52 protein-coding genes (1 of these 52 running past the window's edge) are annotated in these 57,671 nt (G+C 32.4%); 15 read left to right on the forward strand and 37 right to left on the reverse strand.

The features are described from left to right. Positions 1-285 precede the first annotated feature (285 nt). From GN138_RS08370 to GN138_RS08425, 12 genes are all read right to left on the reverse strand, one after another. Positions 286-1,980 carry a hypothetical protein gene (locus GN138_RS08370; protein WP_157363356.1) on the reverse strand — a complete coding sequence of 565 codons (1,695 nt, stop codon included), beginning with the start codon at positions 1,978-1,980 and terminating at the stop codon, positions 286-288. Between the two features lie 154 nt (positions 1,981-2,134). Next, positions 2,135-2,959: a DUF2726 domain-containing protein gene (locus GN138_RS08375; RefSeq protein ID WP_157363357.1), complete on the reverse strand. Its 825-nt coding sequence runs from the start codon at positions 2,957-2,959 to the stop codon at positions 2,135-2,137. Between the two features lie 166 nt (positions 2,960-3,125). Beyond that, entirely contained in the window at positions 3,126-3,920 is a 795-nt protein-coding gene (locus GN138_RS08380) for a cation transporter (protein ID WP_157363358.1), read from the reverse strand. Positions 3,921-4,084: 164 nt separating this feature from the next. Beyond that, positions 4,085-5,086, reverse strand: coding sequence for a CBS domain-containing protein (locus GN138_RS08385; RefSeq protein WP_157363359.1), 1,002 nt, complete (start codon positions 5,084-5,086; stop codon positions 4,085-4,087). A 365-nt stretch (positions 5,087-5,451) separates the two neighbouring features. Continuing rightward, complete coding sequence (locus tag GN138_RS08390; RefSeq protein WP_157363360.1) at positions 5,452-5,634, reverse strand: hypothetical protein; 183 nt, start codon at positions 5,632-5,634, stop codon at positions 5,452-5,454. A gap of 219 nt (positions 5,635-5,853) precedes the next feature. Continuing rightward, a complete protein-coding gene (locus tag GN138_RS08395) occupies positions 5,854-6,462 on the reverse strand; it encodes a hypothetical protein (RefSeq protein ID WP_157363361.1) in 609 nt (202 codons plus the stop codon). 225 nt (positions 6,463-6,687) lie between these two features. Next, on the reverse strand, positions 6,688-7,359 hold the full coding sequence (locus GN138_RS08400) for a hypothetical protein (protein ID WP_157363362.1): 672 nt from the start codon (positions 7,357-7,359) through the stop codon (positions 6,688-6,690). A 219-nt stretch (positions 7,360-7,578) separates the two neighbouring features. Then, a complete protein-coding gene (locus GN138_RS08405; protein ID WP_157363363.1) occupies positions 7,579-9,513 on the reverse strand; it encodes a hypothetical protein in 1,935 nt (644 codons plus the stop codon). A gap of 157 nt (positions 9,514-9,670) precedes the next feature. Next, entirely contained in the window at positions 9,671-10,399 is a 729-nt protein-coding gene (locus GN138_RS08410; RefSeq protein ID WP_157363364.1) for a DUF4145 domain-containing protein, read from the reverse strand. Positions 10,400-10,641: 242 nt separating this feature from the next. Then, positions 10,642-11,058 carry a 3-hydroxyacyl-ACP dehydratase FabZ family protein gene (locus GN138_RS08415; protein ID WP_157363365.1) on the reverse strand — a complete coding sequence of 139 codons (417 nt, stop codon included), beginning with the start codon at positions 11,056-11,058 and terminating at the stop codon, positions 10,642-10,644. 259 nt (positions 11,059-11,317) lie between these two features. Next, positions 11,318-14,983: a restriction endonuclease subunit S gene (locus GN138_RS08420; RefSeq protein ID WP_157363366.1), complete on the reverse strand. Its 3,666-nt coding sequence runs from the start codon at positions 14,981-14,983 to the stop codon at positions 11,318-11,320. Further along, positions 14,983-15,306 carry a helix-turn-helix domain-containing protein gene (locus GN138_RS08425; RefSeq protein ID WP_157363367.1) on the reverse strand — a complete coding sequence of 108 codons (324 nt, stop codon included), beginning with the start codon at positions 15,304-15,306 and terminating at the stop codon, positions 14,983-14,985. The genes GN138_RS08420 and GN138_RS08425 overlap by 1 nt, the downstream gene beginning before the upstream one ends. Positions 15,307-15,821: 515 nt before the next feature. On the opposite strand from GN138_RS08425, the gene GN138_RS08430 reads away from it, so the two are divergent. Beyond that, positions 15,822-16,154: a single-stranded DNA-binding protein gene (locus tag GN138_RS08430; RefSeq protein WP_157363368.1), complete on the forward strand. Its 333-nt coding sequence runs from the start codon at positions 15,822-15,824 to the stop codon at positions 16,152-16,154. Beyond that, a complete protein-coding gene (locus GN138_RS16030) occupies positions 16,144-16,416 on the forward strand; it encodes a hypothetical protein (RefSeq protein ID WP_197429330.1) in 273 nt (90 codons plus the stop codon). Before GN138_RS08430 ends, GN138_RS16030 begins: the two co-directional genes overlap by 11 nt. A gap of 63 nt (positions 16,417-16,479) precedes the next feature. Here GN138_RS16030 and GN138_RS08435 read toward each other — a convergent pair whose 3' ends face one another. From GN138_RS08435 to metG, 4 genes are all read right to left on the reverse strand, one after another. After that, positions 16,480-17,004 carry a ferritin gene (locus GN138_RS08435; RefSeq protein WP_157363369.1) on the reverse strand — a complete coding sequence of 175 codons (525 nt, stop codon included), beginning with the start codon at positions 17,002-17,004 and terminating at the stop codon, positions 16,480-16,482. A gap of 64 nt (positions 17,005-17,068) precedes the next feature. After that, complete coding sequence (locus GN138_RS08440; RefSeq protein WP_157363370.1) at positions 17,069-19,195, reverse strand: Tex family protein; 2,127 nt, start codon at positions 19,193-19,195, stop codon at positions 17,069-17,071. Between the two features lie 18 nt (positions 19,196-19,213). Further along, positions 19,214-19,585: a hypothetical protein gene (locus GN138_RS08445; protein ID WP_157363371.1), complete on the reverse strand. Its 372-nt coding sequence runs from the start codon at positions 19,583-19,585 to the stop codon at positions 19,214-19,216. Next, positions 19,586-21,670 (reverse strand): methionine--tRNA ligase, encoded by a 2,085-nt coding sequence (gene metG, locus GN138_RS08450; protein WP_262884647.1) that lies wholly within the window; start codon positions 21,668-21,670, stop codon positions 19,586-19,588. It lies immediately after the preceding gene. Positions 21,671-21,796: 126 nt separating this feature from the next. Here metG and GN138_RS08455 point away from each other — a divergent pair, with 126 nt between their 5' ends. From GN138_RS08455 to GN138_RS08465, 3 genes are all read left to right on the forward strand, one after another. Next, a complete protein-coding gene (locus GN138_RS08455) occupies positions 21,797-22,408 on the forward strand; it encodes a hypothetical protein (RefSeq protein WP_157363373.1) in 612 nt (203 codons plus the stop codon). A 138-nt stretch (positions 22,409-22,546) separates the two neighbouring features. Further along, positions 22,547-23,569, forward strand: coding sequence for a S66 peptidase family protein (locus tag GN138_RS08460; protein WP_231743056.1), 1,023 nt, complete (start codon positions 22,547-22,549; stop codon positions 23,567-23,569). Between the two features lie 29 nt (positions 23,570-23,598). Continuing rightward, on the forward strand, positions 23,599-23,958 hold the full coding sequence (locus tag GN138_RS08465; RefSeq protein WP_157363374.1) for a YraN family protein: 360 nt from the start codon (positions 23,599-23,601) through the stop codon (positions 23,956-23,958). 28 nt (positions 23,959-23,986) lie between these two features. On the opposite strand, the gene nadD is transcribed toward GN138_RS08465, so the two are convergent. Genes nadD through GN138_RS08480 form a run of 3 tightly spaced genes read right to left on the reverse strand, consistent with a single transcriptional unit; the run spans position 23,987 to position 26,070 of the window. Continuing rightward, a complete protein-coding gene (nadD, locus tag GN138_RS08470) occupies positions 23,987-24,565 on the reverse strand; it encodes a nicotinate (nicotinamide) nucleotide adenylyltransferase (RefSeq protein WP_157363375.1) in 579 nt (192 codons plus the stop codon). A gap of 21 nt (positions 24,566-24,586) precedes the next feature. Then, positions 24,587-25,177: a guanylate kinase gene (gene gmk, locus GN138_RS08475; RefSeq protein WP_157363376.1), complete on the reverse strand. Its 591-nt coding sequence runs from the start codon at positions 25,175-25,177 to the stop codon at positions 24,587-24,589. Positions 25,178-25,212: 35 nt separating this feature from the next. Next, positions 25,213-26,070, reverse strand: a complete 858-nt coding sequence (locus tag GN138_RS08480; protein ID WP_197429331.1) for a YicC/YloC family endoribonuclease — start codon at positions 26,068-26,070, stop codon at positions 25,213-25,215. 126 nt (positions 26,071-26,196) lie between these two features. Here GN138_RS08480 and GN138_RS08485 point away from each other — a divergent pair, with 126 nt between their 5' ends. Then, the gene (locus GN138_RS08485; protein WP_157363377.1) at positions 26,197-26,682 is read left to right on the forward strand and encodes an acyl-CoA thioesterase; all 486 of its coding nucleotides are present in this window, start codon (positions 26,197-26,199) and stop codon (positions 26,680-26,682) included. 156 nt (positions 26,683-26,838) lie between these two features. Here the strand turns inward: GN138_RS08485 and GN138_RS08490 are convergent, their stop codons facing one another. Both GN138_RS08490 and GN138_RS08495 read right to left on the reverse strand, forming a co-directional pair. After that, positions 26,839-27,732: a DMT family transporter gene (locus GN138_RS08490; RefSeq protein ID WP_157363378.1), complete on the reverse strand. Its 894-nt coding sequence runs from the start codon at positions 27,730-27,732 to the stop codon at positions 26,839-26,841. After that, entirely contained in the window at positions 27,722-28,078 is a 357-nt protein-coding gene (locus GN138_RS08495; protein WP_157363379.1) for an arsenate reductase family protein, read from the reverse strand. Before GN138_RS08495 ends, GN138_RS08490 begins: the two co-directional genes overlap by 11 nt. Before the next feature lie 83 nt (positions 28,079-28,161). On the opposite strand from GN138_RS08495, the gene GN138_RS08500 reads away from it, so the two are divergent. Beyond that, entirely contained in the window at positions 28,162-29,406 is a 1,245-nt protein-coding gene (locus tag GN138_RS08500) for a cation:proton antiporter (RefSeq protein ID WP_157363380.1), read from the forward strand. On the opposite strand, the gene GN138_RS08505 is transcribed toward GN138_RS08500, so the two are convergent. Beyond that, positions 29,407-30,126: a DUF3298 and DUF4163 domain-containing protein gene (locus tag GN138_RS08505; RefSeq protein ID WP_157363381.1), complete on the reverse strand. Its 720-nt coding sequence runs from the start codon at positions 30,124-30,126 to the stop codon at positions 29,407-29,409. It abuts the gene before it with no gap. A 117-nt stretch (positions 30,127-30,243) separates the two neighbouring features. Between GN138_RS08505 and GN138_RS08510 the strand changes: the two genes are divergently transcribed. Then, positions 30,244-31,383, forward strand: a complete 1,140-nt coding sequence (locus tag GN138_RS08510) for a cystathionine gamma-synthase (RefSeq protein ID WP_157363382.1) — start codon at positions 30,244-30,246, stop codon at positions 31,381-31,383. Positions 31,384-31,463: 80 nt separating this feature from the next. Here GN138_RS08510 and GN138_RS08515 read toward each other — a convergent pair whose 3' ends face one another. After that, positions 31,464-32,279, reverse strand: a complete 816-nt coding sequence (locus GN138_RS08515; protein WP_157363383.1) for a THC0290_0291 family protein — start codon at positions 32,277-32,279, stop codon at positions 31,464-31,466. A gap of 304 nt (positions 32,280-32,583) precedes the next feature. On the opposite strand from GN138_RS08515, the gene gdhA reads away from it, so the two are divergent. The 4 genes from gdhA to GN138_RS08535 all read left to right on the forward strand — a co-directional run bounded on the left by gdhA (position 32,584) and on the right by GN138_RS08535 (position 39,602). Next, positions 32,584-33,927, forward strand: a complete 1,344-nt coding sequence (gene gdhA / locus GN138_RS08520; RefSeq protein WP_157363384.1) for an NADP-specific glutamate dehydrogenase — start codon at positions 32,584-32,586, stop codon at positions 33,925-33,927. Positions 33,928-34,052: 125 nt separating this feature from the next. After that, the gene (gene porZ / locus GN138_RS08525; protein WP_157363385.1) at positions 34,053-36,419 is read left to right on the forward strand and encodes a type IX secretion system anionic LPS delivery protein PorZ; all 2,367 of its coding nucleotides are present in this window, start codon (positions 34,053-34,055) and stop codon (positions 36,417-36,419) included. A 3-nt stretch (positions 36,420-36,422) separates the two neighbouring features. Then, complete coding sequence (gene recO / locus GN138_RS08530; RefSeq protein ID WP_157363386.1) at positions 36,423-37,142, forward strand: DNA repair protein RecO; 720 nt, start codon at positions 36,423-36,425, stop codon at positions 37,140-37,142. A 90-nt stretch (positions 37,143-37,232) separates the two neighbouring features. Continuing rightward, positions 37,233-39,602, forward strand: coding sequence for a TonB-dependent receptor plug domain-containing protein (locus tag GN138_RS08535; RefSeq protein ID WP_157363963.1), 2,370 nt, complete (start codon positions 37,233-37,235; stop codon positions 39,600-39,602). 18 nt (positions 39,603-39,620) lie between these two features. Here GN138_RS08535 and GN138_RS08540 read toward each other — a convergent pair whose 3' ends face one another. Together GN138_RS08540 and GN138_RS08545 are read right to left on the reverse strand one after the other, a co-directional pair. Continuing rightward, a complete protein-coding gene (locus tag GN138_RS08540; RefSeq protein WP_157363387.1) occupies positions 39,621-39,965 on the reverse strand; it encodes a hypothetical protein in 345 nt (114 codons plus the stop codon). A gap of 91 nt (positions 39,966-40,056) precedes the next feature. Continuing rightward, positions 40,057-45,021, reverse strand: coding sequence for a choice-of-anchor D domain-containing protein (locus tag GN138_RS08545; protein WP_157363388.1), 4,965 nt, complete (start codon positions 45,019-45,021; stop codon positions 40,057-40,059). A gap of 247 nt (positions 45,022-45,268) precedes the next feature. Here GN138_RS08545 and GN138_RS08550 point away from each other — a divergent pair, with 247 nt between their 5' ends. After that, positions 45,269-45,742 (forward strand): regulatory protein RecX, encoded by a 474-nt coding sequence (locus GN138_RS08550; RefSeq protein WP_157363389.1) that lies wholly within the window; start codon positions 45,269-45,271, stop codon positions 45,740-45,742. A 54-nt stretch (positions 45,743-45,796) separates the two neighbouring features. Here the strand turns inward: GN138_RS08550 and GN138_RS08555 are convergent, their stop codons facing one another. From GN138_RS08555 to GN138_RS08590, 8 genes are all read right to left on the reverse strand, one after another. Further along, the gene (locus GN138_RS08555) at positions 45,797-46,279 is read right to left on the reverse strand and encodes a DUF6646 family protein (RefSeq protein ID WP_157363390.1); all 483 of its coding nucleotides are present in this window, start codon (positions 46,277-46,279) and stop codon (positions 45,797-45,799) included. 58 nt (positions 46,280-46,337) lie between these two features. Then, positions 46,338-47,201 carry a cupin-like domain-containing protein gene (locus GN138_RS08560; RefSeq protein WP_157363391.1) on the reverse strand — a complete coding sequence of 288 codons (864 nt, stop codon included), beginning with the start codon at positions 47,199-47,201 and terminating at the stop codon, positions 46,338-46,340. Positions 47,202-47,303: 102 nt separating this feature from the next. After that, on the reverse strand, positions 47,304-47,555 hold the full coding sequence (locus GN138_RS08565; protein WP_231743057.1) for a DUF3784 domain-containing protein: 252 nt from the start codon (positions 47,553-47,555) through the stop codon (positions 47,304-47,306). Between the two features lie 72 nt (positions 47,556-47,627). Beyond that, positions 47,628-48,101: a hypothetical protein gene (locus tag GN138_RS08570; protein ID WP_157363393.1), complete on the reverse strand. Its 474-nt coding sequence runs from the start codon at positions 48,099-48,101 to the stop codon at positions 47,628-47,630. Positions 48,102-48,169: 68 nt separating this feature from the next. After that, positions 48,170-49,594 (reverse strand): flotillin family protein, encoded by a 1,425-nt coding sequence (locus GN138_RS08575; protein ID WP_157363394.1) that lies wholly within the window; start codon positions 49,592-49,594, stop codon positions 48,170-48,172. Between the two features lie 27 nt (positions 49,595-49,621). Then, entirely contained in the window at positions 49,622-50,245 is a 624-nt protein-coding gene (locus GN138_RS08580; RefSeq protein WP_157363395.1) for a hypothetical protein, read from the reverse strand. Between the two features lie 633 nt (positions 50,246-50,878). Beyond that, positions 50,879-51,190 (reverse strand): GIY-YIG nuclease family protein, encoded by a 312-nt coding sequence (locus tag GN138_RS08585; protein WP_157363396.1) that lies wholly within the window; start codon positions 51,188-51,190, stop codon positions 50,879-50,881. A 321-nt stretch (positions 51,191-51,511) separates the two neighbouring features. Further along, a complete protein-coding gene (locus GN138_RS08590; protein WP_157363397.1) occupies positions 51,512-53,347 on the reverse strand; it encodes a TonB-dependent receptor plug domain-containing protein in 1,836 nt (611 codons plus the stop codon). A 97-nt stretch (positions 53,348-53,444) separates the two neighbouring features. Here GN138_RS08590 and GN138_RS08595 point away from each other — a divergent pair, with 97 nt between their 5' ends. Further along, positions 53,445-54,941, forward strand: a complete 1,497-nt coding sequence (locus tag GN138_RS08595; RefSeq protein ID WP_157363398.1) for an aminotransferase-like domain-containing protein — start codon at positions 53,445-53,447, stop codon at positions 54,939-54,941. Here the strand turns inward: GN138_RS08595 and GN138_RS08600 are convergent. Beyond that, positions 54,931-55,347 carry a putative signal transducing protein gene (locus GN138_RS08600; protein ID WP_157363399.1) on the reverse strand — a complete coding sequence of 139 codons (417 nt, stop codon included), beginning with the start codon at positions 55,345-55,347 and terminating at the stop codon, positions 54,931-54,933. The two genes, GN138_RS08595 and GN138_RS08600, sit on opposite strands and share 11 nt — an antisense overlap. A 71-nt stretch (positions 55,348-55,418) precedes the next feature. Further along, positions 55,419-55,688 carry a hypothetical protein gene (locus GN138_RS08605; protein ID WP_157363400.1) on the reverse strand — a complete coding sequence of 90 codons (270 nt, stop codon included), beginning with the start codon at positions 55,686-55,688 and terminating at the stop codon, positions 55,419-55,421. Between the two features lie 123 nt (positions 55,689-55,811). On the opposite strand from GN138_RS08605, the gene GN138_RS08610 reads away from it, so the two are divergent. After that, entirely contained in the window at positions 55,812-55,982 is a 171-nt protein-coding gene (locus GN138_RS08610; RefSeq protein WP_157363401.1) for a hypothetical protein, read from the forward strand. A gap of 48 nt (positions 55,983-56,030) precedes the next feature. On the opposite strand, the gene dinB is transcribed toward GN138_RS08610, so the two are convergent. Then, positions 56,031-57,248 (reverse strand): DNA polymerase IV, encoded by a 1,218-nt coding sequence (dinB, locus tag GN138_RS08615; RefSeq protein ID WP_157363402.1) that lies wholly within the window; start codon positions 57,246-57,248, stop codon positions 56,031-56,033. A gap of 354 nt (positions 57,249-57,602) precedes the next feature. Next, a protein-coding gene (locus tag GN138_RS08620; RefSeq protein WP_157363403.1) for a DNA polymerase III subunit alpha crosses the window boundary here: on the reverse strand, positions 57,603-57,671 show its 3' end. The gene runs 2,952 nt beyond the window's last position; the window shows 69 of its 3,021 coding nt (coding positions 2,953-3,021); its start codon lies beyond the right edge, outside the window — the gene reads right to left on this strand; it ends in the stop codon at positions 57,603-57,605.

Genomic DNA, 57,671 nt, shown 5'->3' on the forward strand with positions numbered 1-57,671 from the left:
ATCTATTTTCGTTTAAAAGAGTCTCAATTTGGATTCTTTCTTTTAGGGTAAGTCGTCTATGCTTTTTTACTTTCATTATAACAAATCTATAATTTTAGATTTGTTGCGTTAAGTTATTGAATAGAGCAGGGTATGTTTAGATTACCGCTAACGGTCTCGGCTATGAGTAGTTGCGTGGGTTAGTACTTAATTTTGCAAGTACACACCAAGCTGAAAATCCGCGAGGATTTTCAGAAGTAGGCGAGAACAAGCAATTACTTATAGCCATTGTTAGGCACTGGTTTTTTATTCTTCTTTTAAAACACCTCTAAATTTATCAATAAATAATTCCGTTGGTAAATTATATGGAATATTTCTATATGTTATTGGTGTAATTTTGTCTGTCAAACGTTTATTTGCTAGTTCCATACCATATTCATAATTCGGTGTATTAATCTTAAATTTTGAGTTTAATTTGTTCAGATGACTGTCTAAAATATCTTTGAATCTTTTATCCTTTTCTTTTAAATAAGGCGACCAAAGTATAATTGTATCAATATCTATTACTGTTAAACTCTTAATGTTTGATAAATTAAATTTGTCACTTAATCTTTCTTCTAAACTTTCTAGATACCAACTGTTTAATCTGTAGTTAATTCCTAATGTCTGAAATATTCTATCGTGAACTAATAGAATAGGGTAAATCTTTAAATTATTCTTTGAATTAACATAAGAATCAAAACGGAATTTCTTTTCGAGAATTTCCTCAATTGTATTAATTAATTGACCTATTCCAACTTTATGGTTTTCATCTCCTAAAAATTTAATTTTTAGAGTTTCATTAATTTTTTCAATATCTGCAGATGCTTTTACAGCTTTTGCTATTAAAACGTCTTTGTTTTCGAATACGAATATGTTATTATTATGTCTTAAGTAATAATCAGGTTCACCTGGAAGTTCCGTGTCCGATTCGGGTTTTTTAGTAAAATATGGTTTGTGGAAGATTTCATCTAAGACTTTTTTCATTAGAAAATTTTCAGAAAACTCTTTATTAAAAAAGTTAAAGAAGTTACCATATTTTGACTTTAAATCAGAATCAGATTCATAGATTTCCTTTATTTTAAATTTTGAACTACGGTAGAATTTATCGATTACATAGAAATAATTAACAATAGAGTAGGTATGCTCTTCTATTTTATATATAGGATTAATTTTGATATATGTAAAATCTTCGTCAGTCAATATATCATCAGACGTCATTGAGGTCAGGAATTTCTCCGAATTTTCATCCTCTACTTTAAATATATAATTGTTGCTTGTTTTTAACTCTAATAATTTACCAAAGAGATATTTCATTTCTTTGAAAAAATCTTCTTCGTTGTCAGTATTAAAAGATGCAATCAAGTGCGCCTTTAAATTTTCAAATTCAGGTTCCGAGTTTAAAAAATCAAATAGAAACTCTACTTTAACCAGAGTCGTATATATTAGTTTTAAAAACTCTAAATCGTCATTTTCAAAAATTGCCAAATCGGATAGCGGAAAATTGAAAATCACACTAAAATCAACCAATTTTTCAAAATTGGAATTTGATGTACTTTCCAAATTTTGATTCTTATTGATTTCTCTATTTACAACCAAGAATGCCTTGAATAAATTTATTTCGTCTTCATCGATAGAAGAGTTTTCATTGTCTTCTAATAGTTCTTTTCTATTTGATAATATAAGTTCAGATAATTTTAAACTTGCGTGTTTAGAAACCGTTTCTGGTTTGTTTTTGATACCATTCTTCTTGCTGTAGTCAACTATCCTATCATAAATATCTTTCGCAATTTCTGGGCTAGAGAAAAAGTTATCAAAATTCGGTAAGTTATTCGTATTGAAAAACCCTATGCTTTTCAGAAGTGTTTCTCTAGAAATATTTTTAAGGTAAAATAAAACTTCTTGTTTTTCTTCTTCAGGAAACACATCCTCAAATTCGAGTCTTTGTATAATTTTTATCATAGATTTTTCGGTGTGCTTGGAAACTTGTGCCTAACGGTCTAGTGTATGATTTCGTTGCGTGTTTAAGCAACTAATTTAGCAAATACAAACCGAATAGAAAATCCGAGAGGATTTTCGTAAGTAAGCCTTTACTAGCAATGAATTATACACGGTGTTAGCACACGTAATTTTTCTTAATGTATAATTCAAATATTTCATCCATACTTTTATTCTCTTTTTTCCGCAATCTATGTAATTCCATTCCAGCTTTTTCAAATATTTCGTTTTTCATTATGTCATTTTCAATTTGTTTCGGCTTATCGTGCCAACTGCTATCTAACTCAATAAAAAACTTTGGTTTAAAGGTATCTGAATCGACAATACATAAATCCAAAGTTGACTTAAAGAAAAAGGATTTTGTCTTGTTTTCAAGTAATTCTATGATTTTGGAATTAATTATTGAACTTAAAGCTATGTTTGGTAATATTATTTCATTCTTCAGTATTCTTTTGGAAGCCAAGTAAAGTTCTTTTTCCTGTGGTGAATTAAAGATAGATTTAGAAAAATCTAATTCTCCAGAATTTCCAATTTCTACATTCAGATTAGATGCAAGTATTGTTTTCTCAATTTTCTCTGTCCGTTCGGAATTTTTATTTTTTAAAAATTCTTGAGCTTGAGTATTTTCAGTTAAAATTTTTGCGTACTGTTCAGAAGGATGTTTTTGAAATAAATATTCCGCAATTTCCAATACACAGTTTTCGGAAAGTTTTAAAACTCCGAGGTTATGATTTAATTGAAAAATTCTGGCGAGTACAATAGAAAGATTTTCATCTCCGTCATTTTCATAACGCTTTACTTCATTTATCAAATTCATTTCAAACACAGAAAAAATTGGGTCGGTTGCTAATTCTCTGCAATTATTTTCATCAGACAAAAGCTGATTTAACTTTGACCATTCTTTGGTTTGTAAATAAATCAGACAGTTTTCAGTAATATTCACTTCGTTTTGTTCTTATGTGTGCTAACGGTCTCGGCTATGAGTAGTTGCGTGGTTTAGCACTTAACTTTGCAAGTACACACCAAACTGAAAATCCGCGAGGATTTTCAGAAGTAGGTGAGAACAAGCAATTACTTATAGCCATTGTTGTGGTTAGTGTTTTTTTTATTTATTTACTCAATTTTAAAATTCTAAAAGCTCCTTGAATTACCAAAACAAAAACTATTGTTCCGATAATCAAATCAGGTTTGCTTGAACTCAACCAGTTTACCAAAAGTCCAGCTGTTATTACTCCTAAATTTATAATCACATCGTTTGATGTGAAAATCATACTTGCTTTCATATGTGCCTCTTCTTTACTTTTTGATTTTTGTAAAATGTAAAGACAAATTCCGTTTGCAATAAGTGCGAAAATTGAAACTATAATCATTGTCGAAAAGTTAGGTAATTTCTCGTCTCCGAAAAATCTCCTTAAAACTTCTACAAATCCAATAATTGCAAGTGTTATTTGAAAATATCCAGCAAGTTTGGCAATCCGTTTTTTCTTTATTACTGTTCCGCCAACCGCAAACAAGCTAATTCCGTAAACGAAACTGTCCGCAAGCATATCTAAACTGTCGGCAACCAATCCCATTGATTTTGAGATTATTCCTGTTGTCATTTCAATTATGAAAAACGCAAAATTTATGGCAAGTACAGACCAGAGTAGTTTTTTTTGGTTTGCATTTTCATTAAATTCCGTTTGGTCAGTTTGTTCAGTCGAGATTTTCTTTCCGCCTAAATTCAGTTCGATAACTGACTTTTCAATTTGGTCAGTTTCTCCGCTATGAAAAACGGTCAGTTTTCGGTTCGGAATGTCAAAGTCCAAATTCGCAATACTTGAAATTCCGTCCAATTTCATTCGGATTAGATTTTCCTCTGAAGGACAGTCCATTTTAGTAATCTCAAATATTGTTTTATTCATTTAGTTTCTCGGTTTTTTTACATTAACCACAACGTGTTTGTATATGGTTTGTTGCGTGGTTTAGAACGTAATTTAGCAAATAAAAACCGAATAGAAAATCCGCGAGGATTTTCGTAAGTAGGCTAGAACTAGCAATAAATTATATACGGTGTTAGGCAAAGTAATTATTTCAATATTTCACTTAATCTCAAGAAAAATTTTGATGTTTCTCTTAAAGTTGATTTATCATTATCTGAAATTCCATCGGGATGAAAATGCATAACATCATTTCTAATTCTTCTTACTTCATTCAATCTTGCGATGAATGTTTTTCTATCGATTAAAATATTTAGTCGGTCCCAATTTTCGGCATTCTCCATAATCCTGATATATTCTCCGAAAGTTAGGTCTGAAATCAAATGAATTTCTTTGTTTTCATCCGTGGCTTTTACGTAGTTTTTTATTTCGGCAAGAGTGAATTTACCATCTAAAATTTTTCTTATGTGGTTTTCAATTTCTTCTAATATTAAAAACGGTTCTGTTAACATTAAAAACTGTTCACTAATGTCAGTTGTAGTCACTATTCCAGATATTTCCATTTTATCATTACGAACGAGGATTGTTTCTTTGGATATTATTTTTTTGATAGCATCGAATAATGGGGCTTCGTAATCCAAAATTTCAACATCTTTTGACATATAATCCCTAACGAATTTTCCAGAACTATTTTGAGTTAGACATTGACCAATTGTTTTCCAAGTAATGATTCCGTCAACTTTTCGAGTGTCAGACATAACAGGTAATTGGGAATAGTCGTGAAGCATCATAAGTGTAATTGCTTCACTCAATTCTGCATCTCTATTTATTGAAATTGGTGGTTTGTTAGCTGATGGTAATAGTTTAATTCTATTTATAGGGTCATAATCAATTTCAGCATCTTGTTTCTTTTTGTTTATTCTGACCTTTTCAGCTTGTTTTAATTCAACATTTCCCCAAAGATAAGTTGTTGCAAAATCAGGAACTACTTCTATTTTATGTCTTTTCAAATAGTTCTTAATAATTATATTATTGTATTTCGACCTCCTTTCGCAATGAAAGTACCATAGCAACTGTTTTGTAAGTAGAACAACAACCTTATTTTCTTCTTTTATTTCTTTTATTATTTCCTCAAATTCTGGTTTTACCATAAAGTTGCTTTTATTTTGCCTAACGTGTTTGTATATGGTTTCGTTGCGTGTTTAAGCACTAAAGTTAGCAAATAAATCACAGGTAGAAAGTCCGCGAGGACTTTCGTAAGTAGGCTATAACTAGCAATGAATTATACACGGTGTTCTACGCAGTTTTTATTCCGCCTAATTTTTCGTTCAGTTTTTTAATTCCGTAAACTTGCTAAATTCCGCAAGAGTTGATTCCGTTTTACAGTTCAGCACAACATTTATAAATTCCGTTAGAGTAATAATTCCGTAAAAATAAATTTAGCGTGCAGTTCCGATTTATTCTTATTTTTTTCAGCCGTTTTTAATTCAGTTCTTTTAAAATTCGGTTGAAATTTTTATACTTTTTCTTTATTCTTTTTATAAATATTGTAAATCAAAGAAATGATTGGTAAAACTAAAATCAAAATCCAGTCCATTCCATCAATGGTAAAACCATCTTTATACAGAAAAGACGATGCTTCATAAATGATTAAAAATATAAAAATTAGTAACGGTGTAGTAAATATGTTTGTTTTCATTTTGTTTTAAAATATATTGGTTAATTCATCAGATTAGTATGAAATTATTCTTTTTTGTTACAAGATTAGTCTTAAATTGCGTAGAACGGTCTTGGCTATGGTTTCGTTACGGAATGGTACGCGAGTATCATTCCGCAGTAACCATAAATTTAGCAAAAAGGCTCGAAATTCCGATTAGGAATTTCAGCCGTAATGAACTATAGCCGTTGTTGTAGCCAGTTATTTTAAATATTTATTAATCATCTCTTTATTCGACAAGTCTATCAGTTCCGAACTATTCCAGTCCATCAAAACTAAATTCCATTTTTCACCAACTTTGGAAAGCACGTCAACAACTTTTTCGTGATTCAGTCCGAATAGATTCGTAATCCAGATATTCTCGACTTTATCATTCTCAAAATCAAAATAAACTGCTGAATATTCTTTTCCATATCCAATTGTGTTTTCACTTTTCACTCGGTAATCACTTCCGTATCCAGTTATAACTTCCGTATGTTTTTCAGTTCCGAGTTCAGTCAACAGTTTTTCAAGTTCCGTTCTCTCAATTTCTCGGCTTTTTAAACTCACTTTGTTTTCTTCTCTAACATAGATATCCGAATTTCCTTTTTCGGCAGTAAAATCAGCTATGTTGTCCGCTAGTTTTAGTAAATCCGATAAGTTCTCTTTTGGTATAATCTCTATTTGGCAGAAATCATCTTCGTGATAGAAAATTGTTCCTTTTGCTCTGTATTCCGTTTTTGTCAATTCCGAAGGTGCAGTTTTTGTATTTGACTTTGTAAAATAAACCAAAGCGAATATTGCTATTATAATTCCTATTCCAATTGCCATTCGTGATTTCATTTTTCTAATTGGCTACAACGGTCTAGTGTATGGAACGTAGCGTATAAAAAGACACTAACTTTTCGGATAAACACAGAGCCGAATTTTTATATTTTGTTTTTAATTTATCAATTTTTAAAAGCCAAATTAAAAATTTGGCGGACTTTCTAAATATACAGAAACCTTTGGTTTTCGCACTTATTAGCTATGTTTTATACACCTTGTTGTGTGTAGTTATTTTTCCACTATAAGACTCTTTTCAGATTCCAATTCCATCATACTCATTTCTCCTCCTAAATAATAAGAAGGCAAATTACCTTTAATTCCTAATCTGTAAATTCCGATTCCTGAAAGTCGCTTTTCCTCTCGTCCGTCAGGAATTAATCTGAATCTTGAAAAGTATGGTTTATCTGGTTTTACATATTCGCTTTGTATTCCAAAACATTCAATCATTAATTCTTTTCCTGAAATGCGACCATATTTATTTTCTAATAAAGTAGACTTCTTATTAGATTGTTGTTGACTTGTTGGGAATATAACAACTTTAGAAGTGTCAAGACCTTTTAATTCTTGCTCGTTTATCTCCGAGAACTTGATAAAATCGTTAAATTCGGTTTCATTTTCAAAAGATTTATTTGTCCAGAATAATCCAGAAAAACAGTTAAGTCTCAGAGGTAAATTAGGTTTGTGTTTTTCTACTTCTTTTTCTGTCAACTTTAAATGTTCAATGAATTCCGAGTTTTTTTCAAAGAAATCTTTCGGTGTTCGTAAGTAAATTAAAGTTCTATTTTTACTGTAAACAAAAGTATTGTCTTCTTTAATCGTTAAATAAAATACTTCATTGTTATCAAACATTACTATTCGAATCCGATTGTCTCTGAATTTATAAATATCTCCTATTTGCATAGATTTTTGTCGGTCTCGTTTAATTACACACAACGGCTTCGGCTAAGGTTAGTACGGGATTAAATTAACATTTAATTTCGGATTAAGCGATTAGCCAAAACTTTTTATTTTGTTTTATCTTTTTCTGTTCTAAAGCCAAATCAAAAGATTTGGCGGACTTTATAAAAATACACTAACTTTTGGATTAAGCACTAAAACCCGTATTAATTTTAGCCATTGTTAGCAGTAGTTTTTGTTTATTACTATATCGTCTTCAATTTTTAATAAAGTCAAGATTACTATTTTCAGGATTAAGAAATAATCATTTTTATGTTTTTGTTCAGATTGAGTATTTGTTCCGTGAGAATATTTATTTCTTAAATCATATCCGTTAGTGTATATTTTTTGGTTTAAATAAAAGTTTAAGTATTTCACTTCTTCTTTAGAGAACAATGTGTTTTCAATAAATAATTTTTTCTCTTTTATTAGTATGTCAATTTCATCTCTAACAAATTTTGGATAATGCCAGTAACTCAATAATTCATTTCTATGTAATTCTCTAATGATGTATATTAAAGTGATTTTATCTATTTCTATAATATTTTTTTCATTAATGGTAAGATAACCATCTTTAATGAGATTTTGTATTACGTCTTTTTGGTAACTTGAAAAATCATCTATGTTGACAGTTTCCTTTATTAATAAGTCAAATAAATTTTTATGTTTTGTGCCAAAGGTTTCAGTGTAGTACATATGACTTTGGTCGGAAAAAAATAGATGCTTAAGTTGTAGAATTAAACTATGATTTGAATACACATATTTACAGTTGTTAAGACTGATAATTTGACTAAATCCAATGGGTTTAGAACTCATTTGTAGAAGTTCTATGTCTATTTCACCGTCTTCAGATAAGTTTTTATATTGTTTTAATAAAAAATCAAAATCAGGTAAAAGAGTTCTGATTTTATCTAATTCAGGAGAACCTGAAACTCTAACTTGAAATATTAAATTATTAGATTCAAGTAGCTCGTTTATATGTGCAACATATGAATTGATTATTTGTTCAATTCCGATATTTCTTCCTTTAAGATAATGTTCAAATAAATTTAGTTGTATAATGGATAACATTTCTTTTTTTCTAAATATCTCTCCAACTTCATACTCATTTTTTGATTTTAAACCCATTACACGTTCTAAAACATCTAATTCAGAAGTTTTACTTACGAAATATATTAGTGAGGTTTCATCTATATAATTGAATAGAAAGCCAAAAACTTTAAATAAATCAACTTGTTTTTCAATACTATTTAGGAATTTTTCGCTGTAGGTTACATCAAGTATTCCATTTTCATTTTTAAATATTACTGGTTCATCTTGGTCTTTTTTTAGTCCGCCTTGAACTCTAATACTCCAAGTATTTCCTTTTTCGATTATTTCATTATTTTGTTCTTTAGCCTTTTTCTTTGCTCTATACCTTGTTTTGTCAGAAAGTTTTAAATCATTTGAGTTTTTTGAATTTTCGATTAATCTGAGATAATTTAGGTTAGAGTCATCGGAGTCTATGTAACTATTGATTATTTTTTCTTTATCCTCTAAGCTTAAATTTTTTGGGAAGTAATATTTGGGGAGTTTTGTTTCATTTCTACTTTCTTCAAATTGAGAAAGTAAAATTTCAGCAGATTTTTTATATGACATTAGAAAATCCCTGATTACTTTATTGAATTTTTGAACAATGTTTTTTTGAAGAAGTATGTTATTAATTTGACTTGAGAAATTTTCAAGAATTTCACTAAATGTAGGATGAGATATGTTTTTATAAACACTTAGCTTATTAATTAATTCCCAAAAGTTTTCTTTATAATTATACTCTAAGCCTTCTAATGTTTTCTCTATGTTTAAATCGTTAAGTTCTAAAATTTTATTTTTTAGACTTAACCATTTTTTTTCAACTATTTGATTGTATTTCTCTTTATCAGAGTCATCCCATTTTGTTAAAAATAAATTGTTGTCGAAATATAATTTTATGTTGTAAAATTCAAATAGGTCATTAAACGTGAAACCTTGGTCATAATTTAAATTGTCTAATAATTTCTCTGCTTTAGTCAGACTATGACCTGTAGCCATATCTTCTTTTGAATAAAATACTATTCTATTAATTCCTTTTCTTGAGCTCACATTTTTTATCGAATTACTGCTAACGTCTCGTATAAGCGTCAGTTACGGGTTAAATTAGCGATTATTTTTGGTTTAGCACAGGCTTAGGCAATTCCGAGTGGATTCGGACGTAGTCGAATCCGCCGTAATTGCGTTTATACATTGTTGTGCATAGTATTTATTTTTTTAATCTTTTACTTTTCAACTTCATTCCTTTACTTGGAATCTCGTACAATGTATCAAATACATTTTCAACTATTTCAATTGCTAAATTCAAATCCTCTTTCGAGGGAAGTGAAAGCTCGTGAACTGCCTCATTTCCTAAAAATCTGTGTTCGTGTAAAATGTCAGCATATTGAGCTGTAAGTTTTCCGCTTTCGTGAAGTCCGTTTATTTTTCCCTGAAGATTAGTTCTTAATTTTTTGTCTTTAGAACCGTCTTTTTTGATTATTTCTACATTTCCGCCTGTTATTCCATTTTCTTGACATAACCCTTCAACTAACGCTCTTACTCCGGCTCCACAAAGTGTCAGATTTCCGTTGTTGTAGCTGTCAATTGTCTCACTATATATTCTTTGCAAATTGTATGGAACATTGAAATAATGTTTTGTTGTCAAAGTGTCTTTACCTCTTTTAGGGTAAATACGAATTGTTGGTATTGGTCGATATTCGTGGTCTGTGTTTTCTGAATTTATTGAGTAATATCTGAATGAAACGGTATCACAACCTAAACATTGAATAATCTCGTAATCTGTATTCCAGTCGAACGAAGCATAATTCCCCCAAGGTTCAGTTCCTTTTTCATTAATAGAGGTAAGAACTTTATGTTTGGTTGTATTTTCGCAGGAAGTACAGAGAACCTTTTCAATTTTGTCTTTTGTTTTATCGTTTTCAAATTCAACTTTCATTGATTTTCGGTTTTCTGAATATTATGCACAACGGTCTCGGCTATGAACAGTTGCGTGTGTTAGTACAGACTTTTGCAAGTATACCACAAGCTGAAAATTCCTGCGGAATTTTCAGGATAAGCCTGTAATAGCAATTATTTATAGCCATTGTTGTGCGTTCGTTTTTTATTCATACTTTTTTATTTCATTAATCCAGAGTAAAGCTCAATTTTTCTTCAGTTTGGTTAATTCCTTTATGTTTTTTATTTGTCAATTCTGGCACAAATCCAAGTCGCTTCAGCAATTGGTTCATTTCTTGCATATGCAATTCCAGATTGTTTTATTAACCTGTCGCTCACTCTAATGTTTTTAATGACATATTTAATCTCTTCATTGTAAGTCACTCCTTTTAAAAAAGTTACTTTTGACATACTTGCCAATCCGAAAAATCCATTTGCAAGTCCAGCTTTCTTAACTCCTGCGCCTCCACATTGAGCCATTGATTCAACCAAAATCATTCCTGGAATAAAATTATATTCAGGGAAACTACCTGTTAACATATTGTTCGATTTGTCAAAACTTTTTATTCCAATAATCTCTTTTTCATTTGCAGTTAGAATTTTATCTACAAACAAAAAAGGAAATCTGTGTGGAATTAATTTTTCTATTTCTGTTTCCATTTTTATTCAGGATTTCGTTTTTCAAATGACTCACAACGGTCTCGTGTATGAGTAGTAGCGGATTTCTAGGCATTAACTTTCAGTTTAGCACTGACCTTTGTTTTATGTTTATACTTTCGTTTTATCACTTAAACCGCTATTACTTATACACATTGTTCTCTGCTGGCTTTTTCATTCCGTTTGTCTGTCAGCGTTGGCGTGAAAGCACATTGCAACCGCAGGAACGAGGATTGCAATGTGCTTGAACATTGCGTTGGCTTTATTCCAAACACTTTTTCAATATCGTTTCTTTCTGTTTTGGAATTTTAGCTATTTGTGTTTCTAATTCGTTTATCTTTTTTTCCAGTTTTTCAATTTCAGAAGCAATTTTTTCTTGTTCTTTTAGAGTTGGTAAAAGAATCTCTATTGGTTTTAAATTCATCACAGATAAACCTGGCTGTGCAGTTCCTGTTGCATATTGATTCAAATTCATAAAAACCAACTTGTAATGTAACCAAAAAGTGTCTACACTTTCTTTTGTATAAGCTACTAAAGCGTGTTCTGTGGCGTGAAATTTCCCATCTACTAAATGAATATTTCCACATAATGCTCCTTGTCTTCCGACTAAAGAAAATAATCCGTCATTAGTATAAGTTTCCGTATAACCTCTTAAACCATTTCCTCCATAGCAAGGAAATAAGTTAGGTTTAGAAACCTTTTCTATATCGCCAGCTTTAACAAATTTACCTGCTTTTAATTCGCAAACTTCATCTAATCGTTTTTTAGTTCCTTTGTTGTCAATAAAGTATTGCTTTATTTCACTTCTAAGATTGTTAATGCCTTTGACAGCTTTCTCTTCTTGTTTTTCTAAAACCTCAATTTCAGAAACTATTTTTTGTTGAACTTTTATTGGTGGTAGAGGAATCTTTATCGAGTTAATAACACCTGACAAATTGTTTATGTTAGAACCGCTTCCAATATCCCTAATTGATTGCCTTAGAATTGTATTCAGAAGTTGAAAAATGTATTTTGATTCATTACCCTTCACTCTAATAATTCCCATAAAACCACCAGCAAAATACTCTGTATCATCATTTATAAAAGCAACCTTTCCCAAATGTTGCTTACTTCCACTTGAAAAACAAATGAAAATATCGTTCTTTTTTAATCTCTTTTCTTCAGAAATTTTGAAGTCGGTATTTAAGAAAATTTCCTTGTTTAGTTCAAATTTCCCACTTAAAGTAATGTTGTCTGCCGTTAAAATAATTTTATCGGTTGTGTTATTTGATTGGTCACTTTTTGAATAAGTAACACCTCTTATAATTTTTGCAACTTCATCAAATCTTTTACTTTCCCACTTACTCTCAATTTTTACTTTTTTTTTAACCGTAAGCGAAATGTTTTTTTCAAAATCTGCTCGGTCAAAGGTTAGCATATCAATTAAGTTTTGATAGCTTACATTTTCTTTTAGAAATTCGGGAATTTCTAAATTAAATTTATTTTCCGTAAAAGCCTTATGAATGTATGTGCTTGCTTTGTTCTCGTTTGCAAAGTCTTTTATGTCGTATAGTTGTGTGCATTCATCAATAGTTTTGCTACGTTGAATTGGATGCATTCCTTCACTTCCTCTACGGTTGCTAAATTCGTAACCTAAAAACTGCTTTTCTTTGTTTTTTTGTCCTGTCTTTACTAAAACAACTTTTTGATTAAAAGACAGAATGAAATAAAGTAGTTTTTCTTTTTCTACGTCTAATATTTTAGCCAATTTATCTTCTTCTTTTTTGGCTTTAATTTTCTTGTCGTATTCTTTAAATATTTCGTGCTGTTTTATAGAATTACTTGGCTTTTTCTGTAATAAGGTTTTATAATCTTTAAACGCAACATCTTCCCAAACGTGGATTAAGTATTTAGCTATTGGTTTTTCAATACCGTTTATGGTAATGTCTTTATGATTAGTAAAGAATGTTGTTAAAGATTTTTCAACTTGTTCAGCAATGGTATCTTCTCTACGCTTTAAAAATAGCGTAACTGTATTTGTGCCAGTTGCCATAAATGTTGCCGAACCCAATTCGGTAATTGCTACAACATCAAATGATTTTAAAATAATTTCTCTTGCTTGTGCATAAATACCTGAATTACTTAAAATAGAACTCGGTAAAATTATGGCAGCAATTCCATCAGTTTTTAATAATTGTTTTGTTCGTTCAATAAACAAACATTCTATTTCAGAACTTCTATCTGTTAGACTGTCAAAAAGTTCAAAGTCTTTGTTGGCATAAATGTTTTTTAAATCGCCTTTAAAAGAGCTTACAGAATAGGGCGGATTAGAAACAATGAATGAGAATTGAGATTTTTCTGCATTCTTTTTTAGTAAACCTCTATAACTTTTAGAGTATTTGAAATTGTCTAATCCATCTCCGTGAATTACTTGTGCTAAACCATCCCCATAAAAATAGCAACCAACTTTAGCAACTTTTACTAATCGGTAATCTTTTTCAATTCCGTAAACATATTTACTTGCCCAATCGTATTTCTTTTTTCTCCAAACTTCGACAAAATCTTCTGCTTCTTGTGTTTCCAATTTTGACGTGTCAATATCTTGCTCAATCACACGTTGGTATTCTTCCATTACTTCGGTTAAGAAGTGGCCGCTACCAACACTATAATCAATTACAGCAGGAAGTTCTGGAATAGACTGATTTAATTGCTCTTTTATGTATTGAGAAATAGGCAAAGAACGAACAATAAAACGAGTAATTGGTGGTGGCGTAAAAAACTGACCCGCTTCTTGTTTTAAACCTGTTGTTAATAGTCGTTCAAAGAAATCGCTTAAATGTTGCTGTTTTCTTGGGTAACGAATTTGATATTTTTGAAGTAACTGTACTACTTCTTTTAGTACTTTTTGATTGTCTTCAAAAGTTTCTTCATCAAAAACATCTTTAATGTCATAAACCTTGTTGAAAAGAAGAATATGCTTCTTTTTTTCTTCTAACTCTTTTTGAGTTTTGTAGCTGAACATATCATCTGAAATTCCTCTAACTTCTTTTTTAAGGAAGTCGTACATTCCAGATTTATAAAGGTTAATTAGTCGAATTTGGAAATCTACAGCGTTGTCTTTATGCTCTTTCCATTGAAAATCAAGTTCTTTATTGTCTCTCTTTTTCTCATCAAATATTTTTGCTAAGAAAAGATTGAAAATTTTGTTGAAAGCATTTGGTTTGTCAGAAACAGAGTGTTTTCTAAGAATTGATAAAAATTCATGAAATATCTTTTTACTATCTTCTTCGTTAAGTGGTTTTAAATCTTTTTTTGTTAGTTTTTTACTTTCAAAAAGATATGGTTTTACCCAATCGTCAAAAATTCCGTTAGTGTTGGTTACTTTATTCCATCTATCAAAAACATCTTCTACATTTCCAGCTTGTCGGTAATGGTCTTCGATTTTTATGATTTCATTTCTAAATTGAACTGTGTTTTTGTCAAGTTTAGAAGCATAGAGCATTAAAATATCAGCCGATTTATCTTGTTGAAAGTAAGTCATTAACTGACCACCATCTTTTTCAGTTTTCTTAAACTCTTTTTCAAATTCCTTTCCCCAAGTTTTGCATTCAATCATTAAATATGCAGAACCATCTTCACGAGTTACTAAAATATCAAGCCAACCGCCACTTGCTCCGTGACCAACTTTGTATTTTTTTTCTAAGATTATATTTTCGGGTTTGTAGCCCTTTTCAAGAAGTCTGTCCACACATTCTAAAACCACCCAATTTTCTTGTTGCGAAAAATTTTGAGTTGTTTCTCTTCCTGCGGTTATTTTGTTTCCGAAGTCAAATTGTTTTTTTTCAAAATCAATTTCAATAGCGTAGCTATTATATTTCTTGTGAAATATTCCCGAAGTATTTTCTTTAGGTTTAAACCCTAATGCTTGTATGAGTTTCTTTTCTTCCATTAGAATTTTAATTTTCCTTGTTTAGCATTTACTGCTTTGATATAAGTTGATTGGTTTTCTGCAACTTTAAAAATGTTATCAGAGCAATTGTATTCATACGCTTCTTTTGCAAATTTGTCTGCAAAATACAAGTCCTTAACTTGATTGTAATCTAATTGAAATAGTTGGGCAAGTAATTCTAATTTAGCGACTGGAAATCGCTTTCGGTCATTTTCTATTTTGCTAACGGCAGGCGTGTTAATCTTCACTTTCGCTCCGAATTCGGTCTGACTCCAACCTTTATTTTCTCGGTTTGTTTTTATGTAGTTTCCGAAACTTGCCATTAATTCATTATACTTTTTATTGTTTTACCCAATTTTGGCAAATTTATGAATTCTTACTTCTGTAAGCAATTTTTTGGACATATAAAAATCATTTTTCAAAATCTCATCATTGGCGTGGGGAAAGGCAAGCTCTTTTTATTTTGTGAGGTACGAACAAAATGAAATGTGCTTGACTGTGCGGTGGGTTTTCAGCTTGCAGAGAACACTTATATATACGAAAGTGTCTCTCCAAATGTAATAAAAATAATTTAATCCATTATAGTACTAATATCCTTCATTACAAGGGTTTATTTAGTTTCGTGTTTTGAATATCATGAAGTTATACAATTCGTTTTAGGCCTGTTATTGATATATAAAATACGCATATTAATATATGTTTTTAAATATTTGTAAACAATTACAAACGAATGTAAGTAAGTAAATACCGATTAAAATTTGGAAAGCTTCACATCTTTGCAATGTCGAAACATTAGAACTCGATAGTATTAACTGTTTAACCATTAAATTTAGAAAACATGAACACACTTAAAAACAAAGTACAGTTGATTGGTAACTTAGGTAATGACCCAGAAATCACCAATTTCGAATCCGGAAAAATATTGGCTAAATTCTCTATTGCTACAAACGATAGTTATAAAAATGCCCAAGGAGAAAAGATTACAGATACCCAATGGCATAATGTGGTTGCTTGGGGTAAAACGGCTCAGATTGTTGAGAAATTTATCACTAAAGGAAAGGAAATTGCCATAGAAGGAAAGCTTACAACTAGATCTTGGCAAGATAAGGAAGGGATGAAGCGTTATACTACAGAGATCGTTTGTAATGAATTATTGATGCTTGGAAAATAATATTGATTTAATTTTCAATAATAAAGAGCAGTTTACACCTGCTCTTTTATTTTTTATTACTTCGACTTACGCAACCTTTTTCATTAAATCAAAGCAAGGGCATTTTTTACAGCGCTTGCTTTCTGATTTTTTAAATTTCTTACAGCATTTAGATTTAACTTTACCTAATGCTGCAATACCAGAAGCTTCAAGAACTTTTATACGTTCTTTTTTAAGACTTTTATTTTTCTTTTTTTTGCCCATATCTGTTTCCTTATTTTAAGGAAATAGTGAAAATTCAAAGCAAAAATAACTATTTTAATTTATTCTAAATAAAATTTAACAGTTAAATACCTGTTCCAGGTGTCTGTGCCGCAGAACTTACGGTTAATTGTTGAATGTCTCTATCAAATAAATACAAGCCACCCTTATCATCTCCAATCATATTTATTTTATCTAAAATGGTTCTCGCCATAGCTTCTTCCTCTATTTGCTCGGCAACGTACCATTGTAAAAAGTTATGTGAGGCGTAGTCTTTTTCTTGTAATGAAATATGAACTAGTTCGTTGATACTTTCAGATACAAAAATTTCGTGTTTTTGAAGTTTTTGAAACATTTCTTGAAAAGAGTCAAACGTTACATTAGGCGCATTTAATTCTGAAATATGTGCATGTCCTCCACGTTCGTTAACAAACTTTACTAGTTTTAGCATATGCTCACGTTCTTCATCAGATTGATCATACATAAAATTAGAAATTCCTTCTAAACCTTTGACCTCTGCCCAAACTGCCATGGCTAAATATACTTGAGAAGATTCGGCCTCTATACGTATTTGCTTATTTAAAGCATTTTCTATGGTTTTTGATAACATAATTTTTATTTAATATAAAGATAAATATAGTGAAAGTGGTTTTAAAACTTAAGTTCTTTATACATTATTTATGAAGCTTCAACTGAATCCGTTTTCTTGCCACATCAACCTCTAAAACCTTTACAATGATTTGTTGATGCAGATGCACATGTTCATTAACATCCTTTACAAAACTGTCTGATAAGTTAGACACATGTATTAAGCCACTTTCTTTAATCCCAACATCTACAAAACAGCCAAAATTGGTAATGTTATTTACAATACCTGGTAGTAATTGACCTTCGTGCAAATCTGTAATTGTTTTAATGTTCTGATTAAATGTGAAAACCTTAGCAGTTTCTCTAATATCTAATCCAGGTTTTTCTAGCTCTTTAATAATATCTTTAAGCGTTAATAAGCCAATTGTCTGAGACACATATTTTTTTAAATTTATCTTTTGAAGAATGGCTTTATTACCAATTAATTCTGAGAGCGAAATTCCTTCGTCTTTTGCCATTTGTTTTACAATAGCATAACGTTCTGGATGCACAGCAGAATCATCCAAAGGATTTTTAGCATTTTTAATTCGAAGAAATCCAGCACTTTGTTCAAAAGCTTTTCCGCCTAAACGTGGTACTTTTAAAATGTCTTTTCTAGATTTAAAAACACCATGTTCCGTTCTGTAATTAAAAATGTTTTCGGCTAATTTTGGTCCAATTCCAGAAACATAACTCAATAAGGGTTGACTCGCTGAATTAATATTAACGCCAACTGCATTCACGCAATTTTCTACAACAATATCCAATTGTTTTTGAAGTTTAGTTTGGTCTACATCGTGTTGGTATTGCCCAACACCAATAGATTTAGCATCAATTTTTACCAATTCCGCTAATGGATCTTGCAAGCGTCGTCCAATAGAAACCGAACCTCTAACCGTAACATCGTAATTAGGAAATTCTTCTCTAGCAATTTTTGAAGCTGAGTAAATACTTGCACCTGCTTCGCTCACCACAAAAACTTGAATGTCATTTTTAAATTGAATTTTACGGATTAAGGCTTCCGTTTCTCGTGATGCTGTACCGTTTCCTATTGCAATAGCTTCAATTTTATACGCTTCTGCTAAACTCGAAATCTTCTTTATGGCTCCAATACTATCGTTTTTTGGCGCATGCGGATAAATGGTTTCGTTGTGCTTTAAATGACCTTGTGCATCTAAACAAACCACTTTACAACCCGTTCTAAAACCTGGATCTATTGCGAGTACACGTTTTTCACCAATAGGCGAACCCAACAACAATTGTTTTAAGTTTTTAGCAAAAACGGTAATGGCAGATTCGTCCGCTTTTTCTTTAGCATTACTTAAAGCTTCGTTACTTAACGACGGAAAAAGTAAACGTTTGTAAGCATCTGAAATGGCCAACTCTATTTGGTCTGCGCAGGCATTATTGCTGCGTATTATTTTATTATCAATACGTTCTAAAACTCTAATCTCATCGACTTCAATTTTTACACGGATAAAGCCTTCGCTTTCGGCTCGTAAAATAGCTAATAATCGGTGTGAAGGAATTCGGTTTAAGCTTTCTGACCAATCAAAATAATCTCTAAATTTTTGAGCCTTTTCATCTGTAGATTTAGACTTAATAACTTTAGTGCTTATTTGGGCACGTCGCTCTAATTCGTTTCGTAGGTTGTTTCTAATATCGGTACGCTCATTAATCCACTCGGCAATAATATGTCTGGCGCCTTCTAAAGCCTCTTCTGTGGTTGAGATGTCGCCTTTTACGTATTTGTAGGCAACAGATTCTATATCATTAGCATTTTGGCTCATGATGATTTTAGCCAAAGGTTCTAAGCCATTTTTACGAGCCGTTTCTGCTTTTGTTTTTCGTTTTTTCTTAAAGGGTAAGTATAAATCTTCAAGCGTAATTAAATCTTGAGTTTTTAAGATTTTTTGTTTGAGGTCTTCGGTTAAAATGGCTTGTTCTTCTAAAGTTTTTAAAATGGCAACTTTACGTTTTTCTAAAGTTTCAAATTGTTCTTTAAATTTAACGATGTCTCCAATTTGTACTTCGTCTAAATTTCCTGTGGCTTCTTTTCTGTAGCGCGAAATAAAAGGAATGGTGCAATCTTCGTTTAAAAGTTCTATGGTGTTTTTAATTGAAGATTCTAATAATTGGGTATGAGTTAATATATATTGTATTAATTGAGCCATTAAAAGGTAGGAGTTAAATTAATTATCAAAACAATTTCTAATCATCATTTCGCAAGACGCGTATTTATTAGAAATTTCTTTTATCTGTTCTAAGGCTTGTTCTATTTTATGTCGCTCGTGATAAGCTGATGCTGAGCCTCCAGAAATTAAACCAATAACTAGAGTTAGTAATCCAGATTTTGTTTCAATGGCATCTAAATTTAAACTCGGAATAGTTTTTACGTAATTGAGCACAAAGTCATCATCAATATTCTCAAATAAATAGGCTTTTATCTCTTCGTTATATTGAGAGAAAGCCTCAATTTCTGGCATATTGCCTTTAGTTCTAATAAGGCGCTCTGCTTGAGCTTGTAAATCTATAACTTGTCTTGTTATTGATGGTTTAGCCATTTAACTAATCTGTAAGCCATTATTTACGCCATCCACATCAGGATTTACAAACACCAAATTACCACCTTCATCCTCAGTCATTAAAATCATACCTTGGCTTTCTACACCTCTTAATTTTCTTGGTGCCAAGTTGACTAAAACGGTAACGCGTTTTCCAACAACGTCTTCTGGTTTAAAGCTTTCTGCAATACCAGAAACGATGGTTCTTGTATCAATACCTGTATCTACTTTTAAGACTAAAAGCTTTTTGGTTTTAGGCATTTTTTCGGCTTCGAGAATCGTACCAACACGTAAGTCTAGTTTGGTAAAATCTTCAAACGTAATTTCTTCTTTTTGAGGTTCTGTTGCTTTATTGGCTGCTTCGTTGGCTTTTTTATTTGCTTCAAGTTTGTCTAATTGTTTCTGAATGGTTTCATCTTCAATTTTAGAGAATAATAATTCGCCTTTATTGATTTTATGATTTGCAGGAATTAGGACATCTTTAGTTGAAATATCTTCCCATTTAGATTCTGAATCAAGTTCAGAATGACAAAGGATTCCTTTCAATTTCGTTGAGGTAAACGGTAAAAACGGTTCAGATAACACCGCTAAAGCAGATGCGATTTGTAGAGCAACAAACATTACGGTTTTAGTACGTGCTTCGTCTGTTTTAATGGTTTTCCAAGGTTCTTCGTCTGCTAAATATTTGTTTCCTAGTCGTGCTAAATTGATTAATTCTTGGCTAGCTTCTCTAAAACGGTAACGCTCAATAGAACTAGAAATCACTGCAGGATATGCTTTTACAGCCGCTAAAGTTTCTTCGTCTATTGCAGCATATGCTGAAGGTTCTGGGATAACACCTTCGTAATATTTGTTAGTTAAAACCACAACACGGTTAATAAAGTTCCCGAAAATAGCCACCAATTCATTATTGTTTCTGGCTTGGAAATCTTTCCACGTAAAATCGTTATCCTTTGATTCTGGTGCATTTGCTGTAAGTGCATAACGCAACACATCTTGTTGATTAGGAAAATCGATTAAATACTCTGGTAACCAAACAGCCCAGTTTTTAGAGGTTGACAATTTCTTGCCTTCTAAATTTAAAAATTCATTAGCTGGCACATTATCTGGTAAAATATAAGACCCTTCGGCTTTTAACATGGATGGGAAAATAATACAGTGAAATACAATGTTATCTTTTCCAATAAAGTGGACGAGTTTAGTGTTTTCGTCTTTCCAGTAATCTTCCCAATTTTTACCTTCGCGTGCAGCCCATTCTTTTGTAGAAGAGATGTAACCAATAGGTGCATCAAACCATACGTAAAGCACTTTGCCTTCGCCACCTTCTACAGGTACCGGAATTCCCCAATCTAAATCTCTAGTCACGGCTCTTGGACGTAAACCATCGTCTATCCAAGATTTCACTTGGCCGTAAACATTAGGTTTCCAGTCTTTTTTATGACCTTTTAAAATCCATTCGCGTAAAAACGCTTCGTGTTTATTAAGTGGTAAAAACCAGTGTTTTGTTTCTTTTAAAGTTGGTACATTTCCTGTTATGGCAGATTTAGGATTAATTAAATCTGTTGCATTTAGGCTTGTTCCACAGTTTTCACACTGATCGCCATAAGCCTCTTCATTGCCACATTTTGGACATGTACCAGTTACAAAACGATCGGCTAAAAACTGATTGGCTTCTGCATCGTAAAGTTGCTCAGTCACTTCTTCTACAAATTCATTTTTGTTGTAAAGCGTTTTAAAAAACTCTTGGGCCGTATCATGATGAATTTTTGCAGATGTACGAGAATAGTTGTCAAAAGTAATCCCAAAATCCTCAAAAGACTGCTTAATTATAGCATGGTATTTATCTACAATATCTTGAGGTGTAACGCCTTCTTTTTTTGCCTTTATAGTAATTGGTACACCATGCTCATCACTACCACAAATAAAGGCAACATCATTACCTGTTAAACGCATATAGCGTGCATAAATATCTGCAGGTACATAAACGCCTGCTAAGTGACCAATATGTATTGGGCCGTTAGTATAAGGTAAAGCTGCTGTTATGGTATATCTTTTTGACATGGTGTTTCTTTTATTAAAGCACAAAAGTAAACATTTTGAAGTGTGATTTATAATGAAAAGTGGAATCGCTTATTCTAAAAATGAAAGAAAATTCTTTGTGTTATTAAAAAATATTATAAATTTAATCACTTAACCTTTAAATCATTAAAAATGAAAAACTTAAAACAATTATTTTTACTTGTAACCATTAGTGTAATGTCTTTTTCTTGTGGAAGTGACGATGATGGTGGTAGTGGAAGCTCTAGTGACAGTTACTTTATTTATGGAGATACTGAATTTCAGTTAAAATCTGGTGTTATTGAAAATTATGGAGATTATTATGTAGACGGTGTATATAATTTTGATATTAGCTTGTTTAGCTCAGAAATGTCAGTTGTAGACGACGAATTAGTTTTTGATGATAATTTAGTTTCTGGATTATATTTTGAATTATTTACTGAAGCTGAAGGTGATTTAGAAACAGGGACTTATTCTTTTGAAAGTGGTAGTTATGACGCTAATACATTTGGAGATGGTGCATTGTATATAAACATATCTCAAGATGGTTCTGCAGACGGAGAATCTTATGATATTACGTCTGGATCTCTAACCGTTTTAGATAATGGATCTACATATGAATTTGAGTTTTCTGGTGCTGCATCAAGTGGAGAAACATTTTCTGGGTATTTTAGAGGAACACTGAGCGCTTTTGATTATTCTTCTGAAAACAGACCAGTAGTTGAGGCTAATACAAAATCTAAAAAAGTAAAGTTTAGAAAATAATAAACTAGATTTATACGTTTAAAAAAGACCATCTTTAACTAAAGATGGTCTTTTTGTATGCTAAGATTTCTAAACTAAAAATATTTTATTTTTAGAGGCTTCATGTATTCCTTTTTATATTTACAAAAACTCTGATTTATGAAACTGAAAAAGAACTGTTCATATCTAATTTTAATTGTACTTATGGTTATAAATACTGATATTAACGCTCAAACTGAAACTGATAATTCAACAGAAATGACTTCAAAATTAATACAGCCACCATATTTAAAAGCAGGAGATACTGTTGCTATTGTTGCGCCTTCAGGCATATTAAAAAATAGAGAACGCGAAGTACAACAAGCTGTAGATTTACTTAAAAGTTGGGGATTGCACGCTGTAGTTGGTAAGCATGTATTTAGTAAGTCTAATCATTTTGCTGGTACAGACGAAGAACGTTGTGAAGATTTACAAAATGCTATGGACGACCCAAAAATTAGTGCCATTTGGTGCGCAAGAGGTGGTTACGGAACCGTTAGAGTTTTAGATAAATTGAATTATACAGCCTTTAAGAAAAATCCAAAATGGATAATAGGCTATTCAGATATTACAGCATTGCATAACCAATTGCATAACGAAGGATTTCAATCCTTACACGCGTTAATGTGCGTGAGTTTAACTAAAGATTTAAATGATGTAAAAACCGCTATTTCTACCTTTAAATCTGCACTTTTTGGGCATCCTGAGAATTATACTTTAGAAGCATCTCAATATAATAGGGAAGGAGAAACTACTGGCGAATTAATAGGAGGGAATTTAACCATGTTACATACCATGTTGGGTTCTGATACAAGTCTAGATACTTCTGGTAAAATTCTTTTTATTGAAGAAATTGGCGAATACAAATACCATATAGATCGTATGTTACAAAGTATGAAACGAGCTGGTTATTTTGATAATTTAAACGGACTTGTGGTTGGTGATATGTCTAGAATGCGAAAAAATACCACACTTTGGGGATCCTCTGTTGAGCAACTTATTTTAGATGCATTGGCAGATTACGATTTTCCTATTACGTTTAATATGCCAGCAGGACATGAGAAAGATAATCGTGCTTTAGTTTTAGGAAAGATTGTAGATTTAAAAGTTGAAAAAAGCGGAAGCAAATTATCTTATCAGTAGAATTTATTCAGTTAATTGAAAACTGAACTATGGCAGATCATAACGAACTTGGCAAATTAGGAGAACAATTAGCTACGGATTATCTCATTAAAAAAGGATATGAAATTGTGGTTAGAAATTATGTGTTTCAAAAAGCTGAAATTGATATCATTGCTAAACACAATAATTTTATGATTTGTGTTGAGGTTAAGGCTAGAAATTCTGATTTTTTTGGCGATCCACAAGAGTTTGTAACACCAAAAAAAATAAAACATTTGGTAAAAGCAATGGATGAATTTATAACGAGTAATGCTATAGATTTAGAAACTAGGTTTGATATAATTGCAGTGTTAAAAAATAAATCTACAGAGCAAATTACCCATTATGAGAATGCTTTTTATCACTTTTAATCCCTGCAAAGTAGGAATCTCGTTACTATTACCTATAGAAATTCATTTCGTCTATAAATTTCCAAACGTCATTAGGTAACATCGGTTTTACATTTCTGCCCTCTTTAATTTCTTTTCTTATAAACGTTGAAGATAGTTCCATAATTGGTGCTTCAACTTTAATAATTTGAGGATGGTCATTAAATTGGGTTTCAATATTTCCTGAAGAAATTCTTGGGTAAACGTAAATACTGTGGTTTTCTAAAATAAGTTCGTAGTTTTTCCATTTATGAAAACTCTTTAAATTGTCTTCACCCATAATTAAGGAAAAATCATGGTCTGGATATTTTTCTAACAAATAAGTAAGCGTATCTATAGTATAATTAGGTTGTTTTAATTTAAATTCTATATCGCTGGGTTTTAATTTATCGTAATCTTTTGTAGCTAAATAAACCATTTCTAAGCGATGGTAATTATCTAGCAAACTACTTTTCTTTTTAAAAGGACTTAAAGGGGTTACAACAAACCAAATTTGGTCTAAATCACTATGTTCAGCCAAATGGTTAGCAATGGTTAAATGCCCAATATGGATGGGGTTAAATGTACCAAAATATAGACCTACTTTCATGTAATATATTTATTTTAGAGTCTATTTTTTAATAAAATCAGAAACTAATTTATATGCTTGTTCTAAAGCTTCGTCTAAATTGGAGTTAATTACAATTTCATCAAAAAGTGGTGCAGTTGCCAATTCTGCTGGTGCTTTAGATACACGCATGCTAATTTTTTCTTCACTTTCTTCACCACGTTCTTTAAGACGTCTTACCAATTCATTTAAATCTGGTGGTTTTACAAAAATGGCAAGGGTTTGCTCTGGGAATTTTCGTTTTATACGTAAACCACCAGATACATCAATATCAAAAATTACGTGTTTACCTTTAGCCCAAATACGAGAAATTTCAGTTTTTAAAGTGCCATAAAAGTTGTCTCTATAAACTTCTTCCCATTCTAAAAACTCATCGTTTTTAATTCGGTTTTTAAATTCTGAAAGTGATAAATAATGGTAATCTTTTCCGTGTACTTCATTACCACGTTTTTCTCTAGATGTTGCCGAAATAGAAAATTCTAAATTAAGTTCTGGTTGCTGCAACAAATGACGGACAATTGTTGTTTTTCCGGAGCCAGAAGGCGCTGAGAACACTATAAGTTTACCTTGTTTTTCGTTTTTAATTTCTGACAAAATAGGGAGTTTAGGTTGTTTAATACTGCAATAGGCTATAGAACATTTAACATTTGTTCCTTTATTTTTTCGAGTTCATCTTTCATTTGTACTACTAACTTTTGCATAGGTGCATAGTTAGATTTAGAACCAATGGTATTGATTTCTCTACCAATTTCTTGAGAGATAAAGCCTAGTTTTTTTCCATTAGAGTCGTCTGAATTTAAAGTTTGGGTAAAATAATCTAAATGATTATCTAATCTTACTTTTTCTTCAGTAATATCAAATTTTTCTATGTAGTAAACCAATTCTTGTTCAAAACGGTTTTCATCAACTTTTTCTTTTATATCTGCAATACCTTTTTCTAAACGTGCTCTTACACCCTCAATACGATCAGGATCCATGGTAATAACCTCTTTTAATAAACCTTTTAAGGATGCAATTCTATCAATAAAATCTTGCTTTAAAATTTTGCCTTCGTCTTTTCGGTAACCGACAATTTTTGTAATTGCTTCGTTAATACCGTTGCTAATAAGCGACCACTCTTCTTCGTCAATTTCTTCACGTTCTGTAGTTACAGCATCTGGTAATCTAATTGCCATTTTAAGTAACTCTGTAGTGTCACCGTCTACCACCTCTTTAAGTTGTTTAATATACTCGTTAACAACCGTTTTATTGATTTTAGAACTGGTGTCTTCTCCTGTAATTTCTACAAAAAGTGAAAAATCTACTTTCCCTCTTCCAAGATGCTTTGCAATAAGTTTTCTTATTTCTAATTCTTTGGCTCTATACATAGAAGGCATGCGAGCGTTGAGGTCTAAACTTTTACTATTTAGCGATTTTAATTCTATTGAGATTTTTTTTGTTGGGAGCTGTAATACAGATTTCCCATAACCCGTCATTGATTGTATCATTAAGACTTTATGATTAAAGTTGGACAAAGGTACAAAATTGAACGGTTTTAGAAGGTATTAAAATTTATACAAACACTTATGCGTACACAAGATACTTTCTTAAATTTGTTTCTTTAAATTTAAGTTATGAAAACGTACAAAAAACAGTTTGAAATACGATGGAGTGATGTTGATGCAAATGGCCATTTAGCCAACTCTGCATATACCAATTTTATGAGTCACGCTCGAATGTCTTTTTTTGCAGAACAAGGCTTTTCTATGCCAGAAATTATGAAACATAATGTTGGTCCTGTGGTATTTTATGAACATATGTTCTATTTTAAAGAATCATTTTTAGGGACGCCAATTACGGTAACTATTGAAGTCTCTGGTTTAAGTGAAGATGGTATGTTGTTTATGTTTGAACATAACTTTTACAACCATAAAGGCGAAAATTTAGCCTATTGCGAAATGCAAGGTGGTTGGATAGATTTAAAAGCAAGAAAATTAACAGGTTTACCAAAATCATTATTAGACTTGGCGCATACATTCCCAAAATCTAAAAATTTTAAAGTATTGACAAAAGCAGATACACGTAAGCATGGTATAAAGCCTAAGCCTATGGAAATGTAGGTTTAAAGTTTTATAAATAAATAGTATAAAATTCCTGCTCTTGCAGGAATTTTTTATTTAAAAACAGAATGTTGCTTAAAAGATTTGATATGCACATTCTGTATAAATGGCTTTAAAACCTGGTTTGGTAAATAGCATCAATACTTTTAATACAAATTAATCGACGGTTTTAGGTTTAAGTGATACTAAATACACACCCGAAAATATAAGAAGCATCGCGATAATCTTAATTGTATCCATACTATCTGCTCCCATTACCAATGCAAATAAACCAGCTATTACAGGTTGTAAATAAATAAAAACACCTACAGTTGACGCTTTAAGTTTATTTAACGCAATGGGATTAAAAAGGTAAGTGCCAAATGTTGCACCAACGACTACAAAAGCAATTGAGAAATAAACATAAGGTGAAAATGTTTCCCATTGTACCTCTTGTAATTCTTTATACCCAAAGGGTAAAACCATAAAGAATCCAAAAAGGAATAACCATTTTATAAAGGTAAATGGATGGTATTTTTTAGTTAATTGCTTAATTAAAATGACATATATACTATAGAAAATGGCATTTAAAAATATAAAAGTGTTGCCCAAAACAACATTGTTGCCAACTCTATCAGAATCACCAAAGAGGGTTAAAGCTAAAGCACCAGAGAATGCAATAGTAATACCAACAATTTTTAAAACGGTAACTTTTTCTTTTAAAACAAAAGACGATAGAATTAAAATAATTACTGGTGTAATCGTCGTAATTGCTGCAGCATGTATAGGTGTTGTAAGTTCTACACCTTTTAAAAAAAACAGCATATTAATGCACACACCAAAAAGTGCTGCAATAAAAAACTTAAAATAATCTGCACGCTCTATTTTTTCTTTAGGTAACCAAATACTTATTAACCAAAATAAAATAGCTGCACCACCAACTCTTAAAATGGTTAAGGCAAAAGGTGGAACAAAATTACCGTTCATTACAATTTTTGCAAATGTATAGTTAAGTCCATATAAAACTTGAACCATAATTAATGCAAAAAGAGCAAAGCCTCTACTTTGCATGGATAGCCGTTTTAGCAGATGCTACAGTTTTTTTAGAATTACCTATAAATATTTGGTCGTTAAAAAGTATTACAGGACGTTTTAAAAACGTATAATGTTCTAAAATGTAGTTTTTAAAATCGTTTTCTGAAAGTGATTTTTCTTTTAAGCCTAATTCTTTATAAAGTCTTGCACGTTTACTAAATAGGTTTTCATAGCTATCTGTAAGTGCTCGCATCTCTTCAATTTGTTGCTCAGTAATAGGTTCGGTTTTAATATCTTGTAACTGAAACCCTTCTGGTAACTCCAGTTCATTAATGATTCTAGTACAAGTATTACATGTGCTTAAATAATATATTTTTTTCATATCAGAAATCTATATAATTTTGAGATTGCAAAGTAACCGTATTTAAAGGGAATTTTAAGTACATTTAAGAAAAATAATATTTTATGGATTACTATTCAATTGCCACTATATTAATTGTGTTATCGGCAATCTTCGGCTATATAAATGTGAAGTTTTTAAAGCTTCCAATTACAATAGGATTAATGGTAATAACCATTGTTTTTACAGTTGTTTTAGTTGGTATTGCACAGTTTGATGATACCTTACTCGTTAAGGAGCGAGAATTTATAGCATTAATAGATTTTGAAACTGTTTTACTAGATATTATGCTGAGTTTTCTGCTTTTTGCAGGTGCTTTGCACACTAATTTTAATCAATTAAAAGTGCAACGTTGGCCCATTATGGCCTTTGCTACTTTGGGTGTTTTAGTCTCTACATTTTTAGTTGGCATTACTATGTTTTACGTTCTAAAGTTGATGAGTTTTGACGTTAATTTTATCTATTGCTTATTATTTGGTGCTTTAATTTCGCCAACAGACCCAATTGCTGTTTTAGGTATTTTGAAAAAAGCTGGAGCTCCTAAAAAATTAGAAACTAAAATTGTAGGCGAATCATTATTTAATGATGGTGTAGGTGTGGTTGTCTTTTTAACCATTTTTGCTATTGCTGCTAAACCAGATGCAGCCATTGAATTTTCGGATATCGCTACGCTTTTTGGACAAGAAGTTATTGGCGGCATTGCATTAGGTCTTTTATTAGGGTGGGTTACCTATCGTTTAATGAAATCTATAGATAATTATGAGATTGAAGTTATTTTAACCCTAGCCACAGTAATGGGAGGCACCATGTTAGCGCAACAGTTTCATTTGTCTGCACCTTTAGCCATGGTTACAGCTGGTCTTATTGTAGGTAATGATACGGTTAGAGATACTGCAATGTCTGAAACTACTGAGGCATATGTAGATAAATTTTGGGAACTTGTAGATGTGTTATTAAACACTATTTTATTTGTAATGATAGGTATGGAGATGCTGGTTCTTACTTTGGATGGAAAATTTATTTATGCAGGTTTATTGGCAGTTCCAATTATATTAATGTGTCGTTATATTTCTTTATTTTTACCTATTAAATTCTTTGAAAGGCGTTTAGATTTTGTACCCAAAACTAATTTAATTATGACTTGGGGCGGATTACGAGGCGGAATCTCAATTGCACTAGCGTTAAGCTTAACTGCAGAGATGCACAGGGAATTATTTTTGGTAATTACCTATGTGGTTGTCGTTGTTTCTATTGTAGGACAAGGTTTAACTGTTGGTCCTATTATAAAACGATTAACAAGAGCTAAATAATTATTTAATCTTTAAGTAAGAATCTACAGCTTCAAACGGAATTACAAATTCAAAATACCCTTGGTCGTAAGACACAACGTCGTAAGGGTTATAAAGTAAAACGAGTCCATCGTCACTATAACCTATGTTTTCTGGTAATTGAAAAGGTTTTCCAAAGAAAAAATCTTCCATGTTTAGAGTTTCATCTTTTAATTCTGAAGCTTTTTTAAAATGGGTTTGAGCAAGTGATTTAAAATCATTTTTATTGTCGATAAAGTCATCAAGCGTTAAAATAGTTCCTGTTTTAGCATCAAGATTCAAAAACTTAATTTGGTCATTACCATGCGCACCACCTTTAAATTCATAAGTGCTAATAACAATGGTTAAAACGGCTTCTGACTGATAAACCAGTTCAGTTTCTACATCTAATTCCCAAACAGGTTCAGAAGCTTCATCAAAATCTTTTTTAAACTCAAGAAACTCTTTGTTAAAATCTTTTAAAAGTGTTTTAAGGTCGCTTTTAGTTTCAGCAGTACTTATGGTTTCAACAATGGCATTTTCAATATTTTGATTGATTGTTTTACTAAGTTTAGTGTTGCCTTCGGCTTTGCTGTAGGTCGCTGTTATTTCGGCATCAAACGGTTCATTAATTGAAAAAGTTTCAAAAGTAGCAGGTTTAATTTCTTCAGAACAAGAGGTCAAAACAATAATAAAAATGAATAAAGGAAGTATACGTTTCATAATAAATGATGCTTATGATTTTGAAACAATAAAGGTATTATTTAGATTTAAGATAGAACGAATAATCCATTAAATTTGTGATGATTTTAATTCGAAATTTCAAATACTTCATTAATTATGAAATTCAATACAAAAACCATTCATGGAGGACAAAAACCAGATGCCGCTTATGGTGCAGTAATGCCGCCAATTTACCAAACATCAACGTTTGCTCAGTCAACGCCAGGTGGACATAAAGGTTACGAGTATGCACGTTCTGCTAACCCAACACGTCATGCCTTAGAACAGGCATTAGCTAGTATTGAAAGCGGAAAATTTGGTTTGGCTTTTGGATCGGGTTTAGCGGCTATAGATGCCGTTTTAAAACTATTGAAGCCAGGAGATGAGGTAATTTCTACTAACGATTTGTATGGTGGCACGTATCGTTTATTTACTAAAATATATGAGGATTTTGGGATAAAATTTAATTTCATAGGCATGCAAAATGCAGATAAAATTGAAAATTATGTAACCGATAGAACCAAACTGATTTGGGTAGAAACGCCTACCAACCCAATGATGAATATTATAGATATTGTTACAACTGCGAATATTGCTAAAAAGCATAAGGTGCTTTTAGCTGTAGATAATACGTTTGCTACACCATATTTACAACAGCCTTTAGCTTTGGGAGCAGATATTGTAATGCATTCTGCAACCAAATATATTGGTGGACATAGTGATTTAGTAATGGGAGCTTTAATTGTAAAAGATAAGGAATTGGCAGAGCGTTTGTATTTTATTCAGAATGCAAGTGGTGCTATTTGTGGTCCTCAAGATGCTTTTTTAGCGTTACGAGGTATAAAAACTTTACATGTAAGAATGCAAAGGCATTGTGAGAACGGTAAAGCTGTTGCAGAATATTTAGAAAATCATCCTAAAATTGAAAATGTATATTGGCCAGGATTTAAACATCATCCTAATCATAATATCGCTAATGCTCAAATGAATGATTTTGGTGGGATGGTCTCGTTTACAACAAAAGGGAATAATTATGAGGCATCTATAAAAATTGTAGAAAACTTAAAAATATTTACCCTTGCTGAATCCCTTGGAGGCGTGGAGTCTTTAGCTGGTCATCCTGCAAGTATGACGCATGCAAGCATTCCAAGAGAAGAACGCGAAAAAATAGGTGTTGTAGATTCATTAATCCGTTTGAGCGTTGGTATTGAAGATGAGACTGATTTAATTGCCGACTTAAAACAAGCAATTGGGTAAATGAGTTAGGAAATATTGAGATAAAAAAAAAAGACCAAATATGCTTATTTGGTCTTTTTTTTATGTAGTATTTTGATTTTTTAATCTAAGTAATAAATGTAACCAAAGTTTAACCATACCAACCAGTCATTAGATTTGTTAGACTCTAATTGGTGGTTTAAACCATCTGCCCAATCTGTAAAATAGTATTGAAACCTTAAGTCTATCATAAAATCAGAAAGTACGGTAAGTTTATATCTTGTACCAATACTACTAACTAAAGACCAAGTGGATCCGCTCATATCATTAACGGAGCCAGCATCCCAAAGCGAATAAAAGTTATTTGGGTCGTCTGGGTTTCCTACATCATTTGGGTTTAATGGGTCGGCACTTACATAATCTGTATATGTCTCTGGTCTATAAGAAACGTAATGCGCACCAAAACTTGCAAAAGGAGCAAATTTATTTATACCAGCAGCAAAAGCTCTAATACTTAAAGGAAAGAACTCTAGTTGCATACCAATATCCCAATTTTGGGCTTCACCAGTATGGCCTCTTAATCTTTCAGAATCATCAGAAACTTTATTAGAATCTACCCAGTCTCCAAAATGCGATAGTGCTGTTTTGTTCCAAGAAATTTCACTTCTTAACTTAAAGTGATCATTAAAATATTTATCAGTAGTATAACAGTTACAATCTGCTCTATATGCAAAATTAACATAATGAACAAGACCTAATCCAATACCAGAGTTACCTACATTGGTTTCTAAATCTGATCGTACACCGAAATCAGATTGAAAAGTTACTGGTCCTGCAATAACACCAATTTCGTGAGAGAAACCTAACTGTGCATATCCTATCTGAATAGATAAGAAAAATACAAACGGAACGATTAATTTTTTTATGTTATGGATCATTTAATTTTACATTAATGAATAATTACCGAGCAAATATATAAAAACTCGACGAAATACAAAATAAAACGGATAAAATGCACGTGATCTCATTTATAAATTAATTTTGTCTAGGTCAGGGAAGAAAAAAACATTTTGAGAATAATAAAAAAAAACACGCATATTTTTAGAGATAACGTATATTTGCACGCCATATATTGTAATTCAATAATTTTGATGTCATATATTGGTTTTTATACAATCCTGGCAATGTAATAATTGTTATTACCGCCAACAATTTAAACATAATTTGTAAAATAGCATACTTATGAAAGAAAAGATTGAAGCTTTTTTAGATTTAGTTAAAGAACGAAATGGTCACGAACCAGAATTTTTACAAGCTGTAAAAGAAGTTGCAGAAACTGTGATTCCGTATATAGCTGAAAACGAAATATATAACGGAAAAAACATTCTTTTAAGAATGGTAGAACCAGAACGATTGATTTCTTTTAGAGTAAGTTGGGTTGATGATACTGGAGAAATACAAGTTAATAGAGGATATAGAATTCAGATGAATTCTGCCATCGGACCATATAAAGGTGGTTTGCGTTTTCATCCTACAGTAAATGCCAGTATTTTAAAGTTTTTAGCATTTGAGCAAGTGTTTAAAAACTCATTAACAACCTTGCCAATGGGTGGCGGAAAAGGAGGTTCTGATTTTGACCCAAAAGGAAAATCTGATAACGAAATTATGCGTTTTTGTCATGCATTTATGACGGAGTTGTTTAGACATATTGGCCATAATACAGATGTGCCAGCAGGAGATATTGGCGTTGGTGCCAGAGAAATAGGCTTTATGTTTGGTATGTATAAAAAATTAAACAACACGTTTACAGGTGTATTAACAGGTAAAGGTGCTTCTTGGGGAGGATCGTTAATTAGACCTGAGGCTACGGGTTACGGAAACGTATATTTTGCACAGAATATGCTTCAAAGAAAGGGTGATTCTTTTGATGGAAAAACGGTCGCTATTTCTGGATCTGGTAACGTTGCACAATATGCTGCTGAAAAAGCAATAGAATTAGGTGCTAAAGTTTTAACCTTATCAGATTCTAGTGGGTATATTTATGATGAAGCTGGGATAGATTCAGAAAAATTAAAACACGTAATGTATATTAAAAATGATAAACGTGGTAGAATAAGTGAGTATTTAGAAACCTATCCAGAGGCTAAATATGTTGCAGGTGAAAGACCATGGTCTGTAAAATGTGATATTGCTTTACCATGTGCTACTCAAAATGAGTTAAATGGAGAGGAAGCAAAACAGTTAATAGATAACGGATGTATTTGCGTGTCTGAAGGTGCAAATATGCCGTCAACACCAGAGGCAATACATGAGTTTCAAAAAGGAAAAATTTTATTTGCACCAGGTAAAGCTTCAAATGCTGGAGGTGTAGCAACTTCTGGTTTAGAAATGAGCCAAAACTCATTACGTTTAAGCTGGTCTAGAGAGGAGGTAGATTCTAGATTAAAGGATATTATGAAAGATATCCATGATTCTTGTGTAGAATATGGTACTAATGAAGATGGTACTATAGATTATATTAAAGGTGCAAATATTGCTGGCTTTGTTAAAGTAGCCGATGCTATGTTAGCGCAAGGTGTTATTTAAATAGTTTATAAATATTTATAGTAAAGCTTCTACAGAAATTGTAGAAGCTTTTTTTATGACATAATATATGATATTCTCCATAGTTTCGTTACTATTAAATATCTTTGACCAAACTTAATTTACGAATGCGCAGTTCTGTATTTAAAATTTTTATTCTTGTTTTAGGGATTTCCACGTCTTGCTACGCTCAAGATTTTTCAGCTTTATGGCAAGGTCATTTTTCTTACAACAGTATTGTAGATGTGGTTAGTGGAGAAAACAAAATTTATGCAGCAGCAGAAAATGCTGTTTTTGCCTACGATACTACAACCAACCAAATAATAACTATTACTACAGTAGAAGGTTTGTCTGGTGACAGTATAACTACAATTTATTATAGCGAAGTCTATCAATATTTACTTATTGGGTATGATTCTGGTTTAATAGAATTGTATTCTGAGACTGATGCGTCGGTTCTTAGTATTGTAGATATCTTAGATAAACAAAATATTACACCAGCAAATAAAATAATTAATCACTTTTATGAAGATAATGGGTTAGTGTATATTTCTGCAGATTATGGCATTTCAATTTATGATTTAAGTGGTTTAGAGTTTGGAGATACATATTTTATTGGTGATAATGGATCACAAATTTCTGTTAAACAAACAACCATTTCTAATAATGAGATTTTTGCGGCATGTTATTATGGTAATGGTGTAAAAAAAGCCAATTTAAGTAATCCTAATCTAATAGATTACCAACAATGGACAACAGTTGCTTTTGGTAGCTATCTTACCGTAAGTACTTTTAATGATAAAGTTTACACGGCTAATGTAAATAATAATATATACGAAATCACTGACACTACCACTTCTGTGGTAGCAACATTACCTTCTACAGCTTTAGACGCTGAGGTTTCAGGTGGTTATATTACTTTTACAATGGCAGATGTAAGCTATGTATATGGTGCAGATTTGCAGTCTTTAAATGATTTCTATCCTAATATTGATTTCGATACCAGTTTTACAGCATCTGTAGTTTTAGATAATGAGGTATACATAGGAACCACTGATTTTGGTGTGCTTAAAATCGGTGTTAATACAACTGAGACTTATATATCAATAAAACCTAATGGCCCTTTATTTAATAGTGTGTTTCGGTTAAATTCAGATTCAGAAATTGTTTATGCAACCTTTGGTGATTATTCAAATACAACAAACCCGTTTCCGTTAAGAAGTCGAGGACTCAGCTATTACAGAAATGAAGAATGGATTAGTATTCCTTACGATAGCATTTTTGAAGCTAAGAATTTATCAGAAATTTCAATAAATCCATTTAATACTCGGCAGGTTTTTATAAGTGCTCCTCATAGTGGGTTGTTAGAATTAAATGATTTTGTACCCACTGAACTTTATAACCAAAATAATAGTGGTTTAGAACCCTTAGGTGCTGAAAGTGTTAGGATTACTGCTACAAAATTTGATAGCGATGGCTTACTTTGGTCAGTATCAAGTAGAATAGAAAGTCCTTTAAAATCCTATAATCCTACAACAGGTAATTGGCAGAGTTACAGTTTTTCTAGTTTAATTGAAGATCCAGATGATGAGGATGGTTTTTTTGATATTGAAATAGACAACAATGGTACAAAATGGATTGGCTCATACGATAATGGTTTACTAGCGTATAACGAAAGCATTTCAAACAGTCCTTTAAGAAATATCAATACATCAGATGCCACTATTGATCCTTTTACCAGGTTTGTAAGTTTAGCTATAGACAATAATAGCCAACTCTGGGTAGGTACAACAGATGGCTTACGAGTATTGTACAATACAACTGGTTTTTATGAGGATACTAGCCCATCTTTAAGTAAAATTATTATTTTAGAAGATGGTATTGCTAAAGAGCTTTTAGAAGGACAAGTTATTACAGATATAGAAGTTGATGGTTCTAACAATAAATGGATAAGCACCTCAGATGCAGGTGTGTTTTATGTAACATCTGATGGGCAAACTACAATCTATCAATTTACGCAAGATAATTCGCCATTACCATCAAATTCGGTAAACGATTTAAGTTTAGACTCAGATAATGGCATTGTTTATATTGCTACAGACAAAGGATTGCTGTCTTTTAAAGCTGGTGGTTCTGATACTAAAGATACGTTAGACGATGCCTTTGTGTATCCAAATCCTGTAAGACCAGAATATCAAATACTTGGTTTTAGTGATCTTAATGATATTACTAAAGGTGTAAAAGTAAGCGGACTTACAGATAATGTTAATGTAAAAATAACCGATATTGAAGGTAATTTAGTAGCAGAGGCACAATCTAATATTAATTTAAGATCGTCTAATACCAGTTATAATTTTGCTATTGATGGTGGTACTGCCGTTTGGAATGGTAAAAACCTAGCTAATAATGTGGTAAGAACAGGCGTATATTTAATACTGATTTCAGATTTAGATTCGTTTGAAACAAAGGTGCTTAAAGTATTAATAGTTAGATAAAAGATGCTTTCAAAAAACAACAGTATTGTACTTTCAAAATTAAAATACAGAGAGTACGATCTTATTGTTAAATGTTACACAGAGCAACGTGGTGTGGTAAGTTATCTGCTCAAAGGTGTTTTAAAATCTAAAAAAGGCTTATCTAAAACGGTTTATTACCAAGCTTTATCTCAGCTTCAAATAGAAGAGTCTTATAAACCCAATCAAACGCTTCATTATATAAAGGAAGTTAAATTTAATTACATTTATAAAAGTCTTCATACTAACATTTACAAAAGTTCTATTGTTTTGTTTTTGGCCGAAATTCTTTCAAATGTTTTAAAAGAGGAAGAAAAGAACGAAGGCTTATTCGAGTTTATATCTGTAGCCCTTCAATACTTAGATAATGAGGACCAGTTTACAAATTTTCATTTATTATTTCTTTTAAAATTAACACGTTACTTGGGTTTTCAGCCAGAAAATTTAGAGAATGAATACGGTTATTTTAATTTAGAATCGGGAATTTTTGAAGCTACTAATAACGGAATTTACTCTGTTTCTGGTGTAAATTTAACACTGTTAAAACGGTTATTGGGCATAAATTTTGATACTTTAAAAACATTAAAAATTACGGCGATGCAAAGACAAGAGTTTTTGAATATGTTGTTGTATTATTTTGAATTACATTTGGACAGTTTTAAAAAACCAAAATCATTACAAGTGCTTAACGACGTGTTTCATTAAGCTGTTACCAAAAAGGATTTTTTATTGATATTGAATTTAAGTGTGAAGACAAATTTCCTATTTACTATCATTTCTTTTTTTCTACTACAAATGGCAATTGGGCAAACCGTTACTGTTTTGGAGGAAGACTCTAATACACCTATTCTTGGGGTGTCTATTTACAATGCTAATAAAAGTAAAACGTTGATTACAGATATTAACGGACAAGCTTCGTTAGATAGTTTTAAGGATAAAGAAACCCTTATTTTTAAGAATTTTTTATACGAAAAACGAGCTCTCAAAAAATCTGAAATACGAAAACTTAAGGATACGATTTATCTTAAACCAAAGGTGGAATTTTTAAAGCAAATTGTAATTTCTGCCTCAAAATTTGAGCAAAATAAGCGCGAAATTCCCCAAACTATAGTAAGTATAAATGCCAATGATATAACAATCTCAAATCCTCAAACAAGTGCAGATTTACTAGAGAATACAGGTAATATTTATGTTCAGAAAAGTCAATTAGGTGGAGGAAGCCCAATGATTAGAGGGTTTTCTACCAATAGATTATTAATTACTGTAGATGGTGTACGTATGAATAATGCCATTTTTAGAGGAGGAAACCTTCAAAATGTAATTTCAATAGATCCCTTAGCTATTCATCATACAGAAGTTACGCTTGGTGCTGGCTCTGTGGTTTACGGAAGTGATGCTATTGGTGGTGTAATGAGTTTTTATACCAAAAAACCGCAATTGTCTTTTAAAAAACAATTATACTTAAGTGCAAATGCAATGACACGTTTTGCCACAGCTAGTAATGAAAAAACTGGCCATTTTGATGTTAACCTTGGTTATAAAAAGTGGGCGTTTTTAACCAGTGTTTCTTATACAGATTTTGGAGATTTAAGAATGGGAAGTCATGGCCCAGATGATTATTTAAGATTAGAATACGTAGATCAACAAAATGGTGAAGATATTATAGTTGCCAATTCGGATCCACAAGTTCAAAATCCTACAGGTTACAATCAAATTAATCTAATGCAGAAAGTTAGATATGAACCTTCAGATAATGTTGATTTTGATTTAGGTGTGTATTATTCTACGACATCAGATTATTCAAGATACGATAGGTTGTTGCGTTACAAAGATGATCATTTACGCTCAGCCGAATGGAGTTACGGACCACAACAATGGTTTATGGGTAATTTTCAATTAACCAAACTAAGTAGCCGTTCTAGCTTTTACAATAAGATACAAACCACATTAGCGTATCAAAATTTTAAAGAGAGTAGGAGAGATCGAGATTATCAATCTGTAATTAGAGATGTAAGAGAAGAAAATGTAGATGCTATTTCGCTTAATGTAGATTTAGAAAAACGATTTAATAGTAAAATCTCTTTATTTTATGGTGCAGAATATCTGTATAATTTAGTGGGTTCTTATGGTGAAGAACAAAATATAGAAACCAACACCAATACAGCAACGGTAACACGTTATCCTAATGATGCTACTTGGCAATCTTTTGCAGCATATACCAGTTTAAAATATAAGCTAAATAAAACCTTTGTGTTTCAGTCTGGCTTACGTTACAACCAAGTGATAGCTAAGGCTGACTTTACAGAAAATAATGCGTATTTAAATTTACCTTTTGATGATGCAGAAGTAAACACTGGTGCATTAACAGGTACTGCAGGTATTACATGGTCTCCAAGCAAGATGATACAATGGAAATTAAACGCATCTACCGCCTTTAGAGCACCAAATATAGACGATATTGGTAAGGTGTTTGATTCTGAACCTGGTGCTGTTGTTGTACCAAATAAAGATTTAAAAGCAGAATATGCTTATAGTGGTGAATTAGGTTTAAAGTTGAATTTTGATGATAAAGTAATCTTTGATTTAGCGACTTATTATACCTTTTTAGATAATGCTTTAATACGAAGAGATTTTGAGCTTAATGGCGAAACCGAAATTATGTACAATGACGAATTAAGCACAGTACAAGCCATGCAAAATGCGTCTAAAGCTTGGATTTATGGGTTTGAAGTTGGTATGGAAATCAATTTTTCTAAACATTTACAATTACGCTCGCAATACAATATTATTGGTGGCACTGAAGATAATGAAGGTGTTGAAGAGCCAACAAGACACGTGGCGCCATATTTTGGAAAAACACATTTAAAGTGGAAGAAAAACAAGTTCTTAATAGATACTTTTCTCGTTTATAATAATGAGTTTTCTAATAGTCAATTGGCACCATCTGAAGTTGAAAAAGATTATATTTACGCTAAGGACAGTAACGGTAATCCTTATGTGCCATCTTGGTACACGCTTAATTTAAGAACGCAATATAAGCACAATGAAAATTGGACGCTTACAGCAAGTTTAGAAAATATAACCGACCAACTTTACAGGCCATATTCTTCTGGCATATCTGCGCCTGGTAGAAATTTAATTATAGCTTTAAAGTACACCTTGTAATTTTTTTTTGAAATGTGTTTAAAAACCCTTTCCAAAAAATAAAGAGATATCAAAATAATAGGATACTTCCTTACCTTCTGCATTTTTTAATCTAAGGATATCAAAAGGTTTCTTATCATTATAAGCTAAGGCTTGTCCTAGCATAGTGCAATTAATGCAGTTCTTTTTTACATAGACGTATTCTTCTTTAATACTTTTTACAATAATTGCTTTTTCAAAAGAACTACCATCGCGTGCTGTGTTATCAATATTTTTAGAAGTCGTTATCTCTTCTTTTTCAGAATTGTTTATGTTTTTTGTTGAAGAACAAGAGGATGTAAAAATTAAACCAATTATGCAGGTAAGTTGTATAAGTTTTTTCATTGTATAACAGTGATATTGGGTGTTAAAAAAAAATACTTTCTCAATATAAGTATCAAGAAAGTATTATTTATTTTCGTTAAGAACTTTGTTGTTATTTCCTTTTTACCGCCTTCTTACTAATAACTTGTCCGTTAGATAAAGTAATCTTAGCAATGTAAGCAGCTTGGCTTAATTTAGACAGGTTATAGACTTCTGTTGTACTATTGGCTTGTAAATTATAAATGCGTCGTCCTAAAACATCAAGTATCTCAATATTAGTCATACTTAACTCTTTAGAATTTAATTTAAACTGCACATTATTATCGTTTACTTCAACAATAGATATACTATTAGCATCTAAAGTAATATCTTCTATAGAAAGGGCTTGTGTTGTAAATACAATTTCAAAACGGTTATTAAATACACCTGTTTCTGATGTAAAATTGTAATCAGCAATTTTTAAATCGTGGGTTGTATTTAGTAAGTTGTCTTTAATGTAAATAGGGTTATTAGTGTAAAAATCACCTTCAAATTGTGCTATTGAAATGGTGTAAATAGTTTCTACATCAATACTCGTTTTAAAGCCAAGTGGAATAATTTCATTAAGGTCTAAACTGCTACTATTTTTACCTTGTATTACAAATTGCTCATCTGCACTATCAAAAATAGTAGAATAGATGGTTGCCGCTAAGGCAGAAGATTTATTCTCTGTAACATCATAAAAAGAGCCGTCGTTGGCATCTGTAGCGCCATCTAAATGGGCAACTGCAATTTGTTTAGCAACACCATTGTCTGAGCTTAAGTTTAACCATAATACTTTTCTACTCGTTTCAGTGGTTTCACTTCTAAAGAATTGATCATTATTAGTAATTGCTCGCATAGAATTGTTAAAGGTAATTGGCGATGTATCTAAAGTTTCAATAAAGAACCCTTGTCCAGATGGTACAAAATCATTAGGTATTACACCAGATCCACCAGCAACATTTACACCACTTCCTGAAATTACAGCATAATCTGAAGCAGAGAAATTGGCACCTTCATTACCAGAAGCATTAATGTTTTCTGGTGTAGCATGGCTCCATAAATAAATAGTGTCTACAGTACCAGAATTCACACTAAAAAATGCATTAGTATCAATAGCACTTGGGTAAGGATTTCCAATAAAATTCCAATCTGAATATACACTACCTGTTACATGTTCTACAGTAGGTGTAATTACACCATTGTTAAAGGCACCTACAAATGGAAACTGTTGGTTAGCTGGTAAAAATCCTAATGTACTTGCTGTAGCTGCATAACCAACACCAGGAAGCATTGTGCCAGAAGCAATTTGCCAATCGTTACCATCATCATCTATATCATCTTGGCCAGGTGTAAACGTATTGGTGTTAGCATTTTCAATTAGTTCATCTACAAAATTTGCAGCATTAAACACAAAACGTCTAGATACTGGTACTGTTGAGAATACATTCTCTACAGTTTCACCAACCACAGGAGAACTCCAATACGTATATTGGTATGGCGTACTAATTATGCTGGTTTCCTTTTGCACTGTAATAGTACCATTAGCGGTTACAGTAGCCAAATCATTATTTTGTACTACAGCACCAGCGGTAAATACAGTAATATCACCATCTGCAGTGATATCATTTTCAATCTCAATATAGGTTCCGTTAGAAATTTGTAATTCATAGCCAGCGTTAACAATTAAACTACAACCACTAAAACTAGCGTAAGTTGCAGTATCATAATCACCATCTATAATTATTGCTCTGTCTATACTTGGTGGTGTAGACCAATTTGAACCATCCCAAATAGACGATAATGCTTCTAATTTTACAGCATTAGAGGCTGTAAAGCACGTGGCAGTATCTTCTCTTAATTGACAGTAATATTGGTAGCCGTTAAACGTAGAAGTATCTGCTATAGTAAGTGTAGCCGATTGCTGACCAGCGTAATCGGTATCACCTGCTAAGATTTCTGTCCAAGTTGACGTACCTGGTGCATTGTAAAACCATTGGTAAGCTAACTCTTGCGTATCTGCAGGACTTGTACCATCATAACCCTCTGTACCAGCAACGGTATAACTAGCTGAAAACGTACAGTCAAAAGGTGTTGATACAGGTTGTAATGTTACTGTTGGTGGTGTACCTGTAGAAAAGTCATAAAAACCGATATCGCTATAATCAACAGGTGTAAAACTATCCCAATCTGTATCATTCCAAGTAGTGCTAGGTGCTGTTATACCTGTATTTTTACGTCTGTATGTGTAATCATCAGATGAAATGGTAAATACAGTACCTGTAGTATCTCCCCATAAATCTACCAAAGTATTAGTTGGTGCGTAATATAAACGAATGTTATCGTTATCATTAATACCAGTTGCATTATCTTCTAGGTCGTACCCGTGAGTAGCGTAGTTAGTTGTAGAATCTCCACTACCAAAAGCCAGTACAAAAACCTCATTATTTACAAGTGTTCCTATTAAAGGAATGGTATTGGTTGCTGTACCATTTCCATTGTTATGAATACGAATTTCATAATCGGTTAAATCTACACTTGCGCCTGTACCATTATAAATTTCTACGTAAGAATGTGATCCTGTACCATGATCTGTAATTTCACTTATAAATAAATCTGAAGGCGTAGTACCCGAGTTTCCTTCACATGATGATATTAATTGATCAATAACAGTGAATAATTCTGAACTTGGACAACCCAAATCGTCATTAATTTCTAGATTACCTGTTGTTGCGCCAGCAGGAATAGTAACTTCTAATTCTGAAATTGAAATAACTGTAACTGTCGCTGCTATGCCATTTATAGTAGCTGTTGTAGATGCACCAAAATTACTATTACTTGCACTTACATTTACTATAGTGCCTACGGGTCCTGAAGCTGGAGAAAAAGTTAAACTACTTGCAGCACAAACACCCTCACCTTGTACACCAAACGTGTATGGGTTTTCATCACTATCATCACTTACAATTATTATTGTTCCAGTTCTTGTGCCAGAATTAATTGGTGAGAATTCTATATCAAATTGTACAAAATCTCCAGGAATTAAAGTTATAGGTGCAGGATTGGTTGAAATTGAAAATTCAGCTGTATTAGACGAAGAAATGCTAGTTACATTTAAATCTGCAGATCCTTCGTTTCTAATGTAATATGATTTTAAAGCTGGTGTGGCAGTTCCAATTTCCGTTGCAGCAAAAATAGTATTGTTACCAGTATTTGCAGCACTTCCGTTTGCAATTGATGCAAACGTTGTATCTCTTTCAACGTCTATTTCTGGTGATGGCGTAAAACCAACACCTGTTAAGTTAACTTCACAAGTTGCTTCATCTGCGTCGTCACTATTAATAGTAAGCACACCAGTTAAAGTAGCATCTGAAGAAGGCGCAAAGCGAACTGTTACAGTTTCCGAACTTCCTGCTGCAATTGTAAACGGAGTAGCAGGCGATACAATTGTATAATCGCCAGTAATGCCTAAAGAACTTATGTTTAAATCTAATGATCCAATGTTATCAATGTTAAATGTTAAATCAGCAGTACTACCATCACTGGCTACATTTCCAAAATCAATAGTGTATCCACAGTTTTGGTTGTTTGAGGTGTCATCTACCAATTGTAATTCTGGTTCAGGAGTGGAAGCTCCACAGAAAATTTCAACATCATCTAGGTAAAACGAACCACCAGATCTAGGTGATTGCAGAATTCTAATATAATAATCACCAATTAAGTTTAAATTGATGTTAAATGTATTTGCAGTTGTTGTAATATCACCAGTATTTGATCCATTAGCAACTATTGAAGATACAGTTGTCCATGGTCCTGTTGGTGTTGTAGCATATTCAAAATTTATAGTGTAATTAGATGTTCCACCTGATGCGCGCGCTATAAAACTTAAAGACGTTGGGTCAGTAATTGCTATGGAAGTAATAATATCATCATTATTTGTGTTGAATCCAATGCCATTGCCTGTGTTTCCAGCTGTACCATTATTGTATGTACCTGAGCCTCCTGTCCAATTACCATAACCTGAATCGAAATTGTCAGAAAGACAAGGACCTGTTAAAGTAGTATCATCTCCAGTTAAAGGATTTGTTGTATAATACAATGGACCACCAGAACAACCAGAACCATTATAGGCAAATACAAAAAAGTAATATTGGGTGTTTTGTGTTAAACCAGTAGCAGAAAATGTAGTTGCTGTAGAACTTTGTACAACCGTTCCACTTCCTAAAGTATCGCCAATTGTATAAGTTGTTCCATCTACAGGATTTGCTCCCAATGTTGCAGATGTACTTGCTACAACTAAGTAACTGTCTGCTGAAGATGCTGTGAAAGAACCGTCAATTGATGAACTCGTTATGTTATTTAAAACTAAACTTGTTGGTTGAGCTGTTGGTGATGTACAAGGAGAAGTAGTTGTACCATTTAAAACAATATTATCTAAGCCAAATGCCTCATAATTAGCATCTGAATCAGAAACAATTCTGATGTTTATATTTGTACCAGAACCAGTGAAATTGTCTGAAGTTATTGTTTGCAAGGCATATGTTAATACAGTACCATTGGCCGTATTATTGCCTCCTGTAGCATTACCAAAAAGTTCTAAAGGGTCATTGGTTACAGAGCTAGTAAAACTATACAAAGTAGTCCAAACACCAGTGTTGTCATATCTGTATTCTACATATAGCTCATCAGTTGGGTCCCAATCGTTCGGTACAGCTCCAAAATCAATATTCAACTCTAAATCTGTATAACCAGAAATATTTATTGGATCTAATGTTAAAATTCCTGGTGTATTTGAATTTATTGTATTTGGATTGGAACCAACAAATAACCAACTACCAGTGACATTGGTGTAAGGCCCTCCACTTTCATAAATTGTTCCATCACTAGGTATTGCTCTATGAAAATATTGATCTCCAGGATCAACTGAAGGAGCTTGAGAAGGTGTGTGTGAATAACCAGTTAAATTATTTTCAAAATCTATTGTCGCAATTTGCCCATAACCTAAACTAAAAGCAAAACAAAGTAATACTAGCGTTAAAAAGTAGTTTTTAATCATAAGGGATAATAAAAATGAATTAATTGCTTACAATTTTACGTTATAATCATTGTAAGTCAGCAACTTGAAAGTTAAGTATTTATTAATAATTAGGTCTTGTTTTTGGGACTTTTATCTGTAAAGAACACAAAGTATCGATGTTCTGTAAATTTTGTCTAAAAATTAGAAATTTTCAATTGTTAAGATGTTGCTTAGTATCTCATAAAAAAATACTTTTAAATATGTATTCTATTGTATTTTTGAAACCATGGATGTACAAAAAACGTATACAGTAGAAGAGGCCAAACGAAAGTTAGAGCGTTATTGTGCTTACCAAGAGCGTTGCCATAAAGAAGTGAAAACAAAACTGAAGGCAATGCGCATGATACCAGAAGCTATAGATGTTGTTTTGGTGCATTTAATAGAGCATAATTTTTTAAACGAAGAACGTTTTGCTAAGGCTTTTGTGCGTGGAAAATTCAATATTAAAAAATGGGGAAGAAACCGTTTGGTAAGAGAGTTAAAACAGAGAGAGATTTCTAAGTACAGTATTGATGTGGCTTTAAAAGAAATAGACTTAGAGGACTATTACCAAACTTTAGACGATTTAACGGTGAAACGTATACACCAAGTAAAGGAAAAGGATATGTATAAAAAGAAGAAAAAGGTGGCAGATTACTTGCTGTATAGAGGTTGGGAGTCGCATTTAATTTATGAAAAACTCAACGAACATTTAAAATAAAAAAGCCTTTTTGATCATACAAAAAGGCTTTTTTTATGTGTGTTGTGTACGTTTTTACAAATTAAACGTCATACCAAGATTCAAAGTAAATTGGTTGTGTATATCTATAGAATCTTTATCGTATTTGGCAAGCGGAAAGTTAGCTTCTGTGTACAGACCAAAACCTGGTGAAAAGAAATAACGAGCACCTACGTGTCCACCAAAATTTTTAAGACTTAGGTTTAAACCTGGATAAAAGTCAAAGTTTTCGTCTACATTAATAACGTTACCTAAGTTAGCGTTAAAACGTGCTTTTAAATCAAAACGGTCTTCAAAATCTAAATTTTCAATCCAGCTAGAACCACCTAAAGCATAAGAAGACGATACACCAACAGAGATGTTTTCTCCTAAACCATGATCAAAACTAACATTAATCCCAGTAGCATAATCTTGAATATTAGCACCAACTTGAAATTTTTGATCGCCTTCACCTACAAAGGCCTGTGCATTACCAAAACTAAATGCTAATAAAGCGACAATTAATACAATATTTTTCATTTTTTTTATTTTAATAAATCAGGGCAAATATACAAATAGAATTCTAATCTACGTGAGATTATTCGTCTAAAGACTTGGTGTTTGTAATGGCTTTTTCGTTTTTATAATCAATCCATTTTTGCCCTTTTAGGCGTCGCATAAGATTATCAAAATGGCGCATTATTACAATATTATAAATGGCTTTGCCTAAGTTTTTAGGATTTCTAGCAATAGCACGTAAGCTCATAGAAAAACCAGGTGTTATATACCTCATGTAATGCCAATAACCTTCTGGCATGTATAAAACATCACCATGATTGAGTTGGCAGACCCAACCTTTAGCTTTTTTTAATGCAGGCCACTTTTCTAGATCCGGATTATTAAAATCTATATCTTCTCTAGTAATTAAAGCATGTGGCACCTTATAAAGGTATTTAGTTTGTTTTTGATCAAATAAAATACATTCTTTTTTACCGTTAAAATGAAAATGAAAAATGTTAGCCAAATCTATATCGTAATGCATAAAGGTGTGCGAATCTGTACCACCAAAAAACAACATTGGTAATGTTTTCATTAACCGAAGTCCAAAATCTGGGTAGCTAAAGTCCTTTTGTAATTGTGGCACTTCTTTTAAGATATTCCAAAGGAAGATGCGATATTTGGTAGGTTCACGCTGCAGTAAATCTACATAATCGCTCATTTTCATTTCGGCATGCGCTTGGTTAAAACCATCTTTATAATCTACAGGTCTGTCGTCGTAAAGTGGCACCGTAATATCGCCTGCAATATCTTTTATATAATCTAAATTCCACTTAGTGTACGCAGGCCAATCTGTTATAGCATGTTCTATAACCACAGGTTTTTGTGGTTTAAAATAGAGGTTTAAAAAGTCGTCCTTCGTGATTGTTTTTACACGAGGAATTGCTGTAAGATTGTGTTTCAAAAATTAAATGAATTTAGCTTCAAATTTAAAGAAATGAAAATAAATGTCCTTTTTCAAGTGTTAAAATTGTAGGAAGCTTATTATGATTTCAAGTTAAAGAACCTAGTTATCTAATTTAAATTTATCAGAATTTGAAACGATTAGTAAATAAGGAATACCAATCATTAAGGCACCAAAAAAGAAATACTCTTCTAGTTTAGGCTTGTCTAATCCATAACTTAAAGCTAAACCTATAAGCATAATTACAGCCATACCAAACATGGCATTTCTGAATACAGTGGCAATGCCTTCTATATCATAGTTCTCTTTTTTTTCAGTAGACATGGTATTATAACTAGCTATTAAAAAGTACATTTTACCGTACTTAATCAATGCCCCTAAAACAATAAACAAGATTATAATAAACAACATAGGTTTTGATTTTAATTATAACCATTTGGTCTCTCTAGATGTGGCATCTAACACATCTATTTGTAAAACTGAAGCAATTTGTTTAGCTTTTGTAAAGGCTTCGTCTACGTCTTTTGTATCGTAAATCTCTATTTTCTGATTGGTATTATAAAACAAATTTACTTTAACAATAGCACTAGAGACATTAGCACTAGCACTTGCAGCCCAAACGGTTGTAGTTTCTGTGGTTTTAAAAACAGATACATAGTCTATGTCTGGAAGCGGTTGCCATTTGCCAAACGATAAGCCAAAAAAAGATTTTGTGCGTCTATAAGTGTTTTGTTTAAAATTTAGTTCAACACCATCTTGTATTAGTAAATAGATACCTGTAAAAAGTGGAACTAAGCCTTTAATATCATCAAATAAGGTAATAAGACCAACAATTAGAGCAACAAAGCCCAAAATCAGCTGCCACAGTAAATTTTTTCGTTTAAATTTAAATATGTTCATAGTTGATATTTAAGGTTAAAAAAAAGTCCATTCTGTTAAAAATGGACTTTTATGAGTTTTAGTAGGTCTTAAGATTTTTCAATTTTAGCATCTTCAGCTTCAATCTCTTTTTTGTCTTTTCCTTTTAAATACTCTGGTAAATCCATACCAGCCATATTAAACATATCTTGTAAAGGAGGTACTGATTTGTACATACCAGATAAGAAATTAGCCGTAGATGATTTGCCGTCTTCGCTACCAGAACCACCATCCCAAACAGTTACTTTATCGATTTTAATATTCTTAATGGCTTCGGCTTGTGCTTGTACTAGTTCTGGTAATTTATCTGCAATTAATAATAATACTGCATCTCTACTATTGTTACCAGCTGCTTTTACAATCTGCTCCATACCAGCTGCTTGTTTGGTTAAGATTTCAAACTGCCCTTGTGCTTCGGCCTGTGCTTTAAATAATATCGCATCGGCTTCACCTTTGGCTTTACGTCTAATACGCTCAGCTTCTGCTTCAGCATCAATTTCAGCCTTTTGTTTATCAATTTCAGCAGGTACAATAATATCTGCCATTTGCGAAGAACGCTCACGATCTGCTCTGGCTGTTTCGGCTTCTTGCTCTGCCGCATAAGACTCCTCTAAGGCTTTTGCAGCCTGTACTTTCTCTGCAGCTATTGCTACACGTTCTGCTTCTGCTTCTCTTTGACGACGTAACGAATCTGAATTTGCTACGGAAATTTTAGCAGTATTTTCTCCTTCTACAGCTTGTGCATTAGCTGCAGCGACTTGTGTACGCTCGTCTTGTTTGGCATTAGCCTCACCAATAGAACCATCTCTAGTTTTTTCTGCAACCGATTTACGTGCTGCGTTAATAGCATGTGCTGCAGCTTCCTTACCAAGGGCTTCAATATAACCAGACTCGTCAACGATATCTGTAATGTTTACGTTGATGAGTTTTAAACCAACTTTCTTTAATTCTGTTTCAACCGATTGCGAGATGTTAGTTAAAAACTTATCGCGATCGTTGTTAATTTCTTCAATATCCATAGAAGCCACTACCAAACGTAATTGACCAAAAATAATTTCTTTCGCTAATTCTTGAACATCTTGTGCGCCTAAACCTAATAAACGTTCTGCAGCATTTTGCATTACACCTGGTTCTGTAGAAACACCAATGGTAAAACGAGAAGGCACATTAACACGGATGTTTTGTTTAGATAAGGCATTAATTAAGTTAACCTCAATAGAAATAGGTGTTAAATCTAAAAATTCATAATCTTGAATCACAGGAATAATAAAGGCAGCTCCACCATGTATACATTTAGCCGATTGGCCGCCTCCAACTTTTCCGTAGACTACTAAAATCCGATCCGATGGACAACGTTTGTAGCGTTTTATTAAAATAATTAAAGTCAGTACAATAAATAAGACCACAAAAATGGCAAGCATTGGCACACCTAAGCTGCCTACGTTAAAATTTTCTTGAATGGTTAGTAATGTCATAGTTTTTAAATTTGAAGGTTTGTGTTATTAGTTAGATATTTTCTTTTGAGTGTTTCCGCTCAATAAAGGTTCAGGTTGTGCTATTGAAGGCTCAATTGGTTTGCGTGTTTGGTCAACTATCAAAATACCGTTAGAGGTCACATCAACGACTTTAATTATGGTTCCTGTTTTTAATGGTGTTAAAGCATCGGTTAAAGCATCTAATTCTCTCATGGTACCTTGTACACTAACACTTACTTTTCCCATTTTAGAACGGTCTGCCCCAATGGTTAAATACACTTCACCAACCGCATCAATAGCATTTTTATAATTTAAAGTACCACTATCAGTTAGTTTACTAATAAAGTAGAAGAGTGTTGCCATAATGACCATCATTAATAGACCACAAATTGTGGAAACTATAATGGTTAATGGTGTAGAAAGGCCAGCATCTATACAGGCAATGCCGCTCCAACCAAAAATGGTAAAAAAGCCAACGAGGTTTTTAAAGGAAATAAACTGAAAGCCAGCTTCTATATCTGCATCAATATCATCAGCATCGCCTCCTGTAAACGCCATAATCATAACCACAGTAAAGACAAGAGAACCAATGATAGCTGTTAACCAATATATTTTGGAAAGTAATTCTAAATTTGAAAACCAGTCTGCCATAATTCTAGGGTTTAATTTGAGTTAATAAAGATACAACCATAATACGTTTTTAGGCCTATTATTTTGAAAGTAAATTAGTCACAAAAAGCCCACCAAAAAAGACACAGAATGTCCTGGTTATTTGTAAATCTTGTATTGGATACGTATTTATCCAATATTAGGAATGTAAAATGTATATGATGGTTATTTGTAGTGTGGTTGTTTTAATGCTTTTGAAGCTTCATAAAAGATTAAATCTTAACCACTTTCAAGATATAAGTAGCAGATGAATGAATTTTGTTACAGTTTTTTTGAGAAATATTTTTTAGAATCAGTTTGTCATTCCTGCAAAGACATTTTGAAGAATATGTTTGCCAAGTTGAGTTGACATTACTTCTAAAGTGACCATATACAATTTATAAGGCGCTCTATTTGTCATTCCAGTGCTTTGTCATTCCTGCGCAGGCAGGAGTCTACTGCTTATCCTTAATTATGTATGTGATATTACTTTTATATAATTACTCGTTGTTAGAATTATAGGAATTGTTTATGCTGTATTATATAATTGTGGATTCCTGCCTACGCAGTAATGACAAAAATTGTAGTCATGACTACTTGAATGCAAACTGAAATTCTCTGCGATAAATGCCTGTTTTATTGTTGAAAACAAGTCCAGTCTTTAGATAAATCTTTCCAGATAGGATTTTCTTCTTCAATAAGATTTATTTTCCATTGACGTTTCCATTTTTTCATATTCTTTTCTCTCTTAATGGCATCATTAACATACTGGTAGGTTTCAAAATATATTAATCTATTTAAACCATATTTTTTAGTAAAACCTTCGATTAACTTGTTTTTGTGCTCAAACATTCTGCGTTCTAAATCATTGGTAACACCAATATACAAAGTGCCATTATATTTGTTGGATAGTATGTACAGGTAATATTGATGTACGTTTTTATGCATATTATTATTGATGCATTTTAGATGAGTCTTTTTTAACTTGAGCGTTTATCTCTTTTTTAGGGTTAAAAAAGTTTTGATTTGAATAAAGATATAAATTGTTTTTAAGTTTTGAAAAAGAGCAGATTATTTTCTGTCTGTCATTCCTGCGCAGGCAGGAATCTACTGCTTATCCTTAATTATGTATGTGATATTACTTTTATATAATTACTCGTTGTTAGAATTATAGGAATTGTTTATGCTGTATTATATAATTGTGGATTCCTGCCTACGCAGGAATGACAAAAAGAGTAGTAATGGCAATATAAATTAGAATGACATTAATTATTTAAACGTATATCGCAAGCCAAACAACACATTACTTGGTGGCATTGGTGTAAAACCAGATTCAATATAATCCGCATCAAAAATGTTGCTTGCTGTTATTGATAATTCCACTTGTTTTAATGCCATTACAAGAGACGCATCCCAAACGTTGTAAGTTTGTCCTGTGGTACGTTCGGCGTATTTGTAAACAATATTCTGACTGATGTTTTTAAATAATTTTGTACTTAATCGTGTTGTAAAATGATGTTTTAAGGTATTTAGTGAGTAACGCGATAATTCTGGGTTTTGGTCTAAAATATCATCTTCTAAAAAGCTATAACCAATGGCTAAAGTTTGGTTGAAGTTATTCAACTTAAAATTATAAGCGGCATCAAATTCAAATCCTTTAGTGTTGACTTCGGCAATATTTGTTGCTGTAAAGGATTCTTCATCTGTATTTTGCCTTATATAATCAATTAGATTCTTTGCATCTCTGTTAAAAGCCGCTAAGGTTACTGAGAATTTTGGTGTTATATATTTTAGTCCTACTTCTTGCGCTAAGGCTTCTTCTGGTTCTAAATCAGGATTTCCAATACTTCCGCCACCATTATAATACAAATCAGTGTAAGTTGGTATTCTGTAGGTGTAACCCACATTTCCGTAGGCTTTTAAGTTATTAGTAATATCATAACCAATGTCTAAACCAGGAAAGGCATTAAATTTAAAATCGGAATAATACGTCATTGCCACACCAGGTGTAATGTCTAATCGGTTATCTGCAAGTTCAAATCTATGTTCTAAGAAAACGGTTGCCATAAAACGATTACGATTACCTAAGTTATTGCTTCGTAAGTATACTTTAGACATATCAACACCAAAACCAGTCTCGCCTAATTCAGATGTGTAGGATGCATTAGCTTCTGCACCAATTTTATTAGAAATATGGAAGTTTCTAAAAAAATTAGGATCGTCACGTTGTAGTAAGAACATATCTTGATTACGTTTCCAGTAGACACGCGGTTGAATTTTTAGTCTTTCAGATTTAAATTTAGTTGTTAAAGCAATTAAACTATTTTGTGTTTCTTCATATTCATTAAAACCCCAACTAGATGGTGTGTAGAAATTTTCAGCACCAAAATTCTTTTCAAAAAACGTTGCTATCATTTCAATAGGTTGTGCTTTTTTGTTAAACACACTCTTTAAGAAATAGTTAGAATTGTCGTAATCTGTATTATACCGATAGCCTTCTGACGTCATTTTCCCAGCATGAAAAATATGTGTTGAGTTTTCTAAATTAGAACCAACTGTTACCGAACCGTTAAGCTGACCAAAAGAACCCGCTTCAACATTTACAGAAACAGCATTGTTTACCTTAGATTTTGTAACAATATTAATAGCACCATTAAAAGCATTTTGCCCAAATACTCTAGCAGCAGGCCCTTTAATAATTTCAATACGCTCAATAACTTCTAGAGGTAAAGCCGCATTCATGGTATGATGACCAGTTTGTGCATCGTCCATTTTTATACCATCAATTAATAGAAGTGTTTGGTCAAAACCACCACCTCTAATAAATAAATCGGCCTGACTTCCGCCTGTGCCACGTCTTCTAATATCTACACCAGCTACTTGTTGTAGTAAATCTGCCACGTTGGTTGCAGAGCTATTTTTAATATCAGTTGCAGTAATAAGATTAATTGTTCTAGAATTTTCTTTGAATGGTAAGTCTATACGTGTAGAGGTTACTACAACTTCACTTAAAGAATCCGTTTTAATTTCTGGTTGCTCGTTTTGTGCGTTTAACTGAAAGGCATTAAAAGCTAAAACTATAAAAAGTAAGATTAATTTTTTCATCTCTATATGTTTTGCAATACACATTGTTGCATCATTTAATTTTATAATGCAAAAGTCGTAACTTTCCGGACGATTAAACTAGTCCAGTTTTAAAACAATGAATAGTCCGGTTATTGATATATTAAGTCAGCTTGTAACTTTCGATAAAACTAAAGTGCAACCTGTTTATATGCAAGTAGCACAGAAAGTGATAAATGCTATACAACGTGGCTATTTAGAAAAAGGGACTCAATTACCAGGAACACGTGTATTAAGTCAGTTATTAAAGGTGCATAGAAATACTGCAGTTGCGGTTTATGATGAATTGGCATCACAAGGTTGGGTAGATATTGTAGCTAATAAAGGTACATTTGTTTTAATTCCGGAAGTGTTAGACACCAAAATTAAAGCAGCAACACAGCATATTCATAAAGCATATGCGTATCCAAAAGTTGCTGGTTTTCCGTTTCAGCAATCGTTTCATTTATCATCTACCTCAGAAGAAACTGAAGCAAAATATACTATTAGTGATGGTAAACCCGATTTGAGATTACATCCTGTGTATCAATTTTCTAGATGGTATAGTGCAGCCATGAAACGCAAACCACTTATTAATAAGTGGAATAGAACGAGTGCGCTAATCCCTTCTGTTTTTAGCCTACAACTCTGTAATTATCTAAACGCAACACGTGGATTTCATATAAAACCTAACAATTTATTGAATACACGTAGCACAGAAATGAGCTTATATATTGTATCTAGACTCATCATTAAGCAAAATGATTTGGTCTTAGTTGGACAGTTGAGTAATTATGCGGCAAATATGATTTTTCAGCAAGCAGGTGCTACCATTAGAACGATTCCGGTAGATGACAAAGGCTTAGATGTTGATTACATAAAAACTCATTTTTTAGCCGGAAGCATTCGCTGTTTATACATTTGTGCCAATAGAGATTATCCAACAACAGTAACACTCAGTGCCAACCGACGATTAGAATTATTGCAACTCGCAAAAGTCTATGGCTTTGCCATTATTGAAGATGATTACGATTACGATTTTCAGTTTACAGGTTCAGCCATGTTACCTATGGCGAGTGCAGACGTTAGTGGTATGGTTATTTATTTGGGTAAGTTAGGACAGTCATTATTTCCAAGTTTTCATACAGGTTTTGTGGTAGCACCAGAAAATTTAATTACAGAAGCTAAAAACTATTTGCAATTATTAGATAAGCAAGGCGATTTAATACAAGAACAAATGCTAGCCGAATTAATTTCTGAAGGCGAAATATACCGATTAAAGAAAAAGAATATTGTCACTTACAAACAACGTCTCGATTGCTTATGTCGTTTTTTGAAGGTACATTTTGATGAAATTATTACTTGGGAAAAACCTTCAGGTGGATTAGCGTTATGGTTACAATTTACAGAAACTATATCCTTAGTTAAATTAGCCGAAGAAGCCGAAAAATTAGATTTATTTCTGCCAAAAACTATTTTGTATCAAGATAAAAATACCTGTGCCATTCGTTTAGGTTTTGGTCATTTAAATGAAGAAGAACTCGAGATTGTTATAAAAAAACTAAAACAAGCTTACACTACGACGCTTAATTTTTAATAGGAAATTCAGTATTACAATCTTCACATTTGTATTGATAACGTGTGCTAAAAGGTAAGGTTCCGGTAATAAAACCAATTAGAAAAGACAGTAAAGATTTTAAATTAGTGATGGTGGTGTACATTTCAATATGTTTGCCTTTACAGTTTGGGCAAACAATAGGATTGCCATCATCATTTACAGAATAGGCTTTAATGGATTGTAAAATAGCTCTCGCTTTTTCTTCATCTTTAGCCAATACTTTTAGTTTTACACCACCAATGGCTTGGCTAACCAAAGGGTCTGTGTCTATGGTTAAATTATCTCTAAGAAAAACGTCTATACCATCGGCTTCTAAGCGACCTTTGGCAATTTGAGCTTCTGTAGAATAGGGAAATTTTGCTATGGTAACGAATGTTTCTTGCATTTGAAATGTCTAGTAGTTTTCCTTAGTGTTGAACTTGTTTCAGTCTCTAAGCTTGTAGGTCTAAAAATGAATTACTCGATTGAGCCTTTAGCCATCGTGGTTTTCCAGTTGTCTTTATCAACCCATTTAAAGTTATTGGGTTCTGTGGCATCTAATAAATCTATGTTTAATTGTTCTGAAAGGTCAAAACCGATGAGAAAGGCTTCTTTATAATCGTGTTCTTCGTAGAGTTCAAAATGTTTATTGTTGTCGTACCAAAGATTGACTTCAAAAATATATTCGCCACCAATTGTGGGTTGATGAAAAACAGAAACATATTGATAATTTTTATGGTTTGCCAAGAACCAAATTTTAAAGGACCTATATTGTATGTAGGTCTAAATCTTGAATTTTCAATATCTATATGAATGCTTTTTGTTAAGGTAAATGCAATGCCAATGGATACTAAATATATACTTGGTTCAATGCCATATATAAATTTTATGAATCCCTTTTCATTAAATTCTATGTTGTATAATGCAAAAAGTAAGATTAGTGTGGCAATAGAAAAGAATAATGCAGCAATAGGAATTTGCCAAATAGGTCTTGGACTTTCTGAAATGATGATGTTGGGTTTCATGTTCTCAAATATATAAAAAAAGACTTGTCAGGTTTTCAAAATCTTACAGGTCTAACGCTAATAATCAACGTCGTCGATTTGCTAACAAAGGTGGTGGCTCGCCATTAAACGGATTAAAACGGCTAATGGTTTTGGCGTCCATACCGGCAGCACTCATTACAGCTCTGTCGCCATAACGTTCGCGTATTTTGTCCATAGCATTGCTGAGGTTAAGGCGCATTTCGTTGTCTTCAAATAAATTTATTTGGTGTCCACCCTCTACCAAATGACTAAATTTTACACCAATCAGTCGTACTAAAAGCCTACGATGGTATAGTTTTTTGAATAAATCTAATACCACAGGAATTATAGTGTGGTCCATGGCACTATAAGGAATCCGTTGTTGTTGCGTGTACGTTTGAAAATCGGAATACCGAATCTTAAACATCACACAAGCTGTTAATTTATTGCCTCGTCGTAATTGATAGGCTAAATTCTCTGCCATAGCAATAACCATCCCTTTCAGCTTCGCAACATCTGTAGTATCTTGATTAAACGTACGTTCCGTAGAAATAGATTTACGCTCGTGATACTGCACTACTGGCGAATTGTCTATACCATTGGCTTTTTTCCAAATCACAAGTCCGTTTTTGCCCAATACTTTATGCATCAATTCCATGGGCATATCTTGTATGGTTTGTATGCGTTTTACACCCAAATCGCACAAGGCTTTATATGTAACATTACCAACCATCGGAATTTTTTTAACCGAAAGTGGTGCTAAAAAGGGTTTTTCGGTACCAGAGAGAATGCGTATTTCATTATTAGGTTTGGCTTCGCCTGTGGCAATTTTAGATACCGTTTTATTAAGCGATAAGCCAAAAGAAATCGGTAAACCTGTTTCTTTAATAATTTTTTGACGCAGTTCTGAAGCTAGTTTATGGCAACCAAAGAATTTATCCATTCCGGTAAGGTCTATGTAAAACTCATCTATTGATGTTTTTTCGTAAAGTGGCACACTCTCTTTTATAACATCAGTAACCATGTTGGAAAATTTGGTGTAAATACCAGAGTTGCCTCTAAGCACAATCGCTTCCGGACACAATTGTCTTGCCATACGCATTGGCATGGCAGAATGAATGCCGAATTTTCGGGCTTCATAGCTACAAGAAGCCACCACACCTCTGTCGCTTGTGCCACCAATAAGTATAGGTTTGCCGTTAAGACTACTATCTATATGTCTTTCGCAAGACACAAAAAAAGTGTCTAAATCCATATGTACGATGCTGCGGTTTTTGTTCATTTTTTAATTTGGGTTTTATGCGAGGTTTAGAAACACCCCTAAAGTCCCCTCAAGGGGACAATTAATAAAAAAAATCTTTTAGATTTTTTTATTTGCAACAGTGAGACTGTCCCCTTGAGGATTATCGAAATAAAAGCGAATGCTTTTGTTGAAGATACCGAGCGAAGCTCTTTAGGGGTGTAAAATCCAACTAACAATTCGTGGTTCACGTCAGTTCGAATGGTCATTTTTGTAGCTAAAGCGGAAAAAATGGTTGTATCGAGAACCTTATAATTAATGAAAGCTTCTCGATACAAATTTGCTCGTGCCTCACAAATTCACTCGAAGTGACGAAATACTGTTTTTTAAAATTATTTAACTGATGGCTCTTTTTAAATCGGTAAAACTTCGTTTATTCTGAAACGTAGGATTTAAAGATTTTAC

Origin of the sequence: Winogradskyella endarachnes (genome assembly GCF_009741275.1) — a bacterium.
GTDB classification, from domain to species: Bacteria; Bacteroidota; Bacteroidia; order Flavobacteriales; family Flavobacteriaceae; genus Winogradskyella; species Winogradskyella endarachnes.

What these genes read in the sequence shown, in the direction of transcription:
- GN138_RS08585 (WP_157363396.1), bottom strand. Translation starts at nt 51,190, where the DNA reads ATGCATAAAAACGTACATCAATATTACCTGTACATACTATCCAACAAA.
- GN138_RS08420 (WP_157363366.1), bottom strand. Translation starts at nt 14,983, where the DNA reads ATGGAAGAAAAGAAACTCATACAAGCATTAGGGTTTAAACCTAAAGAA.
- GN138_RS08455 (WP_157363373.1), top strand. Translation starts at nt 21,797, where the DNA reads ATGAAAAACTTAAAACAATTATTTTTACTTGTAACCATTAGTGTAATG.
- GN138_RS08425 (WP_157363367.1), bottom strand. Translation starts at nt 15,306, where the DNA reads ATGGCAAGTTTCGGAAACTACATAAAAACAAACCGAGAAAATAAAGGT.
- GN138_RS08465 (WP_157363374.1), top strand. Translation starts at nt 23,599, where the DNA reads ATGGCAGATCATAACGAACTTGGCAAATTAGGAGAACAATTAGCTACG.
- GN138_RS08395 (WP_157363361.1), bottom strand. Translation starts at nt 6,462, where the DNA reads ATGGCAATTGGAATAGGAATTATAATAGCAATATTCGCTTTGGTTTAT.
- GN138_RS08575 (WP_157363394.1), bottom strand. Translation starts at nt 49,594, where the DNA reads ATGACATTACTAACCATTCAAGAAAATTTTAACGTAGGCAGCTTAGGT.
- GN138_RS08545 (WP_157363388.1), bottom strand. Translation starts at nt 45,021, where the DNA reads ATGATTAAAAACTACTTTTTAACGCTAGTATTACTTTGTTTTGCTTTT.
- GN138_RS08570 (WP_157363393.1), bottom strand. Translation starts at nt 48,101, where the DNA reads ATGAACATATTTAAATTTAAACGAAAAAATTTACTGTGGCAGCTGATT.
- GN138_RS08505 (WP_157363381.1), bottom strand. Translation starts at nt 30,126, where the DNA reads ATGAAACGTATACTTCCTTTATTCATTTTTATTATTGTTTTGACCTCT.
- GN138_RS08385 (WP_157363359.1), bottom strand. Translation starts at nt 5,086, where the DNA reads ATGGTAAAACCAGAATTTGAGGAAATAATAAAAGAAATAAAAGAAGAA.
- GN138_RS08390 (WP_157363360.1), bottom strand. Translation starts at nt 5,634, where the DNA reads ATGAAAACAAACATATTTACTACACCGTTACTAATTTTTATATTTTTA.
- GN138_RS08400 (WP_157363362.1), bottom strand. Translation starts at nt 7,359, where the DNA reads ATGCAAATAGGAGATATTTATAAATTCAGAGACAATCGGATTCGAATA.
- GN138_RS08510 (WP_157363382.1), top strand. Translation starts at nt 30,244, where the DNA reads ATGAAATTCAATACAAAAACCATTCATGGAGGACAAAAACCAGATGCC.
- gdhA (WP_157363384.1), top strand. Translation starts at nt 32,584, where the DNA reads ATGAAAGAAAAGATTGAAGCTTTTTTAGATTTAGTTAAAGAACGAAAT.
- GN138_RS08540 (WP_157363387.1), bottom strand. Translation starts at nt 39,965, where the DNA reads ATGAAAAAACTTATACAACTTACCTGCATAATTGGTTTAATTTTTACA.
- GN138_RS08555 (WP_157363390.1), bottom strand. Translation starts at nt 46,279, where the DNA reads ATGAAAAATATTGTATTAATTGTCGCTTTATTAGCATTTAGTTTTGGT.
- porZ (WP_157363385.1), top strand. Translation starts at nt 34,053, where the DNA reads ATGCGCAGTTCTGTATTTAAAATTTTTATTCTTGTTTTAGGGATTTCC.
- GN138_RS08435 (WP_157363369.1), bottom strand. Translation starts at nt 17,004, where the DNA reads ATGTTATCAAAAACCATAGAAAATGCTTTAAATAAGCAAATACGTATA.
- GN138_RS08495 (WP_157363379.1), bottom strand. Translation starts at nt 28,078, where the DNA reads ATGAAAAAAATATATTATTTAAGCACATGTAATACTTGTACTAGAATC.
- GN138_RS08550 (WP_157363389.1), top strand. Translation starts at nt 45,269, where the DNA reads ATGGATGTACAAAAAACGTATACAGTAGAAGAGGCCAAACGAAAGTTA.
- GN138_RS08535 (WP_157363963.1), top strand. Translation starts at nt 37,233, where the DNA reads ATGGCAATTGGGCAAACCGTTACTGTTTTGGAGGAAGACTCTAATACA.
- recO (WP_157363386.1), top strand. Translation starts at nt 36,423, where the DNA reads ATGCTTTCAAAAAACAACAGTATTGTACTTTCAAAATTAAAATACAGA.
- GN138_RS08440 (WP_157363370.1), bottom strand. Translation starts at nt 19,195, where the DNA reads ATGGCTCAATTAATACAATATATATTAACTCATACCCAATTATTAGAA.
- GN138_RS08445 (WP_157363371.1), bottom strand. Translation starts at nt 19,585, where the DNA reads ATGGCTAAACCATCAATAACAAGACAAGTTATAGATTTACAAGCTCAA.
- GN138_RS08490 (WP_157363378.1), bottom strand. Translation starts at nt 27,732, where the DNA reads ATGCAAAGTAGAGGCTTTGCTCTTTTTGCATTAATTATGGTTCAAGTT.
- GN138_RS08515 (WP_157363383.1), bottom strand. Translation starts at nt 32,279, where the DNA reads ATGATCCATAACATAAAAAAATTAATCGTTCCGTTTGTATTTTTCTTA.
- GN138_RS08580 (WP_157363395.1), bottom strand. Translation starts at nt 50,245, where the DNA reads ATGGCAGACTGGTTTTCAAATTTAGAATTACTTTCCAAAATATATTGG.
- GN138_RS08415 (WP_157363365.1), bottom strand. Translation starts at nt 11,058, where the DNA reads ATGGAAACAGAAATAGAAAAATTAATTCCACACAGATTTCCTTTTTTG.
- GN138_RS08500 (WP_157363380.1), top strand. Translation starts at nt 28,162, where the DNA reads ATGGATTACTATTCAATTGCCACTATATTAATTGTGTTATCGGCAATC.
- GN138_RS08410 (WP_157363364.1), bottom strand. Translation starts at nt 10,399, where the DNA reads ATGAAAGTTGAATTTGAAAACGATAAAACAAAAGACAAAATTGAAAAG.
- GN138_RS08460 (WP_231743056.1), top strand. Translation starts at nt 22,547, where the DNA reads ATGAAACTGAAAAAGAACTGTTCATATCTAATTTTAATTGTACTTATG.
- GN138_RS08430 (WP_157363368.1), top strand. Translation starts at nt 15,822, where the DNA reads ATGAACACACTTAAAAACAAAGTACAGTTGATTGGTAACTTAGGTAAT.
- GN138_RS08380 (WP_157363358.1), bottom strand. Translation starts at nt 3,920, where the DNA reads ATGAATAAAACAATATTTGAGATTACTAAAATGGACTGTCCTTCAGAG.
- nadD (WP_157363375.1), bottom strand. Translation starts at nt 24,565, where the DNA reads ATGAAAGTAGGTCTATATTTTGGTACATTTAACCCCATCCATATTGGG.
- GN138_RS08370 (WP_157363356.1), bottom strand. Translation starts at nt 1,980, where the DNA reads ATGATAAAAATTATACAAAGACTCGAATTTGAGGATGTGTTTCCTGAA.
- GN138_RS08485 (WP_157363377.1), top strand. Translation starts at nt 26,197, where the DNA reads ATGAAAACGTACAAAAAACAGTTTGAAATACGATGGAGTGATGTTGAT.
- GN138_RS08590 (WP_157363397.1), bottom strand. Translation starts at nt 53,347, where the DNA reads ATGAAAAAATTAATCTTACTTTTTATAGTTTTAGCTTTTAATGCCTTT.
- GN138_RS08600 (WP_157363399.1), bottom strand. Translation starts at nt 55,347, where the DNA reads ATGCAAGAAACATTCGTTACCATAGCAAAATTTCCCTATTCTACAGAA.
- GN138_RS08565 (WP_231743057.1), bottom strand. Translation starts at nt 47,555, where the DNA reads ATGTACTTTTTAATAGCTAGTTATAATACCATGTCTACTGAAAAAAAA.
- GN138_RS08610 (WP_157363401.1), top strand. Translation starts at nt 55,812, where the DNA reads ATGCCATATATAAATTTTATGAATCCCTTTTCATTAAATTCTATGTTG.
- GN138_RS08595 (WP_157363398.1), top strand. Translation starts at nt 53,445, where the DNA reads ATGAATAGTCCGGTTATTGATATATTAAGTCAGCTTGTAACTTTCGAT.
- GN138_RS08480 (WP_197429331.1), bottom strand. Translation starts at nt 26,070, where the DNA reads ATGATACAATCAATGACGGGTTATGGGAAATCTGTATTACAGCTCCCA.
- dinB (WP_157363402.1), bottom strand. Translation starts at nt 57,248, where the DNA reads ATGAACAAAAACCGCAGCATCGTACATATGGATTTAGACACTTTTTTT.